Origin of the sequence: Mycobacterium sp. GA-1841 (genome assembly GCF_001954135.1) — a bacterium.
Taxonomy (GTDB): domain Bacteria; phylum Actinomycetota; class Actinomycetes; order Mycobacteriales; family Mycobacteriaceae; genus Mycobacterium.
The window spans coordinates 1-57,671 of record NZ_MBEQ01000085.1 but is presented as its reverse complement, the minus strand read 5'-3'; the positions used below and the strand labels follow the sequence as shown (position 1 = coordinate 57,671).

Genomic DNA, 57,671 nt, shown 5'->3' with positions numbered 1-57,671 from the left:
TGGCCACCACCCGGTGGCTGGTCGCGATTCTGGAGAACCACCAGCAACCCGACGGCAGCGTGCGGGTACCCGAGGCACTGGTGCCGTTCGTCGGCACCCCGGTGCTGGAACCCCGGTAACCGTCCACACCGCGGCCCAGTAGAACTGCGGACATGTCGGGGGACAGCCCGGTGCGGGTGAGGGTGTTGGGGCCCGTCGCGGCCTGGGTCGGGGACGAGCCGGTGGACCTCGGGGCCCGGCTGCAACGGGCGCTGCTGGCGAGATTGGTGGCCGCGCACGGTCATACGGTGTCGGTGGACCGGCTGATCGAGGATTTGTGGGAGGGCGAACCGCCGCCCAAGGCGCTGTCGGCATTGCAGGTCTACGTCTCGCATCTGCGGCGTGCGCTCGAGCCCGCACGGCAGCGTCGGGCGCCCGCACAGGTCTTGGTCAGCGCCGCACCCGGATACTGTCTGCGGTTGCCGGTCGAGGCCGTCGACTCGTGGCGCTTTGAGGCCAAAGTCGCTGTGGCATATGAGGAACCGGATCCTCAGCAGCGGGTGCGCCGGCTCGACGAGGCGCTTGCCGGTTGGTCGGGAGATCCGTTCGCCGGAGCGGGTGATGCCCTGTGGGCCGCACCCGAGGTGGCCCGGTTGACCGAACTCCGGCTGGCCGCGGTGGAAGCCCGGGCTGCGGCGCAGGTCGAGCTCGGCCGGTACGGCACCGCCATCGCGGCGCTGGAACGCCATGTCGGCGAGCGACCCGGTCGGGAGGGTGCGGCCGCCGTTCTGGCCACGGCGTTGTACCAGAGCGGACGGCAGACCGACGCCCTGGAGGTGTTGCGGCGCACGCGTCAGCACCTGGTCGAGGAGCTCGGCTTGGAGCCGGGCCGGGTGCTGCGCGACCTCGAAGGCGACATCTTGCGTCAGGCCGACCATCTGGAGCCGTCCCGGCCGGCGCCGCAGCCGGCGCCGCCGGAGGTGGCGACGCCGGGCCGTGGCGGACACGCCGCGTACGGCCGGACCGAGGAACTCGCGGAAATCGACTCTGCCGCAAAGGCTGTCGCCGCGGGCCGCAGTGCGGTGCTGTGGATCGCCGGGGAGGCTGGGTCCGGCAAGACCACCTTGGCGCTGGCCGCCGCGGGACGGTTACGCAGGGCGGGCTGGCGCACCGTGCACGGCCGGTGCCCGGAGGTGCACGGCGCGCCGGCCGGCTGGGCGTGGACCGAGGTGCTGCGGGAGCTTCTCGACCCGGACGGCCCGACCGACGAGCGCCAGGCGCTGGCCCCGCTCCTGCACGACGGGGCGGCGGTGGAACCTGGCACGTTCTGGCTGGGACATGCGGTCGCCGACGTGTTGAGCACCGTCGCCGCGGGCGGGCCGCTGGCCGTCGTGCTCGACGACCTACACCGCACCGATGGCCTGACGTTGGAACTGCTGCGTCTGGTGGCCGACCGCATCAAGGATCTGCCGGTCCTCGTCATCGCCACCTATCGGCCGTCGGAGGACCGCGGCGAGCTGGAGGTGGCGCGGGCGGCGCTGGCCGTGCACACCGCCGGGCACCTGTCCCTGGCCGGGCTGGACGCCGCGGCCACCGCCGCACTGGCCGCCGACTGTGGACTGCCCTCGGTCAGCGGCGAGGCGCTGCGGTTGTTGCGTGAACGCACCGGCGGCAACCCGCTGTTCGTCCGGGAACTGGCCCGCCTGATGGCCGCGGAAGGAGCGGACGCGGTGTGGGCATCGGTGCCCGTCGGGGTGCGGGATGTGTTGCGGCGCAGGCTGGCCCGCTTGCCCGGTCACACCGCCACCGCCCTGCGGCAGGCCGCGGTCCTCGGCCGGGACATCGACCTCGACCTGCTCGCCGAACTGGGCCACACCGATCCCGACGATCTGTTGGACGCCCTCGAACCGGCGGTGCTGCTCGGCCTGCTCGACGAGCCGGCGCCGGGTCGCCTGCGGTTCGCGCACGCGCTCGTCCGCGACACGCTCTACGAGGACACCTCGCGGCTGCGCCGATCCCGGCTGCATGCCGCCGCGCTGACCCTGTTGCAGGCGCCGGGGCGGTCGGTCGATCCGGCTGTCCTGGCCCACCATGCCGTCGCCGCCGCCACCTCCGAAACCGCGTTGGCGGCAGCATCTTTCGCAACCGAAGCGGCCCGTGAGGCAAGCAGCCTCGGCGCGAACGCCGAGGCTGCGCGGCAATGGCGTGCGGTGGTGCAGATGCTGGAGCTGGCCGCCGGTCGCCGGCTGCACCCGGGTGCCGACGCGCTGGACGACGAGATCGAGGCCCGGTGCGGTTTGATCTCTGCATTGGCCCAGTCGGGTGACGCGGTCGCGGCACGTACCGAGATGAAGGCCGCGCTGAAGTTGTTGTCCGGCAGGTCACGCGACGACCTGACGGTGCGGGTGCTGACCGCGTGGGACACGCCGTTGGTGTGGCGGGACCGCGAATACGACGAGTCCGATGCCCAGATGATCGGACTGCTGCGTCACGTGCTCGACGGTGACCTCACCGCGCCCGACCGGATCAGGCTCCTCAAGGCGTTGTTCGTCGAACTCGAGGGCACCGATCCCGACGGTGCGCTCGCGGTCAGCACCGAACTGCTCGAGCTGGCCCGCCGCGTCTACGCCGAGGACCCGGCCGGATCGGGCCGGCTGCTGTGCACCGCGCTCAATGTCCGGGCCTACTGCTCACTGGGACCCGACCTCGACGCCGAGCGGGACGCGGTCGCCGCGGAACTGTTGCGGACCGCCGAGGCCACCGAGCAGGCCGATTATCAAGCGGTGGCGCACTGGCTCTTGTCACTGGCGGCCGGGCACCGGTCCGACCTGCCCACGGCCAAACAGCACGTCGATCTCGCCGTGGCCCGGGCCGGCACCGGTCAACTCGTTCACCTGCTCGGGGTGCTCGGCCTGTTCCGGGCCCGGATGTACCTGTTGGCCGGTCGTCTGGACGAGGCGGTGCGCGCGTACACCGACCTGGCCGCGCGCATGGTGGAAAACGGTGCGGCCAACGGGGCCAAGCTGGCGATGGTCGGACGGGTGACGGGAGAGTTCTGTCTCGGCGACCTCGGTCTGTTGGCCGACGAACTGCTGTTCTTCTACCGCGAGGTGTCGGTCGCGGCGTTGGACGCCGCGGTGTTGGCATTGATCGCTCAGGGCCGCGAGGCGCAGGCGCGCGCACTGTGGCAGGACCGCGGGCCGATCGAGCGGGCGTACTTCTGGCTTCCGTTCACCGTGCTGCGGGTCAACGCGGCGGTGGCCCTCGGCGATCTCGAGGAGGCCCGGGCCCGCGCGGCAGACCTCGATCCGTATTCCGGCCGGATCGCCGGGCTCGGTGTCGACGGGCTGATGGTCGGACCGGTCGACGATGCGCTCGCCGCCGCCGCGGAGGCCCTCGGCCGGCCCGATCAGGCCCGTGCGTACCGGAAAGCGGCTGCGGTGCTGCGGAACCGGTTGGCGGCCGATGCCCGGCGGTTCATCGATTGACGGCGGTCCCGAAGACCGCGCGCTCCCGCCGCCGATGCACCAACCCGAGTACCGCGAACAGGACACGCGCCCCGATACCGGCGTCACCCACCAACGCGTCCCGTTCGTCGGCGGTCATCACCGCCAGTGCACGCGGTCCGTCGAACGACAGCCGGCCGCCGTCGCGGGCGGCGTGCTCCACGGCCGTCCAGTCGGTGACCGAGACATGTTCGGTGATCAGCCCGAAGGCTTCCCGCTCCTCGTCGTTGATGTGCTCGGTCAGCAGCGCCGAGAGTTCGGCCAGCTCGATCGCCATCAGACCGGCGATCTGCCGGTCGCCCATCGACAACCGGAACGACGCCGCGCGTGCCCGTAATTGCAGCAGGCGCGGCTCGAGCGCAGCGTGGTCGTCGGTCAGCTCGCTGAGATCCACATGGTCACCGACACTGGCCAGGATGACCGGCCACAGCACGGCGTCCTCGACGGTGTGGTGATGGTGGATCGAATCACACAGCAACTCCACATATCGGGAGATGGCTCGGGCCCGTCCCGGCGTGCAGATCACATCCCGGTCGCGAACCGCGGTGGCCAGGTCCGTCAGCCGCAGCAGGTCGGCCAGCATCACCCGGTGCGCCACCGTGATTCCGCGTAGATCGGGTACCGGATCGCCTGGGCGACGGGGCGTGACGGTGCTGGTGGTTGTCATGGAGCACAGCCTGTTGGCCGTGACTTAAGTATGACTTGTCACCGGCTTGTCGCCCCCGCAGTAGGGTTGCAGCCATGATGGACATCGACCTCGCCGAAGTGCGCAACTGGTTCGGCTTCGGTGTGGCCGGTAACTTCGCCGGTCACCTCGAACAGGCTGGCGAGGCTGGTGATTTCGTCAAAGTTGTTACCGAAGGGTACGCCCCCAAAGGCATTTTCCCGTGGTATGCGCCCGGCCGGGACGATTTTCTCGGCGAGTTCCCGCTGTCCACCGATGCCATCGTGCTCCCGGACGCCGGAGAGGTTGACGGGCCGTTGAACCTCCAGATCGAGCCGGAGGTCGGGGTGGCCTGCCGGGTGGTGTGGAACGGCGACACCGTCGCGCGGCTCGAACCGTTCGCCCTCGGCGCCTTCAACGACTGCTCGATCCGCAGGCCGGGTGCGCCCAAGATCAGCTACAAGAAGAACTGGGGCCCGGCCTCGAAAGGTGTTGCACCGCAATTCTTCGAGATCAGCGACCTGACCCCGGACGGTCCCACGGCCAACATGCGGTTGGTCTGCTACCTGCGTGAGGACGGCGGACAGCAGCACGCCTACGGCATCGATTCACCGCTGGTGGGCTACTCGTACTACGGCGAGGTCCTGCTCGACTGGATCGTCGAACGACTGGCCAACCAGAAGGGTTCGGCGGATACTCCGTTGGAGGACGTCGGCGCCATGATGGTGGCCTGCGGACATCCTGAGAATGTGCTGATCGGTATCGGCGCGACCCGTTACACCCCGCTGGGTGAGTCCACATTTCTCAAGCCGGGCGACGAGGCCATCGTGCGGGTGTACGACGCGGCCTCGAGCGCCGCTTCTGAACTGCGACAGGTGGTTTCGGCGCGTTAACGGCCGAGGAGCTCGTCCAGGCGGGCGACGAACTCGTCGGGACGGGCCGGGGTGAACGCCGGTTTGGGGTAGACGCCGGGCACCTCCAGGGTGATCAGCGTCGAGCGCAGCGGCCGGTGCACGTCCAGCGGAAGCCAGCGGCGCAGGTCGGTGCTGCCCCACAGTCGGAAGCGTTGCATCCACAGCCCCAGCGGCTCGGCTTTGAACGACCGGACATCCCGCAGCGGAATCACTTTCGAGGTTCCCGACGGAAAGTGATAGCGGCGCAACGTGATTGCCTCACGGTCCAGCTGGACCAGGCCGTCGTCGTAGTGCTGGCGCGGCGCGGTCACAGTTTGGCGCACCTGAGCTCGTGGCCCTTGGTGGTCAGGCACTTGCCGTTCTCCAGGTTCCACTGCCAGCCGTGCAGGTTGCAGGTGAGGGTCTTTCCTTCCACCACACCGAATTTCGACAGATCAGCCTTCAGGTGCGGGCACCGGCGCTGCACCTCCCAACCGTCGAGGGTGATCGACGAGGAATCGTCGTGCGCTTCGGCGAACCAGCCGTCGGCGTAGGCGATGCGCTCATCGGTCAGGCACTTGAAGAACGTGTACAGGTACTCGTTGTAGCCACCGACACGCCAGGCTTTGAACCGGGTGGACAAGAAAATGGTGTTGACCCAGTCCGGCTCGTTGTCGCGCAGCACGGTGCGCACCAACTCGGGCGGGATCGCGAAGCCGTAGCGGAACTTCTCGTCCGCGATGGGCTCGCGCACCAGGCGTTTCGGGAAATCCAGCACCACGGTCTCGCTGTGCTCGGGGCCGCTCAGCCGCAGCTCCACCGGATATCCGATGCCGTCGCAGATCTGGTCGGTCTGGCTCATGATCGGCTCGAACAGCGCCCGTAGGGCCGGCAGCAGCGGTTCGCCGGCCGCGGGTGCCCACGACGCCTTCTCGGCGGCCAGCACCGGGGCCATCCGCTGTGCGAAGTCCTCGATGTAGGCGGCCTTGCCGGTGGTGAAGATCGACTCCGGATCCTCGACCGGGTGGGTCAGTGAATCCAGTTGCGAGCCGGTGAAACCGGCGGTGCTGCCGGGGATCATCAGCAGACCGCCGTCATGGCCGTGGCGGCGCATCTGGTCCAGGAACACCACCTGGTCGGGGAAGATGTTCGCCGGATCGCCGTGGTCGTCGTTGAGGTCGCGCAGCTCGGCGTCCAGGAAGCACGGCGGGCCGGCCGAGGGGACCACCCACGTCGCGCCGACCTGCGCGATGTACTGACGGCACCGGTCCATCTGCCGTTGGCGCTTCTGGATGCCGAAGGATTCCTTGGCCCGCGCCGGCATGTCGTAGACCATCGGGTACCAGATGGCTCCCGAGTACTGCAGCATGTGCACGTCGATCTGGCCGAAGTCGGCGTGCAGCACATCCAGGTCGACAGGGCGCGCGTCGTTCATGTTGAAAACGGTCGTGACGCCGTCCGACACCACGAGACCGGAATCACCGATCGGGCCGTCGGCCGGGGCCCGCAGCGCGATGATCATCACGTCGAGGTCGCCCTTGGGGCCGCTGACGGTGTGTTTGACCGAGTCGGTGGTCTCGAAGAACCGGTGAAAGCCCAGCTTCTCGAGTTCGCGTTGCAGGTCGGGCACCGGGAAGTCGGGCAGCAGCACCACCGCGTCCTTGTTGACGTGACGGCGCAGGTTCTCCGGGTCGAAGTGGTCGGAGTGCAGGTGCGACACGTACAGGTAGTCGACATTTCCGAGCGCCGTCCAGTCCAACTGGGTGTTGTCGGGGAACGGGAACCAGGAGGCGAAGTAGGCGGGGTTGACCCAGGGGTCGCACAGAATGCTGCCTGCCTTGGTCTCGATCAGGAAGCCGGCATGCCCGACGCTGGTGACCTGCACAAACGGCCTTTCGATGGAGTACTTCGATGCCCGCCCAGCCTAGCCCGAGTTGGGTGCGGCGCCGATCCGGGCTGGGATTAGGCTGGCTACGTGGAACCGGTGTACGGGACTGTCATACAACTCGCTCGGGCTGCGTGGCGGCTGCAGGGGCTGAAGTTCACCGTGACCGGGGTGGAACACCTCCCGGTCACCGGAGGTGCGGTGGTGGCCATCAACCACACCAGCTACTTCGACTTCACGTTCGCCGGGTTGCCGGCCTACCGGCAGAAGCGCGGCCGCAAGGTGCGGTTCATGGCGAAGAAGGAAGTCTTCGACAACGCGATCACCGGACCGATCATGCGCAGCCTGCGCCACATCGAGGTGGATCGCGACAGCGGGGCGGCCTCGTTCCAGGCCGCCGTCGACTACCTCAAGGCCGGTGAGCTGGTCGGGGTGTACCCGGAGGCGACGATCAGCCGCAGCTTCGAGATCAAGGACTTCAAGTCCGGTGCGGCGCGGATGGCGATCGAGGCCGGGGTGCCGATCGTGCCCCACATCGTCTGGGGTGCGCAGCGCATCTGGACCAAGGGCTATCCGAAGAACCTGTACCGGCCCAAGGTGCCGATCTCGATCGCGGTGGGCGAGCCCATCCAGCCGACCCTGCCCGCGGCCGAACTGACCGCGTTGCTGCATTCGCGGATGCAACATCTGCTCGCGCAGGTGCAGGACGCCTACGGGCCGTACCCGCCCGGGGAGTTCTGGGTGCCGCACCGTCTGGGCGGTTCGGCTCCGACGCTGGCCGAGGCCAACCGGATGGATGCCGAGGAGGCTGCGGCGAAGGCGGCCAAGCGAGCCTCGGGGTAAGTCGCGTATGGAACCGGTTTTCCGAAGTCTGGAGATCGCCGCCGGGCTCGTGGTGCGGGCCACCGGAACCCGGATCACCTTCCGCGGGCTGGACAATCTGCCCGCCACGGGTGGTGCCGTCATCGCCATCAACCACACCAGCTACGTCGACTTCCTGCCTGCCGCCCTGGCCGCCACCGAGCGCGGCCGCCGGATGCGGTTCATGATCAAGGCGGAGATGGAGCAGGTGAAGCCCGTGGGTTACCTGATCAAACACACCGGGACGATCCCGGTGGACCGCCGGGCGGGAGCGGCGGCCTACACCGTGGCGGTGGACGCGTTGCGGCGCGGTGAGCTGGTCGGGGTGTACCCCGAAGCCACGATCAGCCGTAGCTTCGAGCTCAAGGACTTCAAGACCGGTGCGGCGCGCATGGCCCTCGAAGCCGGGGCGCCGATCATTCCGCTGATCGTCTGGGGTGCGCACCGCATCTGGACCAAGGATCACCCGAAGGCATTGGGCCGCAAGAAAATTCCGGTGAGTGTGGCGGTCGGCGAGCCGATCTGGGCTGCGGGTTCTCCTGCCCAGATCGACGACACCCTGCGGGCGGCGATGTCGGCGCTGCTGAGCGAGGCGCAGCGCGATTACCCGGCGCCGGACGGGGCGTACTGGGTTCCGAAGCGGCTGGGCGGAAGCGCGCCGACACCGGCGGAGGCCAAGCGGCTGGACGAGGCGGAACTGGCCGAACGCGCGCGCAAGCGGGCGAGTGAAGCGACGGGAAAAAATTGATGAGTGTTGAGCGGACGCCGGGGCTCATCGCCACCGACGTGGACGGAACGCTGCTCGACGACGACGAGAAGGTCACCCCGCGCACCCGGGCCGCGGTCCAGGCCGCGGTCGACGCCGGGGCGACGTTCATCCTGGCCACCGGACGGCCCCCGCGCTGGGTGGCCCCGGTGGTGGACGGGCTCGGGCTGGCGCCGATGGCGGTGTGCGCCAACGGTGCGGTGATCTACGACCCGGCCACCGACCGCATCGTCTCGGCACGCACGCTCTCGCCCGAGGTACTCGGTGAATTGGCCGAGATCGCCACCCGGGTGATCCCGGGGTCCGGGCTGGCGGTGGAACGGGTGGGCGTCTCCGCGCACGATGCCGCCACCCCGCAGTTCGTCAGTTCTCCGGGATACGAGCACGCCTGGCTCAACCCCGACAACACCGAGGTGTCGGTCGAGGATCTGCTCAGCGCCCCCGCGGTCAAGCTGCTCATCCGCAAATCCGGCGCGCGTAGTGCCGAGATGGCCGCGGAGTTGTTGAAACACGTCGGCCTGCAAGGCGATATCACCTACTCCACCAACAACGGCCTGATCGAGGTGGTGCCGTTGGGCATCAGCAAGGCCACCGGTGTCGAGGAGTTGGCCGCCCCGCTGGGGCTGACCGCGGCCGATGTGGTGACGTTCGGCGACATGCCCAACGACATTCCGATGCTGAGTTGGGCCGGGCGCGGTGTGGCGATGGGCAACGCGCACCCCGAGGCGGTGGCGGCAGCCGACGAGGTGACCGTGACCAATGCCGAGGACGGCGTGGCCCGCGTGCTGGAACGCTGGTGGTCCTGACGGGCTTGACCGGCTCAGGTGATCGGGGTGAACCGCTCCAGCTGTACCGGTTGCTGATCGGGTGCCGGGGGAGGCAGTTCCACCGGCACCCCGTCGACGACGCGGGTGACCAAGCCGGACTCGCGGTCGAAGTTCAGGGTGCCGTGCTGGAAGTTCTGCACGATCCACTGTGGTTCGGGAATCTCGGCGCTCGTCGGCAGCCCCAGAACTCCGCGCTCGAAACCCAGTGTCCCCCAGGCTTCGTAGATCGAACCGGTCACCGGCTGGGCGCCGCTGACGGATGACCAGTAGACGGCGCCGCGTTCGAAGGTGGCGTAGCGGGCGCCGGCCAGCCCGACCGTCTCCGGGGAGGTCGGGTTGCCCAGCATGCCGGCCGGCCCGCCCGTGGCCTGCCAGCGCGCGTAGATCGCGCCGCCGCGCATCTGTTCGGCCAGGTCCTCGGGGCCGGGTGGGCGGTTGAACCGGGCGGCGATGTCGCGGATGCGGTCCATTTGGGCATACGCCGCGTTGCCGGGGCAATCGGTGATGCCGACGTCGCGGTGGGTGAAGACGGTCGGCAGGGTCGGGGTGGCCCCGCGTGGGAAGTGGGTGAAGGAGCCGCCGGCCGAGGTCAGGGCCACGGTGCCGTGCGGATCGACGTGATCGAGCCCGAGCCGCCAGCCCAGCAGCCGGCCGGTGTTGCGGATCTGGATGTCGGTGGGGGGTACGACGTCGAAATTGCCCAGCATCGCCACGCCCCAGGTGTCGATGTTGAAGCCGCCGGTGTGGGATCCCTCGACGGGCTTGTCCATCCCGCCGGCGCGGCCCTCGAACACCTGGCCGTACTTGTCCACCATGGCGTTGTAGGCGATGTCGCACCAGCCCAGCTCGCGGGTGTGGTACTCGTAGATCGACCGGATGATGCCGGCCGAGTCCTCTGGGGCGTAGTCGTTGCTGCCTGCGGTGTGGTGCACGATACCGGCGCGAATTCCCTTGTCGTACACTGTGTTTCCGCACCGCATCGATTCGTCGGCGCCCCACTGGGCGCGGCTGATGATGGTCGGCGGCTGGCCCGGGTTGATGGCGGCGGTCGGCAGCGGGCCGATGTCCGCCGGGGCCTGCGGCGGGCTGATCAACACAGCGGTGACGTTCTGGCCGATCGGTGCCTCGACGTTGGCGGGCACGTAGCCGAGCGCTGGGCCGGTCCCGGTTTTCGAGGCCTGCCCCGGTCTCGGGGCGGGTGGCTGCGGTGCGCGGGTGACGGCGATCTGCACGGTGGTGGTGCGACCGACGAACACCGGCTCGGTGCCGCGCGGGCCCGCGGTGTCGGCGCCGACTCCGTCGAGGTTCTCGGCTTCGTACCAGGGACCCCAGCTGCCGTCGTCCTTGCGGGCCCGCACCCGCGCGGAGGTGCCGCGCAGGTCCGGTGAGGTGAGGGCGACCATCGAGAACGGAGTGTCTTGATGGATCTCGCGGATGCTCTCGCCGACGGCGAGGTTGTCCAATGGTTGCTGGCTCAGCTGCGGCGCACTATGTGAGGCCTTGTCCTGTTCGCTGGACTGTGATCCGGCGATCGCCCACGGCACGATGACAACCGTCGCCGCGAGTGCGGTGAAAAGGATGGACGGTGCGGGACGACGGGACTGCACGGACTGATGTTACGTATGAGTCTGGTGTTACCAATGTTTCGACACGCACGCAACGGCACCGCAGAGCCCAGATGGCTTCTGCGGTGCCGTTCTTGTAACCGAGCTGTGTTTACGGCGCCGGCGGTGCGGGTGCCGGGACCGGTGCGGGCACCGGCGGCTTCATCGCCGAGGTGATCGCCGGCATGACCATGCCCTTGAGCAGGTCGATGGCCTGACCGGCGCCGAGCTGGTTGGCCGCGCTGGTCAGATCGCCGAACAGGCCACCGCCGCCACCGCCGGTGGCCGGCATCGCGGCCAGCGACGGATCGGCGGCACCGAGCAACGGGTAGGTCCCCGCACTCGGATCCAGGCCGATCGGCGCCGAGATCGGCACCTCACCGGGGGCGGCCAGGCCACCCGACAGTGACGGGTCGAGGCCCACCGGCGAGGTGGTCAGGCCGGTGCCGCCCAACCCGGCCGGCGTGGTGGTCAGCCCACCGGGCGGGGTCAGTGCCGGATTGGTCAGCGACCCGGGCGACGGCGGCGTGAGCGCCGGGTTGGTGAGGGACCCGGGACTGGTCAGGCCGGGATCCGTCAACGACGCCGACGGCAGCGCGCCCTCGGGAGAGGTCAGACCGGGCGTCAGACCGTTGGGGCTCGTCAGCGACGGATCGGCGAGTCCCGGCGAGGTCAGACCAGGCGACGTCAGGCCGGGGGAGGTCAGGCCCGGCGACGTGAGACCGGGCGACGTGAGGCCCGGTGAGGTCAGGCCCGGCGAGGTCAACCCCGGTGCGGTCAGGCCCGGCGAGGTCAGCGTCGGGGAGCCGAGGGTCGGCGTCGGGGTGGAGCCGGTCAGGAGGCTGGTCGGCATCGGCGGCATGTTGATGCCGAACTGGGACAAGCCCTGGGAGAGGGCGGACATCAGCTCACCCGGAAGGTCGGTGACCAGCGCGGCTTGAGTGAACTCGCGCTGCTGTGGCGCTGAGGGGGAAAGCTGCGACATGGCGACAAGGGCGACTGGACTTGCGACTGCCACTGCGGCGACTGCGCTCATGGCTGTCGAGAGCTTGCGTCGACGTCGGTTCGGCACGGAAGTCTCCTCAATATGTTTACTGCAAGGACTGCACTTCGGATTGGGTGGTGCTTTCCTCTTGCTCCGTCGGCATTCCGGACCAGGTGCGGTGAAGCCCATGAGTACCAACGAGATCGATGTTAAGGGTGTGACTCATGAGTCTGGTGTGACGATATTGAATCGTGAGCGAATTGCGACCTGGACCCTTTGTCGAATTCGGGGCACAGGGGCACGGTCGGATACCCTGGCTGCCGATGACGTCCTTATCTCCCAGGGTCGCTGCAGGCCAGACCAGCGGTCATTTCGACTTGTTTGTCGTCGGTTCCGGTTTCTTCGGTCTGACGATCGCCGAGCGCGTGGCGACGCAACTGGACAAACGTGTCCTTGTTATCGAGCGCCGGCCGCACATCGGCGGTAACGCCTACTCCGAGGCCGAGCCGCAAACCGGCATCGAGGTCCACAAATACGGGGCGCACCTGTTCCACACCTCCAACCAGCGGGTGTGGGACTACGTCCGGCAGTTCACCGACTTCACCGGCTACCAGCACCGGGTCTTCGCGATGCACGACGGCCAGGCCTACCAGTTCCCGATGGGCCTGGGGCTGGTCTCACAGTTCTTCGGCCGGTACTTCACCCCCGATGAGGCACGGGCACTGATCGCCGAGCAGGCCGCCGAGATCAAGACCGGCGACGCGCAGAACCTCGAAGAGAAGGCCATCTCGCTGATCGGGCGGCCGCTCTACGAGGCGTTCGTCAAGCACTACACGGCCAAGCAGTGGCAGACCGACCCCAAGGAACTTCCCGCGGCCAACATCACCCGGCTGCCGGTGCGCTACACCTTCGACAACCGGTACTTCAACGACACCTACGAGGGCCTGCCGGTCGACGGGTACACCGCCTGGCTGGAGAACATGGCCGCCGACGACCGCATCGAGGTGCGGCTGGACACCGACTGGTTCGACGTGCATGAAGAGCTGAGGGCGAAGGCCCCTCAGGCCCCGGTGGTGTACACCGGGCCGCTGGACCGGTACTTCGACTACTCCGAGGGACGGTTGGGCTGGCGCACACTCGATTTCGAACTTGAGGTGCTCGACACCGGAGATTTTCAGGGCACCCCGGTGATGAACTACAACGACGCAGATGTGGACTACACCCGGATCCACGAGTTCCGGCACTTCCACCCCGAGCGCGACTACCCGACCGACAAGACCGTGATCATGCGGGAGTTCTCCCGCTTCGCCGGCGACGAAGACGAGCCGTACTACCCGATCAACACCGAGGCCGACCGCACCCTACTGGCCTCCTACCGGGCCCGGGCCAAGGCCGAAACAGCTTCGGCGAAGGTGCTTTTCGGCGGACGGCTGGGCACCTACCAGTACCTCGACATGCACATGGCCATCGCCAGTGCGCTGAACATGTACGACAACACCCTGGCTCCGCACCTGACTGACGGTGCGTCGCTGGTCTCCGAACCCGAAAAGGAAAGCAGCAAAGCATGAGTGACATCCCATCCGGCGCGCTCGAGGCCGGGGAATCGCAGGCCGTCAGTCTGCTGGCCCGCGTCATCCTGCCGCGACCGGGCGAGCCGCTCGATGTGCGCCAGCTCTACATCAAGGAATCGTCGACCAACGCGCGTCGGGCACATGCGCCGACCCGCACCAGCCTGGAGATCGGCACCGAATCCGAGGTCTCCTTCGCGACCTACTTCAACGCTTTCCCGGCCAGCTACTGGCGGCGCTGGTCCACCCTGAGCAGCGTGGTGCTTCGGGTCGAGCTGACCGGCACCGCCCGCGTCGACGTGTACCGGTCCAAAGCCACCGGTGCCCGGATCACCGTCGGCGGCGCCCCGGTGTCCAGCGGTGACTCCGCCGAGCCGGCGAGTGTCGAGTTCGAGATCGACCTCGCCCCGTTCGAAGACGGCGGCTGGATCTGGTTCGACATCACCACCAACTCCGCGGTGCGCGTGCACAGCGCCGGCTGGTACGCCCCGTCGCCCGCCCCGGGCCGGGCCAACATCGCCGTGGGCATCCCGACCTTCAACCGGCCCGCGGACTGCGTCAACGCGCTGGCCGCGCTGACCTCGGATCCGTTGGTGGACGAGGTGATCAGCGCGGTGATCGTGTCCGACCAGGGCACCAGCAAGGCCAAGGACCACCCTGGATTCGATGCGGCCGCCACGGCCCTGGGCAACCGGCTCTCGATTCACAACCAGCCCAACCTCGGCGGCTCGGGCGGCTACAGCCGGGTGATGTACGAGGCGCTGAAGAACACCGACTGTGAGCAGATCCTGTTCATGGACGACGACATCCGCATCGAACCCGACTCGATCCTGCGGGCGTTGGCCATGAACCGGTTCGCCAAAGAGCCGATCCTGGTCGGCGGCCAGATGCTCAACCTGCAGGAACCCTCACACCTGCACATCATGGGCGAGATGGTGGACCGGTCCAACTTCATGTGGTCGGCCGCACCCAACGCCGAGTACGACCACGATTTCGCCAAACATGCACTCGACGACACCGATTCGGTCCGCAGCAAGCTGCTGCACCGCCGGATCGACGTGGACTTCAACGGCTGGTGGATGTGCATGATCCCGCGCCAGGTGGCCGAGGAACTCGGGCAGCCGCTGCCGCTGTTCATCAAGTGGGACGACGTCGAATACGGCCTGCGCGCCGCCGAGCACGGCTACCGCACGGTCACGCTGCCCGGCGCGGCGATCTGGCACATGGCGTGGAGCGACAAGGACGACGCGATCGACTGGCAGGCCTACTTCCACCTGCGCAACCGGTTGGTGATCGCCGCGCTGCACTGGGACGGCGACGCGCGTGGGCTGCTGGCCAGCCACCTCAAGGCCACGTTCAAACACCTTCTGTGCCTTGAGTATTCGACGGTCGCCATCCAGAACCGGGCGATGGAGGATTTCCTGGCCGGCCCGGAGCACATCTTCTCGATCCTGGAATCGGCGCTGCCCGATGTCCGCAAGATGCGCCAGGAGTACCCCGACGCCGTGGTGCTGGGTGGTGCCACCGAACTGCCGGCCGCCTCGGATCTCAAGCGCAAGAAGATCGGCATCCCGGTGTCCAAACCGGCCATCCTGGTCAACCTGGCCCGCGGGGTCGTCCACCAACTGCGTCAGCACGATCCCGAAACGCACATCCGGCCGCAGATCAACGTGGCCACCCAGGACGCCCGCTGGTTCTCGCTGTGCCGGGTCGACGGCGTCACCGTCACCACCGCCGATGGGCGCGGTGTGGTCTACCGGCAGCGCGACCGCGCCAAGATGTTCGCGTTGCTGCGGGCCTCGCTGCGCCAGCAGATGCGTGTGGTCCGTCAATTCGACCGGATGCGCAAGGTCTATCGTGAGGCGCTGCCGGTGCTGACCAGCACCCAGAAGTGGGAGACGGTGTTGCTGAGCGAGTCGGCGGAGAAAAACTGAGATGACCGATGCCCCGCGCGGCGAAGACGCCGTGTTGGTCGCCGTACAGTCTGCACTGGCCCCTCGGCCCGGCGTGCTGACCGGTGCGCGTGCGCTCTCCCATTTCGGTGAGCACAGTCTCGGCTGGCTCGCGGTCGCCGCCGCGGGTGCGCTGGCCCAGCCGGCCAAGCGCCGATCCTGGCTGGCGGTCGGTGCCGGTGCGTTCGCCGCGCACGCCGCTGCCGTCGGAATCAAACGGGTGGTGCGCCGTGAGCGGCCGCATCACCCCGACATCGCCGTGAACGTCGGCACGCCGAGCCGGTTGAGTTTCCCGTCCGCGCATGCCACCTCGACCACCGCCGCGGCCGTGCTGCTGGCCCGGGTCACCGGTCTGCCGCTGCGTGCAGTGCTGGTGGTGCCGATGGCGCTGTCACGTCTGGTGTTGGGCGTGCACTATCCCACCGACGTGCTCACCGGCGTGGCCGTCGGGACCCTCGTGGGTTCTGTCGTCGGGAAAACTGCCGGTGTCGGGACTGAGGAGACCGTGGCCAAATGAGTGAGGAAGAAGCACAGACAGAGCTCAGGCCGCCGAAGAACCTGGCGACCGGCATCATCAAGGCGCTGCGGCCACGGCAGTGGGTGAAGAACCTGCTGGTTCTGGTGGCGCCGCTGGCCGCCCTCGGCGGCGGTGTCGAGTACGACCTCAGCGATCTGAGCTACAAGGTCTCGATCGCGTTCGTGGTGTTCTCGCTCGCGGCGTCGTCGATCTACCTGATCAACGACGCCCGTGATGTCGAAGCCGACCGGGTACACCCGACGAAGCGGTTCCGGCCCATCGCCGCCGGTGTGGTGCCGGAGTCGGTGGCCTACGTGTTGGCCGTGGTGCTCGCCGCCATCGCGCTGACCGTCTCCTGGTTGCTGACACCGAACCTGGCCCTGGTGATCGCGGTCTATCTCGCCATTCAGCTCGCGTACTGCTTCGGTTTGAAACATCAGGCGGTGCTGGACATTTGCATCGTGTCGTCCGCCTACCTGATCCGTGCGATCGCGGGTGGCGCAGCAGCCTCGATCCCGCTGTCGCAATGGTTCCTGCTGATGATGGCGTTCGGCTCGTTGTTCATGGTGGCGGGCAAGCGCTATGCCGAGCTGCAACTGGCCGAGCGCACCGGCGCCAAGATCCGCAAGTCACTCGAGAGTTACACAAGCAGCTACCTGCGGTTCGTCTGGACTCTGGCAGCCACCGCCGTCGTGGTTTGTTACGGCCTTTGGGCGTTCGAGCGTGACCGGGCGGGTGGGACGTCATGGTTCGCCGTATCCATGATTCCGTTCACCATCGCGATTCTCCGGTATGCGGTCGACGTCGATGGTGGCATGGCCGGCGAGCCCGAAGAGATCGCACTCCGGGACCGGGTACTGCAGTTTCTTGCGGTGGCGTGGATCGGAACCATCGGTGCGGCCATCTACTTCAGCTGACCGGCCGGGCCCGGGCCTGCGCCGCCTCGCAGGCAGTGTGGCCGAGCGTCTGGCCCGGTGGCCGGTGTTTCCGTACCACCCGTCGGTGCGGATCAGTCTGTGGGTGAGCGTGGTCGTGGTGGCCGCGCTGTTCGGCTGGGGTGCCTGGCAGCGCCGCTGGATCGCCGACGACGGTCTGATCGTCCTGCGCACCGTGCGAAATCTGTTGGCGGGCAACGGCCCGGTCTTCAATGCCGGGGAGCGGGTGGAAGCCAACACCTCCACCGTGTGGACCTATCTGGTGACGCTGGGGGCCTGGCTGGGCGGTTCGGTCCGGATGGAGTACGTGGTGTTGGCCCTCGCGCTGACACTGAGCGTGCTCGGAGTGGTCTTGATGATGCTCGGCACCGGCAGGTTGTACGCGCCGAGCCTGCAGGGCCGCCGTGCGCTGTTGCTGCCCGCCGGCGCCTTGGTCTACATCGCCGTCCCCCCGGCTCGTGACTTCGCCACCTCGGGCCTCGAAAACGGTTTGGTACTGGCATATCTGGGCCTGCTGTGGTGGATGATGGTGTGCTGGTCGCAGGCGTTGCGGGCCGCACGGCCGACGGCCGCGGGCCAGGCACCCCACGACGGGCCGTACCCGATCCTCGGCCGGTTGTTCGAGGGCGCACTGGCCGCCGTGGCCGGACTGAGCGTGCTGGTCCGTCCCGAGTTGGCGTTGATCGGCGGCGGTGCGCTGGTGATGATGCTCATCGCGGCGCGCGGATGGCGGCGGCGCGTGCTGATCGTGGTGGCCGGCGGGCTGCTTCCGGTGGCCTATCAGATCTTCCGGATGGGTTACTACGGTCTGCTGGTCCCGGGTACCGCGGTGGCCAAGGATGCGTCGGGATCCAAGTGGTCGCAGGGCTTCACCTACCTGGCCAACTTCAACCACCCCTATCTGTTGTGGGTGCCGTTGATGTTGTTGGTGGCGCTGGGATTGGTGCTGCTGACCACGCGGACCCGGCCGTGGTGGGTGCGCCGTCAGATGCCCCGCGGCTACGGCTGGTTGGCCCGCACGGTCCAAAGCCCAGCTGCCGTAGTGCTTTTCATGTTCCTCAGTGGCCTGCTACAAGGCATCTACTGGGTGCGCCAGGGCGGTGACTTCATGCACGGCCGGGTCTTGCTCACCCCGCTGTTCTGCCTGTTGACGCCGATCGCGGTGATCCCTGTCGTGCTGCCCGACGGCACCAAGTTCACCCGGGAGACGGGCTACCTGCTGGCTGCGGCCACCAGCGTGCTGTGGGCCGCGGTGGTGGGCTGGTCGATCTGGGCGGCGAACTCACCGGGCATGGGTGCCGACGCCACCCGCGTCACGTACAGCGGCATCGTCGACGAGCGCCGGTTCTACTCGCAGGCCACCGGTCACGCCCATCCGCTCACCGCCGCCGACTATTTGGACTACCCGCGCATGCGCGCGGTGTTGACCGCGATCGAGAACACTCCCGACGGGGCACTGCTGCTGCCCTCGGGCAACTACGACCAGTGGGACGTCGTACCCGCGTATCCGCCGCCGGCGGGACTGACCCCGGAAGCCCGGCGCGACATGCATTTCCCGCACACGGTGTTCTTCACCAACATGGGGATGCTGGGCATGAACGTCGGTCTGGATGTGCGCGTCATCGACCAGATCGGGCTGACGAACCCGCTGGCGACCCACACCCAGCGGCTCACCGACGGCCGCATCGGGCACGACAAGAACCTGTTCCCCGACTGGGCGGTGGCCGAGGGACCGTTCTTCAAGATCCGGCCGTACATTCCGGCCTACCTCGACGAGGAATGGATCGCGCAGGCGCAGGCGGCGCTGAAATGCCCGGCCACCGAGTCGATGCTCAACTCGGTGCGCGGCGAGCTGACGCCGCGGCGGTTCCTGTCGAACCTGGTGCACGCCTATGAGTTCACCAAATACCGGATCGACCGGGTCCCCCTGTATGAGTTGAAGCGGTGTGGGCTGCCGATTCCCGAGCCCGAGAATCCGCCGTACACCGGGATGCCGGCCACCGGTCCGTAGCCGCACCGCCGCCGGCCGGAATCGAATCCGGAGTTTTCGGTAACGCGCGGTCGCTTCGGGCCGATACCCAATCGAGCCTGCGTGACCGATCTTGAATGGACGTGCGTGAAAACCGATGCTGACCTTTGGAGTCTTCGCCTTCGAACGGGAGACGTTCCTCACACCGGGCCGCGGGGCCCATTTGGTCCGCTGCACCCCGCAACCACGCTCATCACCGGCACAAGGGCACTCGGAGCCACAACTGCTGCAGAGAAGCATCGCGTGAGCGTGTGGTTGACTACACGGGCACGTGAGCCGCTTACGTCGGTGTCTATCGATGTGCGGAATACGAAGAAGAGATTCAGATAGGGAGCGGTATGAAGTTCGTTGGGAAGATGCGCGGCGCAGCGGCAGGTCTGTCGCGCCGGCTGACGGTTGCGGTCGCCGCGGCGGCCGTGCTACCCGGCCTGGTGGGCGTCGTAGGCGGCTCGGCGACCGCTGGAGCCTGGTCTCGACCCGGTTTGCCGGTCGAGTATCTCGACGTCCCGTCGGCAGCGATGGGGCGCGACATCCGGGTGGAGTTCCAGAGTGGTGGGCCGGGTGCTCCCGCGCTGTACATGCTCGACGGTATGCGTGCTCGTGAGGACAACAGCGGCTGGGACATCGAACTCCCGACGTTCGAGTGGTTCCTGAACTCGGGCATCTCGGTGGTCATGCCGGTCGGTGGCCAGTCCAGCTTCTACACCGACTGGTACAAGCCGGCGTGTGGCAGCAAGGACGGTGGCTGCAAGACCTACAAGTGGGAAACCTTCCTGACGAGCGAGCTCCCGACCTGGCTGGCGGCCAACCGCGACGTGAAGCCGACCGGCAGTGCCGTGGTCGGTCTGTCGATGGCCGGTTCCTCCGCGCTGATCCTGGCCATGCGCCACCCGGAGCAGTTCATCTACGCCTCCTCGCTGTCGGGCACCTTGAACCCGTCCGAGGGTTGGTGGCCGATGTTGATCGGTATCTCGATGGGTGACGCCGGCGGCTACAAGGCCGACGACATGTGGGGCAAGACCGGCGATCCGAACAACGCCTGGAAGGCCAACGACCCGACCGAGAACGTCGCGACCATCGCGGCGCAGGGCACCCGCCTGTGGGTCTACTGCGGTAACGGCAAGCCGGGCGAGCTGGGTGGCGCGGACATGCCCGCCAAGTTCCTCGAGGGCTTCGTCTGCCGCACCAACTCCACTTTCCAGGAGAAGTACATCGCGGCCGGCGGCAAGAACGCCGTGTTCAACTTCCCGCAGAGCGGTACGCACAACTGGGCGTACTGGGGCCAGCAGGTGCAGGCCATGAAGCCTGACCTGCAGCGGGTTCTGGGCGCGACCCCGACCGCCTGATCCGGCGGCAGGTGGCGAACCAACACTGACAGTACTGACGGCGGCGCTCCCCGCACGGGGGCGCCCCCGTCAGTCGTTTCCAGCGTCGGGTGAAGCGGCGATGTGGTTCACTACAACCCGGGTTACGTGTGTGGGGGCACATCTGGGACCGATCGGCAGCAGGAGAGGTTGATGATGAGACGTGCGTTGGGCCCGATGCGGGCGATGCTGCTGGCCCTGCTGGCCCCGGTGCTCGGTGCCGGCCTGTGGGCGGTATCGACGGTGGCGGGTGCCCCGGCGCGGGCCGACGGAGTCGAATACCTGATGGTGCCGTCGGCGGCGATGGGCCGCGACATCCCGGTGGCATTCCAGGGCGGCGGTCCGCACGCGGTGTTCCTGCTGGACGCGTTCAACGCCGCACCCGATGTCAGCAACTGGGTCAACGCCGGACACGCGATGACGACACTGGCCGGACGCGGCATTTCGGTGGCCGCACCGGCCGGCGGCGCCTGGAGCCTGTACACCAACTGGGAGCAGGACGGCAGCAAGCAGTGGGAGACGTTCCTGTCCGCGGAGCTGCCCGACTGGCTGGCCGCCAACAAGGGTCTGGCGCCGGGCGGGCACGGCGTCGTCGGAGCCGCGCAGGGCGGCACCGCGGCGGTGACACTGGCCGCGTTCCATCCCGACCGGTTCCGGTTCGCCGGGTCGCTGTCGGGTTTCCTGACCCCGTCGGCCACCACGATGAACGGTGCGATCACCGCGGGGCTGGCGCAGTTCGGCGGGGTGGACAGCTACGGCATGTGGGGAGCCCCACAGCTGGGCCGGTGGAAGTGGCATGACCCCGACGTGCACGTGCAGTTGCTCGCGGATGCCAACACCCGGTTGTGGGTGTACAGCCCGGCCACGCTCACCTGTAGCGACCCGGCCGCGATGATCGGTGTGTGCGATCAGGCGCAGGGCAGCAACCGGTCGTTCTACCAGCATTACCGGGCTGTGGGCGGCAGCAACGGACACTTCGACATCCCGGCCTCGGGGCAGCATGACTGGGGCAGCTGGGCCCCGCAGCTCGCCCACATGTCGGGCGAACTGGTCGCGACCATCAAGTAGCCGTGCGGGCTAACCTGCCGTTGCGACCAGAATCACCTGCGCCGGGACACATTTCACCAGCCGGTACGGTGGAAGCGTGCAGCACACGGTACGGTCGGCCGCCTTGGTGGTGGCGGTGTCCGCTGCATCGTTGCTGACGGGCTGCGATGTGGACGGCGACGTCATGGCGCCCCTGGTGCTGCCCACGTCGCAGGTGGGTGGTGGTGCCCAGCCGCAGGCGGTGTCCGCGCAGCAGGGCCGTGTCGGTCATGTGGCGGTCACGTCCCAGCAGCACATCTATCTCGACGAGCTCAAGGCCGCCGGTATCACGCCGTCCAGCGAACTGCTGGCCCTGTCGATCGGCTCGTATGTGTGTCAGGCCCGCGCCGCGAAGCAGGGTGAACAGGCCGTGCGGGATTTCGTCCTGCCGCTGGTGCGCAGCGATGTGCGCGACGCCCACTCCGGCCGGGCCGCGCCGAGCCCCGCGGAGATCGACGCTGCCGCCACCGACTACATCCGTATCGCCACCGAACATCTCTGCTAGCTGCAGATCAGCCGCCCGCACGCGAGGAGCCCGAGTAACCCATGGCAAAAAACGCCGGCCGCAGGAAGCGTCACCGCATCCTGGCCCTGATAGCCGCAGCGGCGATGGCCCTCGTCGTGGTGCTGGTGGTCGCGGTCGTGGTGATCATCCTGCGTCGCCCTGAGACTCCGTCGGCGCCGCCGTCGGCCCAGCCCCCGGCGGGGGTGCCCGGCGGCCCGTCGACGACGCGTAAACCGCGTCCGGAGTTCCAGTCCGCGGACTGCCCCGACGTGATGATGGTGTCGATCCCGGGCACCTGGGAATCGTCGCCCACCGACGACCCGTTCAACCCGACGCAGTTCCCGATGTCGTTGATGTCCAACATCACCCGGCCGATGGCCGAGCAGTTCGACCCCGGCCGCCTTGAGGTGTACACCGTCCCCTACACCGCGCAGTTCCACAACCCGTTCTCCGCCGACAACCAGATGTCCTACAACGACAGCCGTGCCGAGGGCATGCGCACCGCGGTCAAGGCGATGACGGAGATGAACGACCGCTGCCCGCTGACCAGCTATGTGATCGCCGGGTTCTCTCAGGGGGCGGTGATCGGCGGGGATCTGGCCAGCGACATCGGCAATGGCCGCGGCCCGGTGGACGAGGACCTGGTGCTGGGGGTGACGTTGATCGCCGACGGTCGTCGCCAGCTCGGCGTCGGTCAGGACGTCGGCCCCAACCCGCCGGGGCAGGGTGCCGAGATCACGCTGCACGAGGTGCCGGTGCTGTCCGAGATGGGGCTGACGATGACGGGTCCGCGTCCGGGTGGATTCGGGGCGCTGGACAAGCGGACCAATCAGATCTGCGGCAAGGGCGATCTGATCTGTTCGGCGCCCGAGGAAGCGTTCTCGATCTTCAATCTGCCCAAGACGTTGGAGACGCTGTCGGGCAGCGCGGCCGGACCGGTGCACGCGCTGTACAACACCCCGCAGTTCTGGGTGGAGAACGGTCAGACCGCCACGCAGTGGACATTGAGCTGGGCCAAGGACCTGGTGGAGAACGCGCCCCATCCCAAGCACGGCTGATTAGGGCGCGCCGGATTTGGTCGGGACCATCACGGTCCCCTAACATTAAGAGAAAAATAAGAGCTTTACGCGTTCGTTGCGGGTTGTATGGATTCATCAGGTGATCCGTGGGTCCGGAGCGCGCCCGGTACGATCGTCCGGGTTTGGGTACGTACCGGCCCGCTCAGTGGCTGCGACGCACCGCCAGTGACGTGCGACAACGCGACGAGTACGGCTCTGACAGGAGAGTTAAATGGCGTTCATCAATCCGTTCATCAAGGACGGTCAGATCAAGTTCCCGGACGGCGCCAGCATCGTCGAGCACGTCGAGCGTTGGGCCAGGGTTCGTGGCGACAAGCTGGCGTACCGCTTCCTGGACTTCTCGACCGAACGCGACGGCATTGCCCGCGATCTGACGTGGTCGCAGTTCAGCGCCCGCAACAAGGCGGTCGCCGCCCGGCTTCAGCAGGTCACCCAGGAGGGTGATCGCGTCGCCATCCTGTGCCCGCAGAACCTCGATTACCTCGTCGCCTTCTTCGGCGCCCTCTACGCGGGCCGTATCGCGGTGCCGCTGTTCGACCCGTCCGAGCCCGGACACGTCGGCCGCCTGCACGCGGTGCTGGACAACTGCCATCCGTCGGCGGTGCTGACCACCACCGACGCCGCGGAGGGCGTCCGCAAGTTCTTCCGCAGCCGTCCGGCCAACCAGCGCCCCCGCGTCATCGCGGTGGATGCGGTGCCCGACGACGTCGCCGCCACCTGGGCACATCCGGAAGGTCCCGACGAGACCACCATCGCGTACCTGCAGTACACCTCGGGCTCGACCCGCATCCCGACCGGTGTGCAGATCACCCACCTGAACATGGCCACCAACATCGTGCAGATCGTCGAGGCGCTCGAAGGCGAGGAGGGCGACCGCGGTCTGTCCTGGCTGCCGTTCTTCCACGACATGGGTCTGGTCACCGCGCTGATCGCCCCGATGATCGGTCACTACTTCACGTTCATGACCCCGGCCGCCTTCGTGCGCCGTCCCGAGCGCTGGATCCGCGAGATGGCCCGCAAGGAGGGCGACACCGGCGGCGTCATCTCGGTGGCTCCCAACTTCGCGTTCGACCATGCCGCCGCTCGCGGTGTCCCGAAAGACGGAGCGCCGCTCGATCTGTCCAACGTCAAGGCGGTCCTCAACGGCAGCGAGCCGATCTCGGCGGCCACCGTGCGCCGGTTCAACGAGGCGTTCAACCCGTTCGGCTTCCCGCCCAAGGCGATCAAGCCGTCCTACGGCCTGGCCGAGGCCACGCTGATGGTGTCGACCACGCCGGCCGCCGAAGAGCCCAAGATCATCTACGTCGACCGTGACGCGCTGAACACCGGTCGGATCGTCGAGGTGGACGGTGACTCGCCCAAGGCGGTCGCGCAGGCCTCGGCCGGCCGGGTCGGCGTCTCCGAGTGGGCCGTGATCGTCGACGCCGAGAGTGCGACCGAGCTGCCCGACGGCCAGGTCGGCGAGATCTGGATCAGTGGCCAGAACATGGGCACCGGCTACTGGGGCAAATCGGAAGCGTCTGCCGAAGTCTTTCAGAACACCCTCAAGTCGCGTACCAGCCCGTCGCACGCCGAAGGCGCCGACGACGACGCGACCTGGGTCCGCACCGGCGACTACGGCGCCTTCTTCGAGGGCGATCTGTACATCACCGGCCGCGTCAAGGACCTGGTGATCATCGACGGTCGCAACCACTACCCGCAGGACCTCGAGTACTCGGCCCAGGAAGCCAGCAAGGCGCTGCGCACCGGATACGTCGCGGCCTTCTCGGTGCCGGCCAACCAGCTGCCCGACGAGGTCTTCGAGAATGCCCACGCCGGCCTGCACCGCGATGACGACGACACCTCCGAGCAGTTGGTCATCGTCGCCGAGCGGGCACCCGGCTCACACAAACTTGAGGTCGGCCCGATCACCGACGACATCCGGGCCGCGATCGCCGTACGCCACGGCGTCACGGTGCGCGATGTGCTGCTGACCGCGGCCGGCGCCATCCCGCGCACCTCCAGCGGCAAGATCGGCCGGCGGGCCTGCCGCTCGGCTTATCTGGACGGGTCACTGCGCAGCGGCAAGATCGCCAACGATTTCCCCGACGAGACCGACTGAGCTCCACCAGGCATCCGCTGCCCGGCGCCCCTGCACGACGAAGGTGACTTGAACATGGATGACACCCAAAGCAATTCGAATCTTCCAGAAGAAGGCACCGGGGTGCCGGCGTCGCGCCCCGACCTGACGGTCACGGAGATGCGGGAGTGGCTGCGCAAGGCGGTGGCGAACGCCACCGGGCAGTCGCCGGACGCGATCGACGAATCCACGCCGCTGATCGAGCTGGGCCTGTCCTCGCGGGACGCGGTGGCCATGGCCAGCGACATCGAGGATCTCACCGGGGTGACGCTGACGGCCACCGTGCTGTTCCGGCATCCGACCATCGAATCGTTGGCCACGGTGATCATCGAGGGCGAGCCCGAACCCGAGGACACCGGCGACGAGGACTGGTCGCGGGAACGTGATGTCGAGGACATTGCGATTGTCGGTGTGGCCACCCGGTTCCCGGGCGACCTGAACACCCCGGACCAGATGTGGGAAGCCCTGCTGGCCGGCAAGGACTGCATCACCGACCTGCCCGAGGGACGGTGGGAAGAGTTCCTCGACGAGCCGCGGATCGCCGAACGGGTGGCCAAGGCCCGGACCCGCGGTGGCTACCTGTCCGACATCAAGGGTTTCGACTCCGAGTTCTTCGCGCTGTCGAAGATGGAAGCCGACAACATCGACCCGCAGCAGCGGATGGCCCTGGAGCTGACCTGGGAGGCGTTGGAGCACGCCCGGATCCCGGCGTCCAGCCTGCGTGGCACCAGCGTCGGGGTGTACATCGGCAGCTCCACCAACGACTACAGCTTCCTGGCCATGAGCGATCCGTCGATCGCCCACCCCTATGCCATCACCGGTACCGCGAGCTCGATCATCGCCAACCGGGTGTCCTACTTCTACGACTTCCGCGGCCCGTCGGTGGCCGTGGACACGGCCTGCTCCAGCTCGCTGGTGGCCACCCATCAGGGCGTGCAGGCACTGCGCTCGGGTGAGGCCGATGTCGCGGTGGTCGGTGGCGTCAACGCGTTGGTCACCCCGCTGGTGACGGTGGGCTTCGACGAGGTCGGCGGCGTGCTGGCCCCCGATGGCCGGATCAAGTCGTTCTCCTCGGACGCCGACGGCTACGCCCGCTCCGAGGGCGGCGGCATGCTGGTGCTCAAGCGGGTGTCCGACGCCCGCCGCGACGGGGACCAGATCCTGGCCGTCATCGCCGGTAGCGCGGTCAACCACGACGGCCGGTCCAACGGCCTGCTCGCCCCGAACCCCGATGCGCAGGAAGCGGTGCTGCGCAAGGCTTACAAGGATGCCGGGATCAACCCGCGGTCCGTCGACTACATCGAGGCACACGGCACCGGAACCATCCTGGGTGACCCGATCGAGGCCGACGCGCTGGGCCGGGTGGTCGGCCGCGGGCGCGACGCGGACAAGCCCGCCCTGCTGGGTGCCGTGAAATCCAATGTGGGCCATCTGGAATCGGCAGCCGGCGCGGCCAGCCTGGCCAAGATGGCGCTGTCGCTGCAGCACGGCAAGCTGCCGCCGTCGATCAACTACGCGGGGCCCAACCCGTACATCGACTTCGACAAGGAGCACCTCAAGGTCAACGACACCGTCTCGGACTGGCCGCGCTACAGCGGCCACGCCATCACCGGTGTGTCCGGCTTCGGCTTCGGCGGGGCCAACGCGCACCTGGTGCTGCGCGAGGTGCTGGCCTCTGATCTGGTCGAGCCCGAACCAGAACCCGAAGTGTCCGAGGACAAGTCGGCCTCCGACGATGCGGACGCCGTCTACGTCGGTGGGGTTCGGATGGACGAGTATGGCGAGTTCATCCATGACGAGCCGGAAGCGGACGAGTACCCCGCCTACGACGAAGCGAACCATGAGCTCCCGGAGCTGACCGATGAGGCCAAGCGCCTGATCGAGGCGGCCCGTGCGGAGCTGGCCGCGTCCGAGGCGGATAACCCCGTCAAGAAGGTTGTGCCGCTGGCCATCTCGGCATTCCTGAGCTCGCGCAAGAAGGCCGCCGCGGCCGAGCTGGCCGACTGGATCGACAGCGAGCAGGGCCGGGCGTCATCGCTGGAATCCATCGGGCGCTCGCTGTCGCGCCGCAACCACGGCCGTTCGCGTGCCGTGGTGCTGGCCCACGACCACGACGAGGCGGTCAAGGGTCTGCGAGCCGTGGCCGAGGGCAAGCAGCATCCGAGCGTGATCTCCTCGGACGGCCCGGTGACCAACGGGCCGGTGTGGGTGCTGGCCGGTTTCGGTGCCCAGCACCGCAAGATGGGCAAGGACCTGTACCTGCGCGAGCCGGTGTTCGCGGAGTGGATCAACAAGGTCGACGCCTACATCCAGGACGAGCGCGGCTACTCGATCGTCGAGCTGATCCTCGACGACGCGATCGACTACACCAACGAGACCTGCGAATACCCCATCGAAGTGGTCCAGACGGTGATCTTCGCCATCCAGGTCGCCCTCGGTGAACTGCTCAAGCACCATGGCGCCAAACCTGGTGCGGTCGTGGGTCAGTCGCTCGGTGAGGCGGCCGCGGCCTACTTCTCCGGCGGCCTGTCGCTGGCCGATGCCACCCGCACCATCTGCTCGCGCGCCCACCTGATGGGTGAGGGCGAGGCGATGCTGTTCGGTGAGTACATCCGGCTGATGGCGCTGGTCGAGTACTCGGCCGACGAGATCAAGACCGTGTTCGCCGACTACCCGGGCCTCGAGGTGTGCGTGTACGCCGCCCCGACCCAGACCGTGATCGGTGGCCCGCCCGAGCAGATCGACGCGATCATCGCCCGGGCGGAATCCGAGGGCAAGTTCGCCCGCAAGCTGCAGACCAAGGGCGCCAGCCACACCCAGCAGATGGACCCGCTGCTCGGTGAGCTGTCCGCGGAAATCCAAGGCATCGAAGCGCATCCGCTGCAGACGGCGTACTTCTCCACCGTGCACGAGGGCAAGCTGATCCGGGCCGGCGCCGAGCCGATCCACGATGTCGAGTACTGGAAGAAGGGGCTGCGCCACAGCGTCTACTTCACCCACGGCATCCGCAACGCGGTGGACAACGGTCACACCACGTTCCTGGAACTGGCGCCGAACCCGGTGGCGCTCATGCAGGTTGGGCTGACGACGGCTGCCGCAGGTCTTCATGATGCACAGCTGATCCCCACCCTGGCCCGCAAGCAGGACGAGGTCACCTCGATGGTCACGGCCATGGCGCACCTGTTCGTGCACGGCCATGACCTGGACTTCCGGACGTTGTTCCCGCGTCGCTCGACCGGCCTGGCCGGTGCGCTGGACTTCGCCGACATCCCGCCGACGAAGTTCAAGCGCAAGCCGCACTGGCTGGAGGCCCACTTCACCGGTGACAGCTCGGCCGTCATGCCCGGCAACCACGTCGCGACGCCGGACGGCAAGCACGTCTGGGAGTACGTGGGCAAGGATGCCGATCTGGCTGCCCTGGTGAAAGCTGCCGCCGCGCAGGTGCTTCCGGATGCCAAGCTGACGGCGTCCGAGCAGCGCGCGGTGCCGGCCCAAGGGTCGCGGCTGGTCACCACGCTGACCCGGCACCCGGGCGGCGCCTCGGTGCAGGTGCACGCCCGGATCGATGAGAGCTTCACCCTGGTCTACGACGCGATCGTGACACGTGGTGGTGCGGCCACGGCCTTGCCGGCCGCGGTGGGCGCCGGTGTTGTCGCCGAGCAGGTTTCGGCCGCGCCGGCCCTGGCCGAGCCGGAACCGGACGATGACGCAGAGATTTTGTCCGACAACCTCACCAAGGGCGCCGGCATGGGCGCCGGCTTCGAGAAGTGGTCGCCGGATTCCGGTGAGACCATCGGACAGCGGCTGGGCACCATCGTCGGTGCGGCCATGGGTTACGAGCCCGAGGACCTGCCGTGGGAGGTGCCGCTGATCGAGCTGGGCCTGGATTCCCTGATGGCGGTGCGAATCAAGAACCGCGTCGAGTACGACTTCGACCTGCCGCCGATCCAGCTGACCGCGGTCCGCGACGCCAACCTGTACAACGTCGAAGAGCTCATCAAGTACGCGATCGAGCACCGCGACGAGGTCGATCAGATCGCCGAGTCCCAGAAGGGCAAGACGGCCGAGGAGATCGCGGCCGAGCAGTCCGAGCTGTTGGGAGGTGCCTCGACGGTCGCCGAGCTGGAGGCAAAGCTGGCGGAGGCGAGCGGAGCGACGGGGAATGGTCCCGAGGCGGGACATCCGTTGGGGCACACGGACGGTCAGCCTGCCGAGGCCACCGATGTCACCGAGGGTCTGGAAATCCCACCGCCGCCCACTGATCCGAGTGGCCCGGCAGTTCCGCCGCCGCCGTCGGATCCGTCCGGTCCGTCCGGTCCCAGCAAGGCCACCGCAGCGGCGGCCGCGGCCAAGGTGCTCACCCAGGAGGCGGTCACCGAGGCGCTGGGCGCCGACGTGCCTCCGCGTGATGCTGCCGAGCGGGTCACCTTCGCCACCTGGGCGATCGTCACCGGAAAGTCGCCGGGCGGCATCTTCAACGAGCTGCCCTTCGTCGATGTCGAGACGGCGACGAAGCTGTCCGAGCGGCTCTCCGAGAGGGCTGAGGGCACCGTGACGGTCGATCAGGTCCGTGCGGCCAAGACCATCGAAGAGCTGTCCACGATCGTGCGCGATCAGCTCGAAGAGGGTGTGGTGGACGGATTCGTCCGTACCTTGCGGGCGCCGAAAGACGGGGGTCCCCAGGTCCCGGTCTTCGTGTTCCATCCCGCCGGTGGATCCACGGTCGTCTACGAACCGTTGATGAAGCGACTCCCGGCAGACACCCCGGTGTACGGCATCGAGCGGGTCGAGGGATCGATCGAGGAGCGCGCGGCCGAGTACGTGCCCAAGCTGCTGGAGATGCACAAGGGGCCGTTCATCCTGGCCGGCTGGTCGCTGGGTGGGGCGCTGGCCTACGCCTGTGCGATCGGGCTGAAGCAGGCCGGCGCCGATGTCCGCTTCGTCGGACTGATCGACTGCGTGCGTCCTGGTGAGCCGATCGACCAGAGCCAGGCCGGAATGCGGGCGCGCTGGGACCGTTACGCGCGGTTCGCCGAGCGCACGTTCAACGTCGAGGTGCCCGAGATCCCCTACGAGGAGCTGGAGAAGCTCGACGACGAGGGCCAGGTGAAGTTCGTGCTCGAGGTCGTCGCGCAGAGCGGCGTGCAGATCCCGGGCGGGATCATCGAGCATCAGCGCACGTCCTACCTGGACAACCGGGCGCTGGACACCATCGAGATCCAGCCGTACGACGGGCACGTCACGCTCTACATGGCCGACCGCTACCACGATGACGCGATCGTCTTCGAGCCCGCATACGCCACCCGCAAGCCCGATGGCGGCTGGGGTGACTACGCCTCGGACCTGGAGGTCGTGCACATCGGGGGCGAGCACATCCAGGCCATCGACGAGCCGTACATTGCCAAGGTCGGTGCCCACCTGAGTGAGGCGATCGGCCGTATCCAGAGCGAAGCGACAATGTCGACTGCGGAGAGCGAGAGCAAGTGACGAACAAGACCACCGCTGAGCTGCTGGCGGAGCTCCGCGAGAAGCTCGAGATCGCTGCCGATCCGGGCGATGAGAAGGCCAAGGCCCGCCGCGACAAGAAGGGCATTCCGTCGGCCCGGGCCAGGATTCACGCCCTGTTGGATCCGGGCAGCTTCCTGGAGATCGGTGCGCTGGCCAAGACGCCGGGCGATCCGAACGCCTTTTTCGGCGACGGCGTGGTGACCGGCCACGGCACCATCGACGGGCGGCCGGTCGGAGTGTTCAGCCACGACCAGACGGTGTTCCAGGGCTCGGTCGGCGAGATGTTCGGCCGCAAGGTGGCCAAGCTGATGGAGTGGGTCGCGATGGTCGGCTGCCCGATCATCGGGATCAACGACTCGGCCGGCGCCCGCATCCAGGACACCGCCACCTCTCTGGCCTGGTACGCCGAACTCGGTCGCCGGCACGAGATGCTGCGCGGCCTGGTCCCGGAGATCTCGCTGATCTTCGGCAAATGTGCCGGCGGCGCGGTCTATTCGCCGATCCAGACCGACCTGCTGGTCGCCGTGCGCGATCAGGGTTACATGTTCATCACCGGCCCGGACGTGATCAAGGACGTCACCGGCGAGGACGTCACCTTCGACGAGCTCGGCGGGGCCGACGTACAGGCGCAGCGCGGCAACATTCACAAGGTGGTCGAGTCGGAGGCCGCGGCGTACCAGTACGTGCGGGACTATCTGAGCTTCCTGCCGTCGAACCACTTCGACAATCCGCCGATCATCAACCCCGGCCTGGAGCCGGAGATCACGCCGCACGATCTGGAGCTGGATTCCATCGTGCCGGACGCCGACAACACGGCGTACGACATGCACGAGATCCTGTTGCGCATCTTCGACGACGGTGACGTGTTCGAGATCGCCGACCAGCGCTCACCGGAGCTGATCACGGCATTCGCCCGGGTGGACGGACATCCGGTCGGCGTCGTGGCCAACCAACCGATGGTCATGTCGGGTGCGATCGGCAACGAGGCCTCGGACAAGGCCGCCAGCTTCATCCGGTTCTGCGACTCCTACAACCTGCCTTTGGTTTTCGTGGTCGACACGCCGGGCGCGATGCCTGGTGTGGCCGAGGAGACGGGCGGCATCATCAAGCGCGGTGGCCGGTTCTTCAACGCCATCGTCGAGGCCGATGTGCCGAAGGTGACCATCATCGTCCGCAAGGCTTACGGCGGCGGGTACGCGGTGATGGGCTCCAAGCAGCTGACCGCGGACCTGAACTACGCCTGGCCGACCGCCAGGATCGCGGTGATCGGTGCCGAGGGTGCGGCCCAGCTGCTGGTGAAGCGGTTCCCGGATCCGACCGCACCCGAGGTGCAGAAGATCCGCGCCGACTTCATCAAGGGCTACAACGACAACATGGCCACGCCGTGGATCGCGGCCGAGCGCGGTTACATCGACGGCGTGATCCAGCCGCACGAGACCCGGTTGCTGCTGCGCAAGTCCCTGAAGTTGTTGCGGGACAAGCAGAACGGCCCCAAGGTGCAGCGCAAGCATGGCCTGCTGCCCCTGTAGTTTGCGGTAGCCGACGAGCGCGCAGTCTTACTCACAAGCGTGTAATTCATCTGCATGCGCGCTGAGCACCGGTGACACACCGCCTGTAGAAAACTATCCACAAGTTATCCACAGGCGGCCCGAGTTGGCTGGGTCCTCGGCTGGTTAAGCTGGGGGTGAAGGGGGCGCCGATGGGCACGGCAGTGGTGGTGGGCAGTGGACCCAACGGGCTCGCGGCCGCCATCGTGTTGGCCCGGGCGGGCCACGAGGTCACGGTGTTGGAGGCCGCCGACGAGATCGGCGGCGGCGTTCGCTCCGGGACTCTCCACGGCGTCGTCGTCGACCATTGCGCGGCGATTCACCCCATGGCCGTCGCCTCGGCCTTTCTCGCCGGCCTCGACCTCGAGCGGCACGGACTGCGTTGGTGCCTGCCCGAAATCGACTGTGCCCATCCGCTGGACGACGGTGACGCCGGCCTGCTGTACCGCAGTGTCGAGCAGACCGCGGCCGGGCTCGGTGCGGACGGACCGCGCTGGCGGGCGGTGTTCGGTGGGCCCGCCGCACGTTTCGACACACTCGCCGACGATGTCATGGGGCCTCTGCTGCGCATCCCGTCACACCCGTTGGCATTGGCCCGGTTTGGTGCACCCACTGTGCTGCCGGCCGCGGTGTTCGCGCGCATCTTCAGGACGCCGGCCGCCCGGGCGTTGTTCGGCGGTGTCGCCGCCCATACGTTCCGGCCGTTGCATTACCCGATGACCTCGGCGATCGGCCTGGGCGTCCTGACCGCCGGTCACCGCCATGGTTGGGCCGTCGCCGAAGGTGGGTCGCAGTCGATCACCGATGCGTTGGCGTCGGTTCTGGCCGAGCTCGGCGGCAAGATACAGACCGGCACCGCGATCACCACAGCCGAGCAGTTGCCTCAGGCCGACATCACCATGTTCGATCTCACCCCGACCGCGGTCGCCGACCTCCTCGGTGACCGGCTGCCGCGGCGGGTGGCCCGGGGCTACCGCCGATTCCGTTACGGCCCAGGGGCATTCAAGGTCGACTTCGCGATTCGCGGCCCGGTGCCGTGGGCGAACCCCGCCGTGGCCCGGGCCGGCACCGTCCATCTGGGCGGCGACTTCGACGAGATTGCGGCCACCGAACGGGAAATCCAGGCCGGGCGCATGCCGCGTCGGCCCTTCGTCCTGGTGGGTCAGCAGTATGTGGCCGATCCAGGACGATCGGCCGGTGAGATCAATCCGATCTACGCCTATGCCCATGTGCCGCACGGTTATACCGGCGACGCCACCGAAGCCATCATCGGCCAGTTCGAGCGGTTCGCGCCGGGATTCGCCGACCGGATCGTCGGCACCGCAGTGCGCTCGACCACCGAGCTTTCGGTGTACAACCCGAACTACGTCGGCGGCGACATCTGCACCGGCGCCAAGGACATCCGCCAGCTGGTGTTCGGTCCCCGGCCCACGTTGGCGCCCTATGACGTCGGCGTCCCCGGCATGTACATCTGCTCGGCGGCCACGCCGCCCGGTCCCGGGGCGCACGGCATGTGCGGCGCCAATGCGGCGAACCGCGCGCTCGCGCAGCTGCGCAACCGCGGCTGAGCGTCGCTCCTAGGCCAACCGGAGGCGGTCTGCCTCGGCCCGGTGGGCTTCGAGCTGCTCGCGGGAATAGTGCGTGCGCCAACCAGGCTGGCCGAAGCGCCGTCGCAGAGTGAAGTAGGCCGGCCCGAACCGTCCGGAGACCGATCGGGGCACGGCTCGCCAGAACGCCCCGTGCAGCCGGCGTTCGATGAGATCGAGGCGGGTGGTCCGCAATCCCATCTGGGCGTGAAACTTCTCCGGCACCCCGGCCAGCACCCCGACCCGGAGGCTGCGTGTCAACGGCAGGGAGATCAAGCGCCACAACGGCATCGGCACCAGACCCCAGCCGCGTGGCTTCGGTGGATACAGCGCGTGGTCGACGATGAACTGGACCTGAGGATTGACCTGCAGGGTGTCCTCGACGATGGGCTCCCAGTAGGCGACGAAGCCGTCGTAGGTGTCGGGCAGGCTGCGTACTCCGAATCGGCGTCCCACCTCGTTGAGGCCACGGTAGGCCTCCTCGCGTTCCCGGTTGTCGCGGAAGAGCCCGAACTTGTCGGCAATGTCCAAGCCGCCCTTGAGGATCGAACCCCAGGTCCAGTTCCACATGTCCTTGTTCCAGGCGTGATAGGAGCTGCCGTCGGGCATGGAACCGGCGATCGGGCGGTGCAGCTCGTGCAACCCGTGTGCCACGTCATCGCCCTCGGGGCCGGCGAACACGATGCCCATCACCATTTCGTAGGTGCTGATCAGGCGTCGAGACGCGGCCTGCAGGGTGGGCAGGTCTTCGGTGCCATTGAGTGCGCGGTCCTTCTCGCTGAGCACATGCGCGATCCTGGGGTACAGCGTCGGCATGATCAGTGCCGGGACATTTGCGTAGAGCAGCACCAATGGGTGTGCGCACACCCATTCACCGACTGTCCCCGGCGCCAGTGGGTCGTCGGCTGTCCCGGCCGACGTGACGTCGGGGCGACGGGTTTCCGGGTCGACATCGGGCAGTTGTGTCACGACAGAACTCCTCATTGCGATCGGCCAGCTAGTGAGAAAACGACCGTCTTCTCATTCTGGCGCGACGATAGCACCGCGATGGCCGGTGCGGTCAAATGGCGGCGGTCAGCCGGTGCGCTCGTCGACGGTCAAAACCATCCGACTCAGCAGCTCCAGTGCAGGTGAGGTGATGTCGAGCAACGTCGACGCGGACGCGGAGCCCAGGTGCTGGACCACCAGCTCGTTGACCGCGCCGAGGGCGCCGATCAACAGGATCTGGTCGTCTGGCGTCGGCATCGGGTCGGGCCCGCCGGGCCCGCGGATCCGGCGCAAGCCCTCGACCATGCCTGCGGTGAAGTCGCGCAGGCCTTGGGTCCGGCGCTCACGGATCCGGTCGGTGGATGCCACGGCTTCCACCACCAGGCTCTGGGTGAACGCCGGATTGGCCGCGAGGGTGCCCAGATAGGTTTTCAGTCCGGCCTCGATCACCCCGACCGCTGACGTGGCCGCCGCGGCGGCCTCCCGCATCCTTTCCACGACGATGTCGACCGCGGCGTAGGTGGCCAGGAAAGCGGCCTCCTTGTCCGGGTACAACTCGTAGAACGTCTTGGTGGATATACCGGCGCGAGTGGCGATTTCGCGCACGCTTGCGCCGGCATAGCCGCGCTCGGCAACCACTTCGACGGTGGCCACCCGTACCCGCGTCTCCTGGGAATGACGTACCTCGGCCCGGGACAACCGGTGCCGGTGCCGCGGCAGTGCGCCGAGGGCGTCGTCCCTGCTGAGCTCGCGGATCTGTTCGGGTTCGGTCACCTGCTCGTCCTACGGCTTGATGCGGATCTTCCCTGCCTTGTAGAGCCCGGAATGCGTTGCGGTGCCGAGCTCGATCTCGGCCGGTGTCGCGTCGACGATGGTGTCGAACTTACGCAGCGAGCCCCAGTCCCGGCCCCAGTCCTTGTTCAGGTAGGTGGCCATCACATGCTGGCGCAACAACAGGTCACTGATGCCCAGCAGGCCGCCGTTGATGCCGTCCTCCCAGGTGTCGGTGTCCTTCATCTTGGCGTTGTAGTCCGGGGTGATGCGGAACTTCGGCACCTCGGTGACGCCGTTGGCGTGCAGCATGGGCTGCTGGCACGGGAAGGCCATGCCCACCGCCCAGTCCATCAACACCGGCTGCTCGGAGCCGACGTACTCCTGCACGGTCTTGACCTCGGGCACCCGCGGCGGCGTGACCGCGACCCAGTCGCCGAGACTCAACGACAGATCGTCAGCGATGACGCGGACATACGTTGCGTCGGCGGGGATCTCGTCGCGATCGAACCGCAGGTTGCGCCACGACGGGAGGGGGCCCAGGTCGTAGGGCACCACTCGGCCGGCCGGCACCGGAGCGCCGTCGGGTCCGGTCCGCCCGTACTCCAACTCGACGGCCTGGCCTTCGGTACGGCCGTTGAAGATGCTGTTGCCGGTGATGGTCCCGGCCGCGGTGACGACGACCAGCGGGTGGGCGTCGTCGCGGGCGGGCAGTTCATACCAGGCCGAGGCCAGCTTGCTGACCTGCTGTGCCGGTCCCTCGACATAGCTGCCGGCCAGCGGCACCCGGTTCGGGTCCAGCCCGTAGGGCAGCGGAACGGTCGACCCGTTGACGCCCGGAGTCTTCAGCTCGACCGGTGCATCCCAGTCGGCGTCGATGCCCGGCATCGGCACGGTGATCCGGATCGCCTCGGCGACAATGTGATCCGGAACGCCGTTGGGGGTGAACCCGGTCGGTGCGGTACCGCCCAGCGGTCCCAGCGGACCGTATTCGCCCGGGACGGGAGTGAGGAAACCGGCGTTGGTGTCCGGTTCTACGAGCACGTCGTCGGCCAACCCGCAGCCACCGGCGAAGGCCCGCAGGTTCGACGACGCGTTGGAGTAGGTGCCCTCCTGGCGCACCACCCCGTAGAGCATCGAACCGACGAACACCACCACCATGAGCCCGGCAGCAAGCGGCACCGGGGCAGCGGTCAGAGTCCGCGTCAACCGGCCCTCGGCCGAGGGCCGCAGGTGCAGCCAGTAGGCCCACAGCGCGGCGATCACGCACAGCGTGAAGAAGATTGCGCTGACGGTGATTCCGCCGATGTTGGGCTTGTCGTTGTTGAACGGCACACCGTAGCTGGACACGTACCACCAGCCGTTGGTGCTGGCGAAGCACAGCGCCAGCACGAAGAGCACGGCGGAGGCGAAGGCCATCCGGTTGCGTGCCGAACGCAGCACCGCAGGCCCGGCCAGCACGGTGACCACGGCGGCCATCGCGGCACCCACAGCGGCGAACAGGCCGAAGTGGTGCACCCACTTGGTGGGGGCGAACTGCAGGAAGAAGATCGTGGCGAAGATGATGCCCATCAGTCGCCACACCGGGCCGCGGGCCACACCGGGAACGCGCTTGCGCCGCAACATGATGAACAGCGAGGCGAACAGGCTCAGCGCGGTGATGATGAAGCCGAACCGGCGGGACAGCGAGCCGTCCACGGTGGGCAGGATCAGGTAGTAGTAGCGCAGGTTCTCGGTGTACCACTCCTGCGCGGGCCCGATCGCGGTGCGAATCCTGGTGGCTTCCAACACGGTGGCGAACGTCTGGTCGGCGAACACCACACACAGGATCACCGTGCCTGCGGCCAGCAGTGGCAGCACCAGCGGCCACACGCCGAGGACGCGCCCGCGACGCACCAGGATGCGCAGGATCGGGCGTCCACCGGCCACCAGCGCGGCGACGGCGATTAGGCCGGTCGGCTGGATACCGAGGGTGAAGGCCGCCGAGATGATCGCCAGCGCCGCCGGAGTCAGCCGGCCGGAGATGATGGCCCGTTCGATCAGTACGTAGGTGATCAGGGCGCCGGTGGCGATCTGGCCCTCCGGACGCAGGCCGTTGTTGAACGGCATCCAGGCCGCCAACAGCACCAGGCCGGCGGCCCACAACGCGGGTTTCGAGGCGATCACCGCGGGCCCGAGGCGCGGCAGCACCTCGCGGGACAGCAGCAGCCAGCACACGACGCCGCACACCAGGTCAGGCAGTCGCATCCAGATGCTGGCGTCACTGACATGGGTCATCAGCGCCAGCACGTTGTAGTACCAGCCGAACGGATCCTCCGGGCTGCCGAACCACCGGAAGTAGTTCGACATGTAGCCGGCGTGGTCGGCCACCCGAGCCATCTGCAGCTGGTAGCCGTCATCGGACGAGTTCGCGCCGATGATGTGCCACAGCAGGAATGCGCCGATCACCACCACGTCGACCGCGCTGAACGTGCGCCAGCGCGTGGGAATCACGCGATGCATCCGTCGGCCGTCGAGCCGGTCGAGGCGCCACAACGCCAGCACCGCGATCACGGTGGTGGCGATCCCGAGCAGGATCGCCAGCAGCTTCAGGACGGTGGGTTTGGAGGTGAACCGGGTGTCGAGTGTCGCCGAAAGGGAAAGACCTTGTGGCGCTGGGCCGCTCAGTTCGGTGAAGACGCCGACGATCTGCGGCCGCAGGTTCGGGTCGGCGAATCCGGTGCGTAGCTCCTTGCCGTCCTTGTCGGTCAACCCGACGAACGTGGCGAAGGTGCCTTCGTCCGACGAGGTGATCTCGACGCGGTCACACGCGGCGGCTTTCTCGCGCGGCACGCTGGCGATCACCACGTTGCGGTCGGTGATGTCGACGCGCTTGCTGTTGACGTTGACGAACAGCGCGTTGAGCGCGGCCTGCCGGCCTTCCTTGGGCGCGGTGCCCAGCACCATGGCGCCCTCGGGCGGAACCGACCGGATCACCTCACACGGCACCGTGACCGACATGGTGACCGGGGTCTGGGCGATCAGCGGTGCGGTGACGTTGTTCAACTGACCGGCTTGCGGCCAGTTGAGCGTCGCAGTGGTCTGGACCACCGGCAGCAGCGGCGTGGCCGCCGCGCACAGGAAGCCGATGAGCCCGGCGATCATCGCGACCCAGCGGGCCACCTTCACGTCCTTGTCGGCGCGATGTTCACGCACGGTGGTGGTCATGGCAGGGCCCGGATCGGTCCGGGCCGGCTGAAGCCGAACACTCGCTGAGTTCCTTCATCGATGTTGGCGACGGGCGCCTGGCCGGGCGGCACCACCGGGTCGTATTTCTCGATCGAGCCCCAGTCCCGGTACCAGTCGTCGCGCAGATACGTCGGGATCGTCGACGTGCGCAGCAGCGCCTGGATGAAGAGGAAGGGGCCACCCTTCTGGGCGGACTGCCACATGTTCGACGACACCACCACTTGCTTGACGTTGGGAAGGATGCGGTACTCCGGCAGCTCGGCCACCCCGAGATGTTCGGAGAAGGGGCGCTGGCACGGGAAGTTCGCGGCGGTCGCGATGTCCATCAGCACCGGGGTCTGCGATCCCAGGAACTCCTGTGCGGTCTGCAGGGTCGGCACGCGCGGCGGGGTGAAGCCGAACCACTGGTCATCGGACAAGTTCGGATCGTCGGCGACGATGCGGGCCACGTTGGCCTCCGGCGGCGCCCAGGCCAGCGGGAAACGCAGGTTGCGCCAGGCGTATTGGGCGAACACGTCGATCGGCTGAACCGAGTCCAGGGCCTGGAAGCTGCCGTCGGGACGGTGCACGCCCCACTGCAGTTTCAGGGACTGGCCGTAGTGGAACTCGTGTTCCTCGTCGTAGTACCAGATGGCGCCGGCCGCGGCGACCGTGACCAGCGGGCGGTCCGGGGTGCGGGGCGGCAGTTGGTACCAGGCCGAGGTGGCCTTGGCCGCCAGGGTGTTCTCTTTGTAGCTGCCCATCACCGGCGTGCGCGCCGGGTCCAGACCGAACGGCAGGAACACCCGGGAGCCGTTGACGCCGACGGGTCCGTATCCGCCGCCGGTGCCCGCGGCATAGGCGATGCCGACGTTGGGTTTGTTGGGTGAGCCGTCGGAGTTGACGGTGCCCGGGTTGGCCACCACCGGTTTGGGCGGCTCGAGGGTGTCGCTGATTCCGTTGGGGGTGAAACCGACGGGGTTGGCGCCGCCCAGTGGGCCGTACTCACCGTAGGTCTGGCCCGGAACCGGTTGCAGCATCCCGGCATTCGTGTCCGCCTCGACCAACACATCGTCGGCCATGGCGCAGCTGTCCGACGACAGCCCGGAGCTCAACGCGCGTACGTTGGCCGCCGCGGTGGTGTAGACGGGGTAGCGCTGGACGAAGCCCTTGGCCATCGATCCGACCTCGAGCACCACCATGATGACGGCGACCACCAGCAGCGGCGTGGAGGCCAGTACCCGGTTGCGCCGGGTGTTGGCCACCTCGGTGTGCCCGGCGTAGTCGATGCGGAAGTGCAGCCAGCCGGCCAGGACCGCGGTGATGATCGCCAGGAAGAGGAACATCGTGGTGACCGGTTGTCCGGCGAGCACGGGCTGCCGGTCGAACCAGGGCACCCCGTAGTTGCCGATGTAGAACCAGCCGTTGGTGCCGGAGGTGGCCCAGGCCAGGACGAACAGCAGCGCGGTGACGTAGAGCGCCAGGTTGCGTCGGCTGTGCAGGCCGACCAGGGCGAAGGCGAACGCCGTGACCGCGCCGAGCGCGCCGGCCAGCCCGGCGAAGGCGCCGAACTGCACGGCCCATTTGGTCGGGGTGAAGGTCAAGAGCAGCAGTCCGGCTGCGGTGGTGCCCAGCAGCCGCCAGACCGGACCGCTGGCCAACCCGGGCACCAGACCCTTGCGCAGCAGTACCGTGATCATGCCGAACAGGCACAGCAGCATGATCAGGACGGCGAACCGGCGGGTCAGCGAGCTGTCCACGCTGTCCTCGACGGTGAGGAAGTAGTACCGCAGGAATTCCTGGTACCAGGAGATGGTCGGGCCGACGGTGTACTTGATCCGGGCTGATTCGGCGACGGTGGCCAGGGTCTGGTCCCGGAACACCACGACGAACACGAGGGCGGCCGAGCCGGCCAATGCGGCCAATGCGGGCAGGCCGATGCGCCGGCTGCGGATCACACCGAGCACCGCACGCGCCCCGATCAGCAGGGGAGCCAGCGCAATCAGGCCTTGTGGGGCCAGGGTGACGCTCAGGGCCGCGACGACGATGGCCAGACAGGTCGGCCACAGGCGGCGGGTGGCGATGGTGTGCTCGACCAACGCCCACACGGCCAGGACACCGAAGGCGATCAGCGGTTCGGGACGCAGGCCGTTGTTGAACGGCAGCCAGGCGGCCAGGAACACTGCCCCCGCGGTCCACATGGTGACGCGGTTGCGCGCCACCCGGTGCCCGAGCCGCGGCAGCACCCAACGGCTGAGCAGCAACCAGGTTCCGATCGCGGCCAGCGTGGCCGGCACCCGCATCCACACGCTCGCGGTGCTGATCGCGGCGAAGTGGGCCAGCACCGACTGGTACCAGTCGAACGGGGCCTCGCTGGCGCCGAAGTAACGGAAGTAGTTTGCGGTATAGCCGGCGTCGGCCGACACCCGCGCGATGGTCAGGTTGTAGCCGTCGTCCGACGAGATGGCGCCGATGAGGTGCCAGACCAGCAGACCACCGATGACGCCGATGTCGGCGATCCAGGTCGCGACCGGCACCTTGATGAAGCGGCGCCACGCATGGCGTACCCGGTGGCTGCTCCGGCGGTCCAGCACCGCCATGGTAGCGAACGACGCCACCACACACAGCACGCCGAGTGCCATGACCAGCAGCTTGAGCGGGGTCGGGGAGGTGATGAAGCGGGTGTCGACGTCGACGCGGGCGCTCAGCCCGGGCTGCGGCGGCACCTTCAGTTCGGTGAACAGCCCGGCCACCTGAGGTTTCTTCTCGACGGCCGCCGTGCCGGTGGCGCCGGGAAGCCCGATGAAGTCGGCGCCGACGCCGCCGAGGTTGGCCCACAGGTGCAGGGCGCTGCAGCCGCCGGCGGCGATCGCTGCGCGCGGGGCCACCGCGGCCACCGAGTCGCGGAAGGCGACCACCACGGTTTCGGCGTTGGCCCGCACGAACAGGCCGTTGCGGCTGGCGTCGATGCCGTCGGGCGGGATGGTGGAGAACACCAGGCCCCCCGCGGCGGGCAGGGTCGCGATCGCGGTGCAGGGAATGGAGACGTCGAGGGCCAGCGGCGCACCTGACACCAGCGGGGCCGTCACCGCGGTGATGTTGCCGTCGGCGCCGGTGCCCTGCGGCCACTGGATGGTCGCGGTGGTCTGCTTGACGGGCAGCAGTGGCACCAGGGCACACAGCACCACGCCCGCGATGCCCGCGATGACGGCGATCAGGCGTGCGATGCTCACAACACGGTCGGTTGGTTCATCGGAAGGCACGAGGCTCGATGTTATGCGACCCGTATGTGAGCGCCCTCTTGCCCTGCCGCGGGCTCAGCAGTGTTGTCCTGGCTGTGTCCTAACTGTGTCGCAGCGGCGCCGGGCTCCACAGTCCGCTGCGGATCGCGGTGCCGAGGTCCAGCCGGGCCGTCGTGGCGTCCGGGTACCACGGGGTGAGCCGTTGCAGTGAGCCCCAGTCGCGGAACCAGTCGTTGCGCAGATAGGTCGGCACGCTCGACGGTCGCAGCAGCAGCTCGGAGATGCCCAGCGGACCGCCGCCCAGGTAGTCCATCACCGGCGAGTTGGCCTCGGCGCCGAAGCGGTCCGGCAGGATCCGCCACGTGGGCACCTCGGTGACGCCGTACTGGTGACCGAACGGCCGTTGGCACGGGAACGCCAGACCGACCAGCCAGTCCAGCAGCACCGGGTCCTGCGACCCGACCACGTCCTGCAGGGTGCGCAGCTGCGGGATGCGCGGCGGGGTCACGGCGATCCAGTGCTGAGGTGCCAGGTCGTCGTCGGAGGCGACCAACCGGATCTGGGTGGCTTCCCGCGGGATGGCCGCCATCGGGGCCCGCAGGTTGCGCCAGGCCGGGGCCGCGCCGACGTCGGCGAATCCGATGCCGCCGCCGGGCTTGTTCTCGGCGGCCTGCTCATCGGTGGCGTACTGCACCACGACCTCGCCCGGGTCGAAACGGCCGGCGGCCGAGACCACCAGCAGCGGGCCGGCCTGGTCCCGGTCGGGGAGTCGGTACCAGGCCGAGCGCATGACGGCGGGCTGCTGGGTACCGGCGCGCCAACTACCCAGCACCGGTGTGGTGGCGGGATCGAGTCCGTAGGGCAGCCGGGCACGTGATCCGTTGACGCCGGCGGCCGCGGTGGTGCCGCCTTCGGTCCCGACCTCGCTGCCGGTCACGGTGCCGGAGTCGCTGTCGGCGAAATTGTCGGAGCCGGGCTGTTCCATCACCGGGTCGGCCGAGACGTCCGACGGGATGCCGTTGGGGCCGAATCCCTGCGCGGTGACTGCGCCCAGCGCCTGGCCGGCCGGCTCACTGATCGGTGCCAGCATGCCGGCGTTGGCGTTCTCCTCGACCATCACGTCGCTGGCCAGTCCGCAGGTCTTGCCGGTGAGCGCCTCCAGGTTGGAGCGCCCGACCGACCAGGCCGGGTACTGGTCGGTCATCGCCAAGGTCAGCGACACCACCTCGAACATCACCAGCACCCACGCGGCGATGGCCAACGGTGACTGCACGATCCGTTGCCAGCGGTGCTGGGGACGGTCGGGGGATTGGTCGCGGCCGCTGAAGTGGAACCAGGCCGCCAGCAGCAGGGCCAGGACAGAGAACCCGAGCAGGATCGTGGTGAACCCGAAATGCCACTCCGGGAACGAGTTCGACCACGGCACCCCGAAGTTGGAGACGTACCACCAGCCGTTGACCGTGGCGAACGACAAGGCCACCACGAACAGCACGAGCGCGGCGAACATCGACCGGTTGCGCCGGGACTTCATCGCCGCGGCCGTCACCGCGACGGCGGCCAGTGCGCCGAGGGATCCGGCCAGACCGGCGAACACGCCGAAGTGGTGGGTCCACTTGGTCGGGGTGAACATCATCGCCAGGAACGAGATGATCGTGATGCCGATGATGCGGCGGCTCGGCCCGGCGGCGGTGCCGGGGATACGGCCCTTGCGCAGGGTCATCGCGATCGACACCGCGAGCGCCACCAGCAGGGTCAACACCGCGAAGCGCCGCGCCACCGACCCGTCGGGGCTGGAGGTGAACAAGCGCGAATAACGGATGTGCTCGTCGAACCAGGCCAGGCTGGGGCCGACGGTGGATTTGAAGGAGCTGGCCTGGATCTCACCGGCCAAGGTCTGGTCGCGGAAGATCAGGATGATCGTCACGGTGCAGGCGGCCAGGATCGGAGCCAGCAGGGCCATGTGGCCGAAGCGTGAGGTGTGCCGGGCCACGATGGTTTTCAGCGGCCCGACGGCGACCAGGAGCGCACCGACGGCGGCGATGCCGGTGGGCCCGGAGAACAGGGTGAGTGCGCCGATGATGATCGCGACGGCCACCGGCAGCATGCGGTTGGTGGCCACCCCGCGTTCCACCGAACACCAGGTCAGCAGGATGCCGAGGGCGATGATCGGTTCGGGGCGCAGACCGTTGTTCAGCGGCAGCCAGAAGGCCAGGAACATTCCCGCGGCGGTCCAGGCCGCCGCGCGGTGGGTCTTGACGGCGTGGCCCAGCCGGGGCAGTACCTCGCGGCTGATCACCCACCAGCAGGCCAGCGCCATCACCAGGGTGGGCAGCCGCAGCCAGATGCTGGCGGTGGACACGTGGGCCCATAGCGCCAGCAGGTCGTAATACCAGCCGAACGGCGCCTCGGGAGTGCCGAACCAGCGGTAGTAGTTGGCCATGTAACCGGCATGCTCGGACACCCGGGCCATGGTGAGGATGTAGCCGTCGTCGGAGGTGTTGGCGCCGACGAAGTGCCACCACACCAGGACTGCGGTGACGAGTCCGTCCAGCGGCGTCATCGACCACCACCGGGGCGGCAGCAAGCGGCGATGCCGGACACCGTCGGCGCAGTCGAGGCGGTGCAGTGCCCCCAGTGCGATGACGGTCATCGCCACGCCGATGATCATCGCCAGCAGCTTGAGCAGCGTCGGCGCGCTGCTGTACCGCGAATCGATGGTGGCCGAGAACTTCAGGCCGTCGGGTGCGGGACCGGACAGGTCGGTGAAGACGCCGACGATCTGTGGGCGGAAGTCGTAGCCGCCGCGTTCCCCGCGCAGGCGAGCGTCGGGGTCGTCGGCAGTGTCGTCGGCGGCGGCCTGGGTGAGGCCGACGAATTCGCCGGTCACCTTGTCGGCGCGCGCGGTGAAGGTCAGGTACTGGCAGGCGGGGCTGAGCACCTGATCCAGCGGGGCGCTGACCACCGGGGTGTTGCGCACGATGACCAGCAGGTCGTTGTTGACCCGTTCGATCAGCAGGCCACGATCGACGGCCTTCGGCGCCTGTTTGGGCACCGTGGACAGCAGGACGGTGCGGGCGCGGTTGTCGGGCCCGGTGAGCCCCGCGGCAGCCTGGCACGGCACGGTGATGGTCAGGTCGGTGGCGACGTAACCGATCAGTGGTGCATTGACGCTCTGCCAGGTGCCGTTCTGCGGCCAGTTCAGTTCGGCGGTGGTCTGTTTGATCGGCAGCAGGGGTGTTGCCACGGCCATCAGCACGCCGAGTAGCCCCGCGACGATCGCGATCAGCCGCGCAGTCCGGTGGTTGCTGCCTGCGGTTTCCTGCGCTTCCGTCACGGGCTCTGATGCTATCGGCGTGCCGGCGTCGGAATTAATCGCCATCGGGAGTCGGCTTTCTGATCGCCAGGACAAAGGGACCGATGTCGCTCACCTCGAAGCGTGGGTCGTCGAACAGCGCCGCATCCAGCGCGACGTGGTACCGGCGCACGTTGGGTTGGTTGGGGTAGACGTCCGAGGCCAGGCGCAGCGTGTAGGTGTCGTTCGCACCGTGGCGCATCAGGAACACCGTCGGCGCTTTCCATGGCATGTCGTCGAGCGCCTTGACGAAGTCATCGGCCTTGGTCAACGTGGCCCAGCTTTCGATGGCCTTGGCCCGCTTGTCGAATTCGGCCAGCGGGTTGGCGTAGTGCGAGGTCAGTCCTTGGAACCCGTAGTAGGGGTAGTACGACAGGAAGCTGTAGTCGGCAGTCAGCACCACGGTCTGGTTGCGCGGCACCCCGGTGATCTCGGTGATCTTGGCGTCGATCTCGCGGTAGTAGCGCTCGGCGCCGGGGGGTCTGCGATCGGCGCGCTGTCCGGTGCCGTCGGTGTCGGTGTAGGCCACGTTGATGTCGGCGCGCAACACATCGGGGATGTCCTGGCTGAACGTGACGGCACCGATGACACCGATGGCGGCGGCGGCCGTGACGACGCGGCGCGCGGCTGTGCCCATTCCCCGGTCGCTTCGCTCCTGCCCGCCGGAAGGTTGGTAGCGGCGGGCGATCGCCTGCGTGGCCTCGATGAACCCGAACGCGCCGGCGGTGGTGAGCAGCACGGTCAGCGCGGGTTGCAGCCGGAACGACAAGAGGGTGGTGCCGGCCAGTGTGGTCAGCATCGACAGCAGCGACCAGGCGTAGACGGCGAGCACCGCGATGGCCAGCGCGCCGGCCCGCGTCGACGAGCGCGCACGCACCACCAACCACAGCGTGCCGAGCATGCACAGCGCGCCGAGCAGGGTGAAGCTCAGCATCGGGAAGGTCAGCTGAGCGCCGGCGTCGGGCAGATAGTGCTGGGCGGTGCCCTTCTCGGCCGGTTCGCCGCGGAGCGCGGCCAGTAGGTAAGGGCCCCAGGTGAGCAGGGCGATCGCGCCGGCGATGGCCGCGATGACGACGCCTCGCAGTAGCGGATCGAGCTGCCGCCGCGCCACGGCCAAGACCAGTCCCATGATGGCGAGCGTGAATGCGCAGTACGCGAGCAGCAGCGTGTAGAAGAGGGCGGCGAAGCCGAGGAAGATGCCGACGCCGATGACGGCGGCCCACCCGCCGTTTCTGGTCTTGCCGCTCAGGCCTGACCAGGCCAGCACGAAGACCGGCGGCAGCAACACGGTGATGATCGCGGCGTACGGCTCGGTGGAGGCGTAGGCCAGCATGGCGGCGGTGCTCGCAGTGGTGACCACCAACGCGTGCTCGAAGCGAATCATGCTCGCCCACAACACGAATGCCAGGGCCACGGCGATGGTGATCGAGACGATCGACCAGGGCTTGAACATCTCCCAGGCGGGAGTGCCGGTGGCCGCGGCGATGCGCCCGCCCATCCAGAACCAGCCGGCCGGGTAATACGGCGGCAGCCCGAAGTAGGTCATGTCGTGCAGGCCGGGGGTGTCGGCCAGTCGGGTCAGGTATTCGGTGCGGAACTGCTGGTCGACCGAGACCCCGAACAGATACAGCTTGGTGGCGCCCAGCGGCATGGCCAGGGTCACCACGGAGAACGCCGACAAGAAGATCAGGGCAGCCAGCCGGGCCAGCGTGCGCCGGCCGCGGCGCCAGATCAGGCCGGCGGCGAAGATGCCGACGAGCGAGCCGACCTGGCCGACCGTGGTGAGCGCATGCAGTTGATTGGAGGTGTTGTAGGCCGGCCATTGGACCTGGGCGATCGCCGCGATCGACACCCCGGCCACGGCCGAGGCGAGCAGCAGGGCGATCACCATGTGTCCGGCCACCCTGGCTGAGCGGGCCGCCTGCATCAGATGGGAAGCTTGCGGAAGATGGACCGCGGGATATGCCGCAACACCATCATCACGTAGCGGAACGCGCCCGGCGCCCACACCAGTTCCTTGCCCTTGGCCGACGCGGTGACCGCCAGCTCGGCGACGTATTCCTTGTCGACGGTCAGTGGGGCTTCCTTGACGTGGGCGCTCATCCGGGTGCGCACCTGTCCGGGCCGGATCACCAGCACCTTCACGCCGAATTCGCGCAGTGCCTCACCGAGGCCGAGGTAGAAGCCGTCGAGCCCGGCCTTGGTGGAGCCGTAGACGAAGTTGGACCGGCGCACCCGCTCACCGGCGGCCGAGCTCATCGCGATGATCTGGCCGTATCCCTGGGCCCGCATCTTCTCGCCGACCAGAACACCGACGGAAACCGCTGCGGTGTAATTGATCTCGGCGATCTGCACGGCCTTGCGCTGGTTCTGCCACAGCTCCTCGGCGTCGCCGAGCAGGCCGAACGCGACGATCGCCACATCGACATCACCGGAGGCGAAGGCCTTGTCGATGACGTCGGGGTGGCTGGCTGTGTCGAGGGCGTCGAAGTCGATGACCTCTACCGCGCTCGCGCCTGCGGCGCGCAGCTGGGCCACCGCGTCGTCGCGTCCCGGGTCGCCGGGCAGCGCGGCCAGCACGATGCGGGCGGATGCGTCGCGCAGATAGCGCTCACAGATCGCGAGCCCGATCTCTGAGGTGCCGCCGAGCAGCAGAATCGTCTGGGGATTACCTACGGCGTCGAACACCATCTAGCGCAGCTCCAAGCCTCGGGGACATCGTGACGAGGGTACCGTGCGAGCCCTGCAGACGATCTCTGCACAAGACCTCGACGCGATTGTCTCGGGACGGTGGCCTGATGCCGCGATCGTGACGGCCCCTGCGCACGATGAGCCCCCGGCGTGTCGGAGAGCCGGAGCGGGTGACGACTTGCCCGCCTGTGAGCGACAACTCAGCGACAACCGCCACCTGAGCATCATGGGCACCGTTTGTCACGAACTGAATGTGTACTCACGCCACTTCAGTCCCCTGTCGCCTCAGCTGTCACAGAATTGGGGGCGTCCAGCTCTCAGCGACAGAGTCGCTCGTATGCGGGCATTGGGCAGATGATGCTCACGAGGCCGGTGAGGACAGAGTGTCAAATACCTTCAGCGACAATGGGTTTGTCGAGGCCGACGTTGCCTGTGTGGCGATTGTCGCTGAGTCGTCGCTATTAGTCGGGCACATCGGATACGTGCCCGAAACTCGTGGCGGATGCGAGCAGAGGACTGAGATGACAACACCCCGCGAGCGCGAGGCCCGCGGGGTGTTGCCTTACTCGGCGGTCAGCCGATCAGAGGATCAGGCCTGAAGGTCGAACCGGTCGGCGTTCATCACCTTGGTCCATGCCGCGACGAAGTCCTTGACGAACTTCTCCTTGGAGTCGTCCTCGGCGTACACCTCGGCCAGGGCCCGCAGCTGCGAGTTGGAGCCGAACAGCAGGTCGACGCGGCTGGCGGTCCACTTCGGCGAACCGTCGGCGCGGTCGGTGCCGACGTAGGTGCCGTCGTCGGCCGGTGCCGGCGCCCACTTGATGCCCATGTCGGTGAGGTTGACGAAGTAGTCGTTGGTCAGCTGACCCTTCTTGTCCGTCAACACCCCGAGGTCCGAGCCGCCGTGGTTGGCACCCAGCACGCGCAGGCCACCGATCAGCACGGTCATCTCCGGAGCCGACAGGCCCAGCAGGTTGGCCCGGTCGATCAGCCGGTACTCGGCCGGCAGCCGGTCGCCCTTGGCCACGAAGTTGCGGAAACCGTCGCCCTTGGGTTCCAGGTAGGCGAACGACTCCACGTCGGTCTGCTCCTGGGTGGCGTCGCCACGGCCCGAGGTGAACGGCACCGCGACGTCGAAACCGGCGTCCTTGATTGCAGTTTCGAGACCGACGACACCGCCGAGGACGACCAGGTCGGCGAAGGACACTGAGCCGCTCGACTCGGAGAAGGTGCGCTGGATCTCCTCGAGCTTGCTGATCACCTGGGCCAGCTCGTCGGGTTCGTTGACCTCCCAGCCGAGTTGCGGTTGCAGCCGGATCCGGCCGCCGTTCGCGCCGCCGCGCATATCGCTGGAACGGAACGACGCCGCCGCCTTCCACGCGGTGTCCACCAGCTGCTGGGTGGTCAGACCGGAGTTCGCGATGGCCGCCTTGAGAGTGGTGACATCGGCGTCACTGAGCTGCGTGCCGGCCGGAATGATGTCCTGCCACTGCCAGGTCTCCTTCGGCACCAGCGGCCCGAGGTATCGGGTCACCGGTCCCATGTCGCGGTGGATCAGCTTGAACCACGCTTTGGCGTACTCCTGCGCCAACTCCTCCGGGTGATCCAGCCAGCGGCGGGTGATCTCCCCGTAGATCGGGTCGAACCGCATCGACAGGTCGGTGGTGAGCATGGCCGGGTGGGTCTTGCCGGTGCCCTGCGCCATCGGCACCGAGTTGGCCCAACCGTTGTCCTTCGGCCGCCACTGGTTGGCACCCGCGGGGCTCTTGAACAGCTCCCACTCGTTGCTGTAGAGGATCTCCAGGAAGCTGTTGTCCCACTTGGTCGGGGTGTGCGTCCAGGTGACCTCGATGCCGCTGCTGACGGTGTCGTTGCCGCGGCCCGGGTTGGCCCAGCCCAGACCCATCTGCTCCAGCGGGGCGGCTTCGGGCTCGACGCCGTTCTCGATGTCGGTGGCGCCGTGGGTCTTTCCGAAGGTGTGTCCGCCGACGATCAGGGCGGCGGTCTCGACGTCGTTCATCGCCATCCGGCCGAACGTCTCGCGGATGTCGATGGCTGCGGCCAGGTAGTCCGGGTTGCCCTCGGGGCCTTCGGGATTGACGTAGATCAGGCCCATGTGGCTGGCCGCCAGCGGGTTCTCCAGCTGGGTCCGGTCAGAGCTGCCGGCATAACGGTCCTGCGAGCCCAGCCATTCGGCCTCGGCACCCCAGTAGATGTCCTCTTCGGGCTCCCAAAAGTCCGGGCGGCCAAAGGCGAAACCTGCGGTCTTGAAGCCCATGTGCTCCATGGCCCGGTTGCCCGCGTAGACGATCAGGTCGGACCAGGACAGCTGCTTGCCGTACTTCTTCTTGATCGGCCACAGCAGGCGCCGGGCCTTGTCCAGGCTGACGTTGTCCGGCCAGCTGTTCAGCGGGGCGAAACGCTGCATGCCGCGTCCGCCGCCACCGCGGCCGTCCTCGACCCGGTAGGTGCCCGCGGCGTGCCAGGCCATCCGGACGAAAAGCGGGCCGTAGTGCCCGAAGTCGGCCGGCCACCAGTCCTGGGAGTCGGTCAGCAGGGCATCGAAGTCGCGCGCCAGCTCATCGACATCGAGGGTCTTGACGGCCTCGCGGTAGTCGTAGCCCTCGTCCATCGGGTCGATGGCAGGGGGATTCTTCTGCAGGATCTTGAGATTCACCGCATTGGGCCACCAGTCGCGGTTGCTGCCGCCCTCCACAGGCGGCTTGATCCGCATCGGACAACCGGTCTCGGTGGGTTCAGTCTGAGATTCACCGATCGGGGGATGGGTTTCGGCTTCAGCCATGACAATCCTTTCCGGGGCTGGCGGGTTAAGGGGTTATCCAGGTGGAGCAGTGGAACATTCGGGGCACAGGCCCCAATAGATGACCTCGGCTTCATCGATCTCGAAACCGTGGTCCGTCGACGCGGTCAGGCATGGGGCAGACCCGGCCGCGCAATCGACATCGGCTATCGCGCCACACGATCGGCACACGACGTGGTGGTGGTTGTCGCCGATGCGAGATTCGTACCGAGCCACCGAGCCCGACGGCTGGATGCGCCGCACCAGGTGGGCTGCGGTGAGTGCATGCAACGAGTCGTAGACGGCCTGATGGGAAACCTCGGGCAGCTCCTCGCGTACCGCACGGATGATCGTGTCGGTATCGGCGTGCGGATGGGCAAAAACCGCGTGCAACACCGACACTCGCGGTCGGGTCACCCGCATGTCGGCACCTCGCAGCATCCGCTGGAAGTCCGAGGTTGTCGCCACGAAACCGAGTCTGGCCCGTTTTCTGGAATTAGTCAAGAATGAAATTCTCGTCGCGTCGGCAGGACTCAGATTGCAGACAGGGACAGGATCGGCGTCGATCCTGTCCCTGTGTGCAATCTGGGTGTCCGCTCTCGCGGAGCGAGTCGTTAGACGAGTTCCAACCGGCGCGCCATGTCCGAGACGAACAGGCCCTCGGGGTCGACCTTGCGTCGCACCGCGATCCACTCGTCGATACGCGGGTACATGGCGTGGAACGTCTCGGCCGTGGTGCGCGAGTCCTTGGCGGTGTAGAGCCGGCCGCCGAATTCCAGTACCCGGCGGTCCAATTCGGTGAGAAACTCACCGACGCCCGCCTTGACAGGGAAGTCCACGCAGACGTTCCAGCCGGGGATCGGGAAGCTCAGTGGCGCCCGGTTGCCGGGGCCGAACAGCTTGAACACGTTGAGGAACGAATAGTGCCCGGAGCGCTGGATGTCGTAGATGATGCGCTTGAACTCGTCGACAGCCTCGGTGGGCACCACGAACTGGTACTGCGCAAAACCTGCGGGTCCGTAGGCCCGGTTCCACTCACCGAACATGTCCAGCGGGTGATAGAACTGCGTCAGGTTCTGCACCTTGTTGCGGTAGGTGCCCGATTTGCGGTACCAAAGCTCACCGATCGGACCGAAGGTGTACTTGTTGGCCAATCCGTTGGGAAATACGTCGGGCAGCGTAAGTAATTGCGGCGCATCGAATTTCAGCGGATTCTTCTGCAGCTTCTTGGGGAGCTGGTCGATCGTCGCCAGAGAGCCCCGAGAAATCGCGGCGCGACCCAGCTTCGGTGGGGCGCTGATCGCGTCGAACCAGGCGCTGGAGTAGGTGTAGTTGTCCTCGGAGCCGTCGCTGTGGAAGGCGATGGTCTCGTCGAGCGTATGGGTGACGTCGCCGTCGGCAATGAAGTAGGCGGTCTCGGTCGGCGTCATCTCGATCGTCGCGCGCAGGATGATGCCGGTCAGGCCGTTGCCGCCGACGGTGGCCCAGAACAGCTCGGACTCGTCGCCGTCGGGGGTGAGCTTGCGGACCTGACCGTCGGCGGTCAGCAGGTCCATGCTGCGGACGTGGTTGCCGAAGCTGCCGGCGCTGTGGTGGTTCTTGCCGTGGATGTCACAGCCGATTGCCCCGCCGATGGTGACCTGTCGGGTTCCCGGCAGCACCGGCACCCACAGGCCCAGCGGCAGCGCGGCCCGCATCAACTGGTCGAGGTTCACTCCACCGTCGACGTCCACGATGCCGGTCGCGGCGTCCATCGAATGGATCTGGTTCAGCGCGGACATGTCGACGACGAGCCCGCCACCGTTCTGCGCGTTGTCGCCGTAGGAGCGGCCCAGACCGCGGGCGATCACACCACGACCCTTGTGCTCGGCGGCCTGCGTGACGGCCCTGACGATCACCTCGGGATCGCTGGTAGAGAGCACCTGTGCCACGGTCGGTGCGGTCCGGCCCCAGCCTGTCAGGCGCTTGGGAGTGGTCGGCAGATCGGTAGTCGACATCGGTAAGGAGAGTACCCGCCAGTAGCCACGGACCGGCCCGCCTGAGCGTCAGTGCAATTTGAAGATCACTGCCCGCTGCACGATGAAGTTGATCACCGTCGCGGTGCCCTGGGCGATGACGAAGGCCACCGGCACGGCCCAGGACCGGTAGTCGGCCAGGTGCAGCACGAGGTGGTTGAGCCCCACCTGGACGGCGAAGGTGACCAGGTAGAGCGCCCACACCGCGATGAACCGGGCGGTGCTCGGCGGCGCCTGGAACGTCCAGCGCCGGTTGATGAGGTAGGCGGTGGTGGTCCCGGCGATGAAGCCGATCGTCTTGGCCAGATCGACCTGTAACCCGAAGACCTTGTAGAGCAGTACGTACAGGCCGAAGTCCACGATCGCCGACAACCCACCGGTCACGACGAACCGGAACGCCTGCGTCTTGAGGTCCAGGGTCGGCGACATCACGGGCTCAGCCACCCAGGCAGCTTAGCGAGGGCATACCGTTCACTCGTGCTGCAGCTGGTGCTCAACGACCTCGGTATCGCGGTGTTCGCCTCGTCGGCCGCCATCGTCGCGATCCGCAAGGGCTTCGATCTGTTCGGTATCGCGGCATTGGGCGTGCTCACCGGTGTGAGTGGTGGGGTGATCCGTGATCTGTTCCTCGGTGTCCATCCGCCCACCTCGATTCAGCATTGGCCCAACATCACCGTCGCGTTGGCGGCAACGGCGGTGGCAACACTGGCCGCCAAACACGTCATCCGGTTCAACCGCGTCGTGCTGCCGTTGGATGCGATCGGCATGGGCTTCTTCGCGACTTCGGGCGCGGCCTTCGCCGTCGACCACGGGGCGAGCTGGTTCGCCGCGGTGCTGATCGGTATGACCACCGCGATCGGCGGCGGCATCATCCGCGACGTACTGGTCCGCGAGATCCCGTTGCTGATGCGTCCCGACGATCTGTATGCGGTGCCCGCCCTGATCGGTGCGACGACGTATGCGGTCATCGACTACTTCGGTCCGCAATGGGTCGGATTGCTGGTGGGCACCGTGCTGGCGACGATGCTGCGGCTGGCCGGGCTGGTGTTCCACTGGCGGTTGCCCACCGGGCCGCCCGATCTGATCGTGACCGAAGATCCCTGACGCAGCGCGGCGGTCAGGACTTGGCACAGTGCGTCGACCGCAGGTCCGAAAGCGTGCTCGGCGGGTCCGCCGAATCCGATGATGACCCCGTCGGGATCCGGGACGTCCGGTCCGGCCTGCGGGTGCCGCATGATCGACAGCCCGCTCAGGGCGATCCCGGCGTCGCCGGCGCGACGCAGCACCTCGGGCTCGGCGCCGTCGGGGAGGGCGAGCAGCATGTTGACACCTGCCGACAGGCCGCTGATCTCGAGGTCGAACCCGGCGAGTGCGGCGACGAGGGCGTCGCGGCGACGCCGGTATCGGTTGCGCATCCGCCGGACGTGCCGGTCATAACCGCCACTGTGGATGAAATCGGCGAGAGTGAGCGCAGTGAGCGCATCCACGTGGTACTGGGCGCCGCCGGCGGCGGTGATGACGGGATCGATCAGGGCGTCGGGCAGCACCATCCAGCCCACCCGCATCACCTGGGCCATGCTCTTGCTGACCGAGCCCAGATACGCGACCCGCTCGGGGTGCAGGGGCTGCAACGCACCGATCGGCTGTCGGTCGTAACGGAATTCACCGTCGTAGTCGTCGTCGATCACGTATCCGCCGGTGCGCTGGGCCCAGTCGATGACCGCGGTGCGCCGGGTCGGATGCAGGGCCATCCCGAAGGGGCTCTGATGCGCGGGCGTGAGCAGTACCGCGCCGGTGTCGAGGTGATCCAGGTCGGCGACCACCGCGCCGTGCGCGTCGATGCCGATTGGAGTGGTGGGCACGCCGAGCGCCGCGAGCGCATCGCGAAAGATGAAGAGCCCGTGGGCTTCTACCGCGATGGGCCGTGCGGTACCCAGGGCCCGGCCCAGCAGGTCGACGGCGTCACGCACTCCCGCGCAGATCACGATCGATTCCGGGGAGGCACGCACGCCACGGACCCGGCCCAGATACTCGGCGAGCGCCTCGCGCAGCGGCGCCGGTCCGCGTGGATCACCCATGCGCAGCGCCGATACCGGGGCGTTCGCGATGGCCCGCCGGGCTGACGTCGACCACGCGGACCGCGGAAACTCCGAGACGTCGGGGGAGCCGGGCATCAAGTTGTGTCGGGGGATGGCGGGATTCCGGCGCGGTCGTGACGCCGGCGGCGGGGCGGTGGTCCGCGCAACCCATGTCCCCGCACCCTGCCGGGAGGCCAGCCAGCCCTCGGCGACCAGTTCCGCATAAGCCTCGGCCACCGTGTTGCGGGCCAGACCGAGGTCGGCTGCCAGTGTGCGTGAGGGCGGCAGTCGGGCGTCGGTGCCGAGCCTGCCGGTGCGAATGCCTTCTCGCAGCGCGGTGATCAGCTGTTCGCGGGCGGTGCGACTGCCCGGCTCGATCATCGCGCGCAGGTCGAGATGCAAGTCCCGGCTGCCAGAATTGGCCCGCGAAGTCACGCAGATATTGAACCATCTACGCGGTACTTTTGCGCTTAACGTGGTCACCATGACACAGACACTCGAACCCGCCACCACCGTCGACCGGCTCAAGATCTACAAGGCCTCTCCCGGGCTCTACGACGCGATGATGACGCTGTCGAACGCGGCTTCCAAGGACGTCGACCCCACCATCGCCGAGTTGATCAAGATCCGCGCATCGCAGCTGAACCGCTGCGCGTTCTGCCTCGACATGCACACCCACGACGCCCGCCAGAACGGGGAGACCGAGCAGCGGCTGTCCCTGATCGCCGCATGGGAAGAAGCCGGCGATCTGTTCACCGAACAGGAGAAGGCGGCCTTGGCGCTGACGGAGGCCATCACCGACCTGACCGGCGGGCCGGTGTCCGACGCGGTCTATGCCCGCGCGGCGGCGGCGTTCGCCGAACACGAACTCGGCCAGGTCGTCGCCATGGCGGTGACGATCAATGCCTGGAACCGGATCAACGCCGTCGCAAAATCGCTTCCCCCTCGCCGCTGAACACGCGGGAGACTGATGGGGTGCAGACTCGGTCCGGTGCAGACATCACGGTGCACGGCGCCGTCGTCGACAAGCTGCATCGGCCGGGCACCGACCCGCGGGCTCTGCAGGCCCGGCTCGGAGCGGCCGGCCGGATCGATGTACTGGTGAGCCCGCTGACCGAGGGGCCGGTGGCGGTTGGCGGCCGCTGGCTGACACGGTGGCCTCTCGTCGAAACCCTTGCCGCACAACCGGAATCGGTGCCCTGGGCGGACATTGCCCGGCTACTGGCAGCTCTGCACGCCGAACCCGTCACCGAACGTCTACCGGCGCATGGCTGGCCGGCCAGATTGCGGCGTGCGGTCGATCGCGCTCGGCGCCACGGTGACCAGGTGCTGTTGCGGGCCGCAGCGGGCCTGCCCGAAGCGGCGTGGCGGCCCGGTTCTGCCGCACGGCCGGGCACGCTGGTCCACGGCGACTTCCATTTGGGGCAGGTCGGCCGGCAGGACGGACGCTGGCGGCTGATCGACGTCGACGATCTCGGATTGGGCGACCCAGCATGGGATTTGGCGCGTCCGGCTGGTTTCTGGGCGGCCGGTTTGATCCCCGACGCCGATTGGTACCTGTTCCTCGAGGTCTACCGGGAAGCCGGCGGCACGGCATTGCCGGCGGGGGACCCGTGGCCGGTCCTGGAACCCTTCGCCCGGGCCGCCGTCATCCAGGCCGCCGCCAACGACCCCGACGACGAGCTGTTGACAGCGGCCTGCGCGCGCATGCCTCAGCTGGAGAAGAACAGCCGCCCGAAGCCCTGTTTGCGGTAGTGCTTGTTGCCGCGGTGTCCCCAGCCCGGCCCGTAGTCGGAGTAACCGGGGTGGTGGCCGGAGTGCGTCGGCGGCGCCGGTGGCGGCGGTGCCTGGACGAACCGGTTCTCCATCTGAGTCAGTGCCTCCAGCTCGCCGAAGTCCAGGAAGATGCCGCGGCAGGTGTCGCACTGCTCCAGGTGGATGCCGTTGCGCTCGTATGTCGTCATCACCCCGGCGCATTTCGGGCACAACAAGGTGTTGCCGACACCGGGCGACGGGCTGGACTTCGGGGGCTCATATGGCGGGATGCTCATATCGCCATAACGCCCGGCTCGACAGTTGAGTGCCGATGCATGCCGCGCAACAGGGGCGATTTCACCGGCCGAGAGTGTGATGTCGACCACAAAGCGGAATATCGACGGGCCGTGAACCGGGCCCGTCTGCGGCTGTGTAGTTAATGCGGGCCGGACGGCTACGTAATCGGTTGTTTACACAGCAAGCGCAAACTCGGGGTAGTCGCCACCTCGACGCTTGAAATTGACGTTCGCGACGGCAATGTTTCCGCTCATCGTGATTGCCCGGTGTGCCCGCAGTAAATTCGGTGTAAGTGCAGTTCGAGCGGCATGTCCTGACGCGTGATGGGCTGCCTCGTCCGGGTGCGGACAGCGCGTGTGCGACAACTGGCCGGGGAGTTCCCCGGCTCTGGTGTGATGTTCGTCGGCGCAGTTACAGCAAACTCGACCGAAGGGTGTACCGCATGTCTGTCGAAAACTCGCAGCCGTTGCTGCCCCGATGACACCCGGTTACGTTTCTCGTGCCAATCATGAGCACGGCGTGAGAACCGCATGAGGCCCCGCTAATCGGGCCGTATGCGGAGCGATCTCTGGGGGTGGTGTCCCTGGTTGGTGAAGTTGAAACGGATCACCGGCGTAGCTAGGGAGAACATGTTGGCATTCAGTCGGGTGCTGGTCGCGATGGTGACCGCCATTGCGGGGGTCTTTGCGGGCCTCTTCATAGGTGCAGGCA

Annotated in this window: 39 protein-coding genes and 1 pseudogene (1 of these 40 running past the window's edge); 22 read left to right on the top strand and 18 right to left on the bottom strand. The window is 67.7% G+C overall.

Annotation, left to right across the window (positions count from 1 at the left end; translation table 11 throughout):
- On the top strand, positions 1-119 hold the end of the coding sequence (gene serS, locus A5740_RS20095) for a serine--tRNA ligase (protein ID WP_076196901.1). 1,138 nt of this gene lie to the left of the window's left edge; the window shows 119 of its 1,257 coding nt (coding positions 1,139-1,257); its start codon lies beyond the left edge, outside the window; it ends in the stop codon at positions 117-119.
- A 33-nt stretch (positions 120-152) separates the two neighbouring features.
- The gene (locus tag A5740_RS20090) at positions 153-3,467 is read left to right on the top strand and encodes a BTAD domain-containing putative transcriptional regulator (RefSeq protein ID WP_076196900.1); all 3,315 of its coding nucleotides are present in this window, start codon (positions 153-155) and stop codon (positions 3,465-3,467) included.
- Here A5740_RS20090 and A5740_RS20085 read toward each other — a convergent pair.
- Positions 3,457-4,152 (bottom strand): hemerythrin domain-containing protein, encoded by a 696-nt coding sequence (locus A5740_RS20085; protein WP_076196899.1) that lies wholly within the window; start codon positions 4,150-4,152, stop codon positions 3,457-3,459. The genes A5740_RS20090 and A5740_RS20085 overlap by 11 nt on opposite strands.
- A 74-nt stretch (positions 4,153-4,226) precedes the next feature.
- Here A5740_RS20085 and A5740_RS20080 point away from each other — a divergent pair, with 74 nt between their 5' ends.
- The gene (locus tag A5740_RS20080) at positions 4,227-5,042 is read left to right on the top strand and encodes a DUF5718 family protein (RefSeq protein ID WP_076196898.1); all 816 of its coding nucleotides are present in this window, start codon (positions 4,227-4,229) and stop codon (positions 5,040-5,042) included.
- Here A5740_RS20080 and A5740_RS20075 read toward each other — a convergent pair.
- Together A5740_RS20075 and A5740_RS20070 are read right to left on the bottom strand one after the other, a co-directional pair.
- Complete coding sequence (locus A5740_RS20075) at positions 5,039-5,374, bottom strand: hypothetical protein (RefSeq protein WP_076196897.1); 336 nt, start codon at positions 5,372-5,374, stop codon at positions 5,039-5,041. The two genes, A5740_RS20080 and A5740_RS20075, sit on opposite strands and share 4 nt — an antisense overlap.
- Positions 5,371-6,927, bottom strand: coding sequence for an MBL fold metallo-hydrolase (locus A5740_RS20070; protein ID WP_076196896.1), 1,557 nt, complete (start codon positions 6,925-6,927; stop codon positions 5,371-5,373). Before A5740_RS20070 ends, A5740_RS20075 begins: the two co-directional genes overlap by 4 nt.
- A gap of 90 nt (positions 6,928-7,017) precedes the next feature.
- Here A5740_RS20070 and A5740_RS20065 point away from each other — a divergent pair, with 90 nt between their 5' ends.
- Genes A5740_RS20065 through A5740_RS20055 form a run of 3 tightly spaced genes read left to right on the top strand, consistent with a single transcriptional unit; the run spans position 7,018 to position 9,360 of the window.
- Positions 7,018-7,770, top strand: coding sequence for a 1-acyl-sn-glycerol-3-phosphate acyltransferase (locus tag A5740_RS20065; protein WP_076196895.1), 753 nt, complete (start codon positions 7,018-7,020; stop codon positions 7,768-7,770).
- 7 nt (positions 7,771-7,777) lie between these two features.
- Positions 7,778-8,536, top strand: a complete 759-nt coding sequence (locus A5740_RS20060; protein WP_076196894.1) for a 1-acyl-sn-glycerol-3-phosphate acyltransferase — start codon at positions 7,778-7,780, stop codon at positions 8,534-8,536.
- Positions 8,536-9,360, top strand: coding sequence for a Cof-type HAD-IIB family hydrolase (locus A5740_RS20055; RefSeq protein ID WP_076196892.1), 825 nt, complete (start codon positions 8,536-8,538; stop codon positions 9,358-9,360). The genes A5740_RS20060 and A5740_RS20055 overlap by 1 nt, the downstream gene beginning before the upstream one ends.
- Before the next feature lie 14 nt (positions 9,361-9,374).
- Here the strand turns inward: A5740_RS20055 and A5740_RS20050 are convergent, their stop codons facing one another.
- Both A5740_RS20050 and A5740_RS20045 read right to left on the bottom strand, forming a co-directional pair.
- Positions 9,375-10,988, bottom strand: a complete 1,614-nt coding sequence (locus A5740_RS20050; protein WP_076196890.1) for an N-acetylmuramoyl-L-alanine amidase — start codon at positions 10,986-10,988, stop codon at positions 9,375-9,377.
- 109 nt (positions 10,989-11,097) lie between these two features.
- Positions 11,098-12,057: a hypothetical protein gene (locus A5740_RS20045; protein ID WP_076196888.1), complete on the bottom strand. Its 960-nt coding sequence runs from the start codon at positions 12,055-12,057 to the stop codon at positions 11,098-11,100.
- Positions 12,058-12,293: 236 nt separating this feature from the next.
- Here A5740_RS20045 and glf point away from each other — a divergent pair, with 236 nt between their 5' ends.
- The 13 genes from glf to A5740_RS19980 all read left to right on the top strand — a co-directional run bounded on the left by glf (position 12,294) and on the right by A5740_RS19980 (position 33,747).
- Positions 12,294-13,538, top strand: coding sequence for a UDP-galactopyranose mutase (gene glf, locus A5740_RS20040; RefSeq protein ID WP_076196886.1), 1,245 nt, complete (start codon positions 12,294-12,296; stop codon positions 13,536-13,538).
- The gene (locus tag A5740_RS20035) at positions 13,535-15,472 is read left to right on the top strand and encodes a glycosyltransferase (RefSeq protein WP_076196884.1); all 1,938 of its coding nucleotides are present in this window, start codon (positions 13,535-13,537) and stop codon (positions 15,470-15,472) included. The genes glf and A5740_RS20035 overlap by 4 nt, the downstream gene beginning before the upstream one ends.
- A gap of 1 nt (position 15,473) precedes the next feature.
- Positions 15,474-16,007, top strand: a complete 534-nt coding sequence (locus tag A5740_RS20030) for a phosphatase PAP2 family protein (protein WP_076196882.1) — start codon at positions 15,474-15,476, stop codon at positions 16,005-16,007.
- The gene (locus tag A5740_RS20025) at positions 16,004-16,924 is read left to right on the top strand and encodes a decaprenyl-phosphate phosphoribosyltransferase (RefSeq protein WP_076196880.1); all 921 of its coding nucleotides are present in this window, start codon (positions 16,004-16,006) and stop codon (positions 16,922-16,924) included. Before A5740_RS20030 ends, A5740_RS20025 begins: the two co-directional genes overlap by 4 nt.
- The gene (gene zomB, locus A5740_RS20020; protein ID WP_305800102.1) at positions 16,902-18,953 is read left to right on the top strand and encodes a flagellar motor control protein ZomB; all 2,052 of its coding nucleotides are present in this window, start codon (positions 16,902-16,904) and stop codon (positions 18,951-18,953) included. The genes A5740_RS20025 and zomB overlap by 23 nt, the downstream gene beginning before the upstream one ends.
- Positions 18,954-19,309: 356 nt before the next feature.
- Positions 19,310-20,317, top strand: coding sequence for an esterase family protein (locus A5740_RS20015; protein ID WP_076196878.1), 1,008 nt, complete (start codon positions 19,310-19,312; stop codon positions 20,315-20,317).
- Positions 20,318-20,491: 174 nt separating this feature from the next.
- Positions 20,492-21,403, top strand: a complete 912-nt coding sequence (locus A5740_RS20010; protein ID WP_076196911.1) for an alpha/beta hydrolase-fold protein — start codon at positions 20,492-20,494, stop codon at positions 21,401-21,403.
- A 76-nt stretch (positions 21,404-21,479) separates the two neighbouring features.
- Positions 21,480-21,926 (top strand): DUF732 domain-containing protein, encoded by a 447-nt coding sequence (locus tag A5740_RS20005; protein WP_076196876.1) that lies wholly within the window; start codon positions 21,480-21,482, stop codon positions 21,924-21,926.
- A gap of 41 nt (positions 21,927-21,967) precedes the next feature.
- Positions 21,968-22,984, top strand: coding sequence for a cutinase family protein (locus tag A5740_RS20000; RefSeq protein ID WP_076196874.1), 1,017 nt, complete (start codon positions 21,968-21,970; stop codon positions 22,982-22,984).
- A 232-nt stretch (positions 22,985-23,216) separates the two neighbouring features.
- On the top strand, positions 23,217-25,106 hold the full coding sequence (gene fadD32, locus A5740_RS19995) for a long-chain-fatty-acid--AMP ligase FadD32 (protein WP_076196872.1): 1,890 nt from the start codon (positions 23,217-23,219) through the stop codon (positions 25,104-25,106).
- 54 nt (positions 25,107-25,160) lie between these two features.
- A complete protein-coding gene (gene pks13, locus A5740_RS19990; RefSeq protein WP_076196870.1) occupies positions 25,161-30,611 on the top strand; it encodes a polyketide synthase Pks13 in 5,451 nt (1,816 codons plus the stop codon).
- Positions 30,608-32,161, top strand: a complete 1,554-nt coding sequence (locus tag A5740_RS19985; protein WP_076196868.1) for an acyl-CoA carboxylase subunit beta — start codon at positions 30,608-30,610, stop codon at positions 32,159-32,161. Before pks13 ends, A5740_RS19985 begins: the two co-directional genes overlap by 4 nt.
- Positions 32,162-32,331: 170 nt before the next feature.
- Positions 32,332-33,747 (top strand): NAD(P)/FAD-dependent oxidoreductase, encoded by a 1,416-nt coding sequence (locus tag A5740_RS19980; protein WP_076196866.1) that lies wholly within the window; start codon positions 32,332-32,334, stop codon positions 33,745-33,747.
- A gap of 9 nt (positions 33,748-33,756) precedes the next feature.
- Here the strand turns inward: A5740_RS19980 and A5740_RS19975 are convergent, their stop codons facing one another.
- The 11 genes from A5740_RS19975 to A5740_RS19925 all read right to left on the bottom strand — a co-directional run bounded on the left by A5740_RS19975 (position 33,757) and on the right by A5740_RS19925 (position 53,259).
- The gene (locus tag A5740_RS19975; protein ID WP_076196864.1) at positions 33,757-34,734 is read right to left on the bottom strand and encodes an oxygenase MpaB family protein; all 978 of its coding nucleotides are present in this window, start codon (positions 34,732-34,734) and stop codon (positions 33,757-33,759) included.
- A gap of 105 nt (positions 34,735-34,839) precedes the next feature.
- Complete coding sequence (locus A5740_RS19970) at positions 34,840-35,526, bottom strand: TetR/AcrR family transcriptional regulator (RefSeq protein WP_076196862.1); 687 nt, start codon at positions 35,524-35,526, stop codon at positions 34,840-34,842.
- 9 nt (positions 35,527-35,535) lie between these two features.
- Positions 35,536-38,730 (bottom strand): arabinosyltransferase domain-containing protein, encoded by a 3,195-nt coding sequence (locus A5740_RS19965; protein WP_076196860.1) that lies wholly within the window; start codon positions 38,728-38,730, stop codon positions 35,536-35,538.
- On the bottom strand, positions 38,727-41,993 hold the full coding sequence (locus A5740_RS19960) for an arabinosyltransferase domain-containing protein (RefSeq protein WP_076196858.1): 3,267 nt from the start codon (positions 41,991-41,993) through the stop codon (positions 38,727-38,729). The genes A5740_RS19965 and A5740_RS19960 overlap by 4 nt, the downstream gene beginning before the upstream one ends.
- A 79-nt stretch (positions 41,994-42,072) precedes the next feature.
- Positions 42,073-45,351, bottom strand: a complete 3,279-nt coding sequence (locus tag A5740_RS19955; RefSeq protein WP_254849263.1) for an arabinosyltransferase domain-containing protein — start codon at positions 45,349-45,351, stop codon at positions 42,073-42,075.
- A complete protein-coding gene (locus A5740_RS19950) occupies positions 45,341-47,251 on the bottom strand; it encodes a galactan 5-O-arabinofuranosyltransferase (protein ID WP_076196854.1) in 1,911 nt (636 codons plus the stop codon). The genes A5740_RS19955 and A5740_RS19950 overlap by 11 nt, the downstream gene beginning before the upstream one ends.
- Entirely contained in the window at positions 47,251-48,015 is a 765-nt protein-coding gene (locus A5740_RS19945; RefSeq protein ID WP_076196852.1) for a decaprenylphospho-beta-D-erythro-pentofuranosid-2-ulose 2-reductase, read from the bottom strand. The genes A5740_RS19950 and A5740_RS19945 overlap by 1 nt, the downstream gene beginning before the upstream one ends.
- A 589-nt stretch (positions 48,016-48,604) precedes the next feature.
- Positions 48,605-50,818, bottom strand: a complete 2,214-nt coding sequence (gene katG / locus A5740_RS19940; RefSeq protein WP_076196850.1) for a catalase/peroxidase HPI — start codon at positions 50,816-50,818, stop codon at positions 48,605-48,607.
- 33 nt (positions 50,819-50,851) lie between these two features.
- Positions 50,852-51,256: a Fur family transcriptional regulator gene (locus A5740_RS19935; RefSeq protein WP_076196848.1), complete on the bottom strand. Its 405-nt coding sequence runs from the start codon at positions 51,254-51,256 to the stop codon at positions 50,852-50,854.
- Positions 51,257-51,429: 173 nt separating this feature from the next.
- A complete protein-coding gene (locus tag A5740_RS19930; RefSeq protein WP_076196846.1) occupies positions 51,430-52,812 on the bottom strand; it encodes an FAD-binding oxidoreductase in 1,383 nt (460 codons plus the stop codon).
- A gap of 48 nt (positions 52,813-52,860) precedes the next feature.
- A complete protein-coding gene (locus A5740_RS19925) occupies positions 52,861-53,259 on the bottom strand; it encodes a GtrA family protein (RefSeq protein WP_076196909.1) in 399 nt (132 codons plus the stop codon).
- Between the two features lie 48 nt (positions 53,260-53,307).
- Here A5740_RS19925 and A5740_RS19920 point away from each other — a divergent pair.
- A pseudogene (locus tag A5740_RS19920) lies at positions 53,308-53,787 on the top strand (trimeric intracellular cation channel family protein); the annotation flags it as partial.
- A gap of 14 nt (positions 53,788-53,801) precedes the next feature.
- On the opposite strand, the gene A5740_RS19915 reads toward A5740_RS19920, so the two are convergent.
- Complete coding sequence (locus tag A5740_RS19915) at positions 53,802-55,343, bottom strand: PLP-dependent aminotransferase family protein (RefSeq protein WP_254849262.1); 1,542 nt, start codon at positions 55,341-55,343, stop codon at positions 53,802-53,804.
- A gap of 49 nt (positions 55,344-55,392) precedes the next feature.
- On the opposite strand from A5740_RS19915, the gene A5740_RS19910 reads away from it, so the two are divergent.
- Both A5740_RS19910 and A5740_RS19905 read left to right on the top strand, forming a co-directional pair.
- Positions 55,393-55,863: a carboxymuconolactone decarboxylase family protein gene (locus tag A5740_RS19910; RefSeq protein WP_076196907.1), complete on the top strand. Its 471-nt coding sequence runs from the start codon at positions 55,393-55,395 to the stop codon at positions 55,861-55,863.
- A 20-nt stretch (positions 55,864-55,883) separates the two neighbouring features.
- On the top strand, positions 55,884-56,663 hold the full coding sequence (locus tag A5740_RS19905; RefSeq protein WP_076196842.1) for a phosphotransferase family protein: 780 nt from the start codon (positions 55,884-55,886) through the stop codon (positions 56,661-56,663).
- Here the strand turns inward: A5740_RS19905 and A5740_RS19900 are convergent.
- Positions 56,621-56,959 carry a zf-TFIIB domain-containing protein gene (locus A5740_RS19900; protein WP_076196840.1) on the bottom strand — a complete coding sequence of 113 codons (339 nt, stop codon included), beginning with the start codon at positions 56,957-56,959 and terminating at the stop codon, positions 56,621-56,623. The genes A5740_RS19905 and A5740_RS19900 overlap by 43 nt on opposite strands.
- Positions 56,960-57,671 lie beyond the last annotated feature (712 nt).

Excerpts from the sequence above, each read along its gene's own strand:
- A5740_RS20090 (WP_076196900.1), top strand. The coding sequence starts at position 153 with ATGTCGGGGGACAGCCCGGTGCGGGTGAGGGTGTTGGGGCCCGTCGCG.
- A5740_RS20085 (WP_076196899.1), bottom strand. The coding sequence starts at position 4,152 with ATGACAACCACCAGCACCGTCACGCCCCGTCGCCCAGGCGATCCGGTA.
- A5740_RS20080 (WP_076196898.1), top strand. The coding sequence starts at position 4,227 with ATGATGGACATCGACCTCGCCGAAGTGCGCAACTGGTTCGGCTTCGGT.
- A5740_RS20060 (WP_076196894.1), top strand. The coding sequence starts at position 7,778 with ATGGAACCGGTTTTCCGAAGTCTGGAGATCGCCGCCGGGCTCGTGGTG.
- A5740_RS20055 (WP_076196892.1), top strand. The coding sequence starts at position 8,536 with ATGAGTGTTGAGCGGACGCCGGGGCTCATCGCCACCGACGTGGACGGA.
- glf (WP_076196886.1), top strand. The coding sequence starts at position 12,294 with ATGACGTCCTTATCTCCCAGGGTCGCTGCAGGCCAGACCAGCGGTCAT.
- A5740_RS20035 (WP_076196884.1), top strand. The coding sequence starts at position 13,535 with ATGAGTGACATCCCATCCGGCGCGCTCGAGGCCGGGGAATCGCAGGCC.
- A5740_RS20030 (WP_076196882.1), top strand. The coding sequence starts at position 15,474 with ATGACCGATGCCCCGCGCGGCGAAGACGCCGTGTTGGTCGCCGTACAG.
- A5740_RS20025 (WP_076196880.1), top strand. The coding sequence starts at position 16,004 with ATGAGTGAGGAAGAAGCACAGACAGAGCTCAGGCCGCCGAAGAACCTG.
- A5740_RS20015 (WP_076196878.1), top strand. The coding sequence starts at position 19,310 with ATGAAGTTCGTTGGGAAGATGCGCGGCGCAGCGGCAGGTCTGTCGCGC.
- A5740_RS20010 (WP_076196911.1), top strand. The coding sequence starts at position 20,492 with ATGAGACGTGCGTTGGGCCCGATGCGGGCGATGCTGCTGGCCCTGCTG.
- A5740_RS20000 (WP_076196874.1), top strand. The coding sequence starts at position 21,968 with ATGGCAAAAAACGCCGGCCGCAGGAAGCGTCACCGCATCCTGGCCCTG.
- fadD32 (WP_076196872.1), top strand. The coding sequence starts at position 23,217 with ATGGCGTTCATCAATCCGTTCATCAAGGACGGTCAGATCAAGTTCCCG.
- pks13 (WP_076196870.1), top strand. The coding sequence starts at position 25,161 with ATGGATGACACCCAAAGCAATTCGAATCTTCCAGAAGAAGGCACCGGG.
- A5740_RS19980 (WP_076196866.1), top strand. The coding sequence starts at position 32,332 with ATGGGCACGGCAGTGGTGGTGGGCAGTGGACCCAACGGGCTCGCGGCC.
- A5740_RS19965 (WP_076196860.1), bottom strand. The coding sequence starts at position 38,730 with ATGACCACCACCGTGCGTGAACATCGCGCCGACAAGGACGTGAAGGTG.
- A5740_RS19955 (WP_254849263.1), bottom strand. The coding sequence starts at position 45,351 with ATGGCGATTAATTCCGACGCCGGCACGCCGATAGCATCAGAGCCCGTG.
- A5740_RS19950 (WP_076196854.1), bottom strand. The coding sequence starts at position 47,251 with ATGCAGGCGGCCCGCTCAGCCAGGGTGGCCGGACACATGGTGATCGCC.
- A5740_RS19945 (WP_076196852.1), bottom strand. The coding sequence starts at position 48,015 with ATGGTGTTCGACGCCGTAGGTAATCCCCAGACGATTCTGCTGCTCGGC.
- katG (WP_076196850.1), bottom strand. The coding sequence starts at position 50,818 with ATGGCTGAAGCCGAAACCCATCCCCCGATCGGTGAATCTCAGACTGAA.
- A5740_RS19935 (WP_076196848.1), bottom strand. The coding sequence starts at position 51,256 with ATGCTGCGAGGTGCCGACATGCGGGTGACCCGACCGCGAGTGTCGGTG.
- A5740_RS19930 (WP_076196846.1), bottom strand. The coding sequence starts at position 52,812 with ATGTCGACTACCGATCTGCCGACCACTCCCAAGCGCCTGACAGGCTGG.
- A5740_RS19925 (WP_076196909.1), bottom strand. The coding sequence starts at position 53,259 with ATGTCGCCGACCCTGGACCTCAAGACGCAGGCGTTCCGGTTCGTCGTG.
- A5740_RS19910 (WP_076196907.1), top strand. The coding sequence starts at position 55,393 with ATGACACAGACACTCGAACCCGCCACCACCGTCGACCGGCTCAAGATC.
- A5740_RS19900 (WP_076196840.1), bottom strand. The coding sequence starts at position 56,959 with ATGAGCATCCCGCCATATGAGCCCCCGAAGTCCAGCCCGTCGCCCGGT.